This is a genomic window from Geobacillus sp. TFV-3, from assembly GCF_009901865.1.
GTDB classification, from domain to species: Bacteria; Bacillota; Bacilli; order Bacillales; family Anoxybacillaceae; genus Geobacillus; species Geobacillus thermoleovorans_A.
Genome location: NZ_MPSP01000001.1, coordinates 2486976 through 2544646 on the forward strand (window position 1 = coordinate 2486976; position 57671 = coordinate 2544646).

General features: G+C 51.2%; 53 protein-coding genes, 3 pseudogenes and 3 riboswitches (2 of these 59 cut by a window edge). Of the genes and pseudogenes, 19 read left to right on the forward strand and 37 right to left on the reverse strand.

Annotated features, from left to right (window positions below; translation table 11 throughout):
* Positions 1-326: the end of a S9 family peptidase gene (locus BJQ97_RS12510; protein ID WP_160156830.1), read on the forward strand. Its footprint begins 1696 nt before the window's first position; only the last 326 of its 2022 coding nucleotides appear in the window; its start codon lies beyond the left edge, outside the window; it ends in the stop codon at positions 324-326.
* A gap of 18 nt (positions 327-344) precedes the next feature.
* Positions 345-878: a short-chain dehydrogenase gene (locus BJQ97_RS12515; protein WP_160156831.1), complete on the forward strand. Its 534-nt coding sequence runs from the start codon at positions 345-347 to the stop codon at positions 876-878.
* A gap of 202 nt (positions 879-1080) precedes the next feature.
* Here BJQ97_RS12515 and BJQ97_RS12520 read toward each other — a convergent pair whose 3' ends face one another.
* On the reverse strand, positions 1081-1647 hold the full coding sequence (locus tag BJQ97_RS12520) for a phosphate propanoyltransferase (protein WP_160157614.1): 567 nt from the start codon (positions 1645-1647) through the stop codon (positions 1081-1083).
* Positions 1648-1725: 78 nt separating this feature from the next.
* Positions 1726-2175, reverse strand: coding sequence for a MarR family winged helix-turn-helix transcriptional regulator (locus BJQ97_RS12525; RefSeq protein ID WP_044731930.1), 450 nt, complete (start codon positions 2173-2175; stop codon positions 1726-1728).
* Positions 2176-2396: 221 nt separating this feature from the next.
* Between BJQ97_RS12525 and BJQ97_RS12530 the strand changes: the two genes are divergently transcribed.
* Positions 2397-3131: a ZIP family metal transporter gene (locus tag BJQ97_RS12530; protein WP_160156832.1), complete on the forward strand. Its 735-nt coding sequence runs from the start codon at positions 2397-2399 to the stop codon at positions 3129-3131.
* Positions 3132-3182: 51 nt separating this feature from the next.
* Here BJQ97_RS12530 and BJQ97_RS12535 read toward each other — a convergent pair whose 3' ends face one another.
* The 5 genes from BJQ97_RS12535 to BJQ97_RS12555 all read right to left on the reverse strand — a co-directional run bounded on the left by BJQ97_RS12535 (position 3183) and on the right by BJQ97_RS12555 (position 7740).
* Positions 3183-3725, reverse strand: coding sequence for a 1,2-dihydroxy-3-keto-5-methylthiopentene dioxygenase (locus BJQ97_RS12535; protein ID WP_011230457.1), 543 nt, complete (start codon positions 3723-3725; stop codon positions 3183-3185).
* A 33-nt stretch (positions 3726-3758) separates the two neighbouring features.
* A complete protein-coding gene (locus BJQ97_RS12540) occupies positions 3759-4391 on the reverse strand; it encodes a methylthioribulose 1-phosphate dehydratase (protein WP_160156833.1) in 633 nt (210 codons plus the stop codon).
* Positions 4388-5050: a 2-hydroxy-3-keto-5-methylthiopentenyl-1-phosphate phosphatase gene (gene mtnX / locus BJQ97_RS12545; protein WP_160156834.1), complete on the reverse strand. Its 663-nt coding sequence runs from the start codon at positions 5048-5050 to the stop codon at positions 4388-4390. Before mtnX ends, BJQ97_RS12540 begins: the two co-directional genes overlap by 4 nt.
* A complete protein-coding gene (gene mtnW, locus BJQ97_RS12550; protein WP_044731934.1) occupies positions 5047-6288 on the reverse strand; it encodes a 2,3-diketo-5-methylthiopentyl-1-phosphate enolase in 1242 nt (413 codons plus the stop codon). Before mtnW ends, mtnX begins: the two co-directional genes overlap by 4 nt.
* A 71-nt stretch (positions 6289-6359) precedes the next feature.
* Positions 6360-6468, reverse strand: a riboswitch (SAM riboswitch).
* An 84-nt stretch (positions 6469-6552) separates the two neighbouring features.
* Positions 6553-7740 carry a pyridoxal phosphate-dependent aminotransferase gene (locus BJQ97_RS12555; protein ID WP_160156835.1) on the reverse strand — a complete coding sequence of 396 codons (1188 nt, stop codon included), beginning with the start codon at positions 7738-7740 and terminating at the stop codon, positions 6553-6555.
* 96 nt (positions 7741-7836) lie between these two features.
* Here BJQ97_RS12555 and BJQ97_RS12560 point away from each other — a divergent pair, with 96 nt between their 5' ends.
* The 6 genes from BJQ97_RS12560 to BJQ97_RS12585 all read left to right on the forward strand — a co-directional run bounded on the left by BJQ97_RS12560 (position 7837) and on the right by BJQ97_RS12585 (position 15044).
* Complete coding sequence (locus BJQ97_RS12560; RefSeq protein WP_160156836.1) at positions 7837-8649, forward strand: carbon-nitrogen family hydrolase; 813 nt, start codon at positions 7837-7839, stop codon at positions 8647-8649.
* A gap of 94 nt (positions 8650-8743) precedes the next feature.
* Positions 8744-8912: riboswitch (SAM riboswitch) on the forward strand.
* 140 nt (positions 8913-9052) lie between these two features.
* Positions 9053-10243 carry an S-methyl-5-thioribose kinase gene (gene mtnK, locus BJQ97_RS12565; RefSeq protein ID WP_160156837.1) on the forward strand — a complete coding sequence of 397 codons (1191 nt, stop codon included), beginning with the start codon at positions 9053-9055 and terminating at the stop codon, positions 10241-10243.
* An 81-nt stretch (positions 10244-10324) separates the two neighbouring features.
* Positions 10325-11392: an S-methyl-5-thioribose-1-phosphate isomerase gene (mtnA, locus tag BJQ97_RS12570; RefSeq protein ID WP_160157615.1), complete on the forward strand. Its 1068-nt coding sequence runs from the start codon at positions 10325-10327 to the stop codon at positions 11390-11392.
* The gene (locus tag BJQ97_RS12575) at positions 11379-12542 is read left to right on the forward strand and encodes a sugar ABC transporter substrate-binding protein (RefSeq protein WP_160156838.1); all 1164 of its coding nucleotides are present in this window, start codon (positions 11379-11381) and stop codon (positions 12540-12542) included. Before mtnA ends, BJQ97_RS12575 begins: the two co-directional genes overlap by 14 nt.
* On the forward strand, positions 12539-14089 hold the full coding sequence (locus BJQ97_RS12580; protein ID WP_160156839.1) for a sugar ABC transporter ATP-binding protein: 1551 nt from the start codon (positions 12539-12541) through the stop codon (positions 14087-14089). The genes BJQ97_RS12575 and BJQ97_RS12580 overlap by 4 nt, the downstream gene beginning before the upstream one ends.
* Positions 14031-15044 (forward strand): ABC transporter permease, encoded by a 1014-nt coding sequence (locus BJQ97_RS12585; RefSeq protein ID WP_160156840.1) that lies wholly within the window; start codon positions 14031-14033, stop codon positions 15042-15044. The genes BJQ97_RS12580 and BJQ97_RS12585 overlap by 59 nt, the downstream gene beginning before the upstream one ends.
* A gap of 144 nt (positions 15045-15188) precedes the next feature.
* On the opposite strand, the gene BJQ97_RS12590 is transcribed toward BJQ97_RS12585, so the two are convergent.
* Positions 15189-15680, reverse strand: a complete 492-nt coding sequence (locus BJQ97_RS12590; protein WP_160156841.1) for a methylated-DNA--[protein]-cysteine S-methyltransferase — start codon at positions 15678-15680, stop codon at positions 15189-15191.
* The gene (locus BJQ97_RS12595; RefSeq protein ID WP_160156842.1) at positions 15670-17886 is read right to left on the reverse strand and encodes a PAS domain-containing sensor histidine kinase; all 2217 of its coding nucleotides are present in this window, start codon (positions 17884-17886) and stop codon (positions 15670-15672) included. The genes BJQ97_RS12590 and BJQ97_RS12595 overlap by 11 nt, the downstream gene beginning before the upstream one ends.
* A 199-nt stretch (positions 17887-18085) precedes the next feature.
* Between BJQ97_RS12595 and BJQ97_RS12600 the strand changes: the two genes are divergently transcribed.
* Positions 18086-19858, forward strand: a complete 1773-nt coding sequence (locus tag BJQ97_RS12600) for a B12-binding domain-containing radical SAM protein (RefSeq protein WP_160156843.1) — start codon at positions 18086-18088, stop codon at positions 19856-19858.
* Positions 19859-19936: 78 nt separating this feature from the next.
* Here the strand turns inward: BJQ97_RS12600 and BJQ97_RS17435 are convergent, their stop codons facing one another.
* The 8 genes and pseudogenes from BJQ97_RS17435 to BJQ97_RS12630 form a co-directional block, all read right to left on the reverse strand.
* Positions 19937-20089, reverse strand: a complete 153-nt coding sequence (locus tag BJQ97_RS17435) for a hypothetical protein (protein WP_201451694.1) — start codon at positions 20087-20089, stop codon at positions 19937-19939.
* Positions 20082-20249 carry a hypothetical protein gene (locus BJQ97_RS12605; RefSeq protein WP_011230441.1) on the reverse strand — a complete coding sequence of 56 codons (168 nt, stop codon included), beginning with the start codon at positions 20247-20249 and terminating at the stop codon, positions 20082-20084. The genes BJQ97_RS17435 and BJQ97_RS12605 overlap by 8 nt, the downstream gene beginning before the upstream one ends.
* A complete protein-coding gene (locus tag BJQ97_RS17440) occupies positions 20246-20398 on the reverse strand; it encodes a hypothetical protein (RefSeq protein WP_201451695.1) in 153 nt (50 codons plus the stop codon). The genes BJQ97_RS12605 and BJQ97_RS17440 overlap by 4 nt, the downstream gene beginning before the upstream one ends.
* Positions 20399-20859: 461 nt before the next feature.
* A complete protein-coding gene (locus BJQ97_RS12610; protein WP_160156844.1) occupies positions 20860-21687 on the reverse strand; it encodes a carbohydrate ABC transporter permease in 828 nt (275 codons plus the stop codon).
* Positions 21688-21702: 15 nt separating this feature from the next.
* Positions 21703-22602 (reverse strand): carbohydrate ABC transporter permease, encoded by a 900-nt coding sequence (locus BJQ97_RS12615; RefSeq protein ID WP_160156845.1) that lies wholly within the window; start codon positions 22600-22602, stop codon positions 21703-21705.
* Positions 22603-22733: 131 nt separating this feature from the next.
* Complete coding sequence (locus tag BJQ97_RS12620; protein ID WP_044731947.1) at positions 22734-24002, reverse strand: ABC transporter substrate-binding protein; 1269 nt, start codon at positions 24000-24002, stop codon at positions 22734-22736.
* A 61-nt stretch (positions 24003-24063) separates the two neighbouring features.
* Positions 24064-26159, reverse strand: a pseudogene (locus BJQ97_RS12625) (amylo-alpha-1,6-glucosidase).
* 197 nt (positions 26160-26356) lie between these two features.
* Positions 26357-27370: a LacI family DNA-binding transcriptional regulator gene (locus BJQ97_RS12630; protein ID WP_160156846.1), complete on the reverse strand. Its 1014-nt coding sequence runs from the start codon at positions 27368-27370 to the stop codon at positions 26357-26359.
* A gap of 179 nt (positions 27371-27549) precedes the next feature.
* On the opposite strand from BJQ97_RS12630, the gene BJQ97_RS12635 reads away from it, so the two are divergent.
* On the forward strand, positions 27550-27750 hold the full coding sequence (locus tag BJQ97_RS12635) for an alpha/beta-type small acid-soluble spore protein (RefSeq protein WP_160156847.1): 201 nt from the start codon (positions 27550-27552) through the stop codon (positions 27748-27750).
* Positions 27751-27762: 12 nt separating this feature from the next.
* On the opposite strand, the gene BJQ97_RS12640 is transcribed toward BJQ97_RS12635, so the two are convergent.
* From BJQ97_RS12640 to bcaP, 3 genes are all read right to left on the reverse strand, one after another.
* Positions 27763-28830: an anti-sigma factor domain-containing protein gene (locus BJQ97_RS12640; RefSeq protein WP_160156848.1), complete on the reverse strand. Its 1068-nt coding sequence runs from the start codon at positions 28828-28830 to the stop codon at positions 27763-27765.
* Positions 28827-29576 (reverse strand): RNA polymerase sigma factor SigI, encoded by a 750-nt coding sequence (gene sigI, locus BJQ97_RS12645; RefSeq protein ID WP_407066444.1) that lies wholly within the window; start codon positions 29574-29576, stop codon positions 28827-28829. Before sigI ends, BJQ97_RS12640 begins: the two co-directional genes overlap by 4 nt.
* Positions 29577-29863: 287 nt before the next feature.
* Complete coding sequence (bcaP, locus tag BJQ97_RS12650; RefSeq protein WP_160156850.1) at positions 29864-31279, reverse strand: branched-chain amino acid transporter BcaP; 1416 nt, start codon at positions 31277-31279, stop codon at positions 29864-29866.
* A 322-nt stretch (positions 31280-31601) separates the two neighbouring features.
* On the opposite strand from bcaP, the gene BJQ97_RS12655 reads away from it, so the two are divergent.
* Both BJQ97_RS12655 and BJQ97_RS12660 read left to right on the forward strand, forming a co-directional pair.
* Positions 31602-31943, forward strand: coding sequence for a DUF485 domain-containing protein (locus BJQ97_RS12655; protein WP_160156851.1), 342 nt, complete (start codon positions 31602-31604; stop codon positions 31941-31943).
* Positions 31943-33478, forward strand: coding sequence for a solute symporter family protein (locus tag BJQ97_RS12660; protein ID WP_160156852.1), 1536 nt, complete (start codon positions 31943-31945; stop codon positions 33476-33478). The genes BJQ97_RS12655 and BJQ97_RS12660 overlap by 1 nt, the downstream gene beginning before the upstream one ends.
* A gap of 143 nt (positions 33479-33621) precedes the next feature.
* On the opposite strand, the gene menC is transcribed toward BJQ97_RS12660, so the two are convergent.
* From menC to murB, 9 genes and pseudogenes are all read right to left on the reverse strand, one after another.
* Positions 33622-34749, reverse strand: coding sequence for an o-succinylbenzoate synthase (menC, locus tag BJQ97_RS12665; RefSeq protein ID WP_160157616.1), 1128 nt, complete (start codon positions 34747-34749; stop codon positions 33622-33624).
* Complete coding sequence (locus tag BJQ97_RS12670; protein WP_160156853.1) at positions 34746-35585, reverse strand: GNAT family N-acetyltransferase; 840 nt, start codon at positions 35583-35585, stop codon at positions 34746-34748. The genes menC and BJQ97_RS12670 overlap by 4 nt, the downstream gene beginning before the upstream one ends.
* Positions 35560-36729 carry a M20 peptidase aminoacylase family protein gene (locus BJQ97_RS12675; RefSeq protein WP_160156854.1) on the reverse strand — a complete coding sequence of 390 codons (1170 nt, stop codon included), beginning with the start codon at positions 36727-36729 and terminating at the stop codon, positions 35560-35562. Before BJQ97_RS12675 ends, BJQ97_RS12670 begins: the two co-directional genes overlap by 26 nt.
* Before the next feature lie 115 nt (positions 36730-36844).
* Complete coding sequence (locus BJQ97_RS12680; protein WP_160156855.1) at positions 36845-37270, reverse strand: threonine/serine exporter family protein; 426 nt, start codon at positions 37268-37270, stop codon at positions 36845-36847.
* A 12-nt stretch (positions 37271-37282) separates the two neighbouring features.
* A complete protein-coding gene (locus BJQ97_RS12685) occupies positions 37283-38026 on the reverse strand; it encodes a threonine/serine exporter family protein (protein ID WP_160156856.1) in 744 nt (247 codons plus the stop codon).
* A 172-nt stretch (positions 38027-38198) separates the two neighbouring features.
* Positions 38199-38828 (reverse strand): VC0807 family protein, encoded by a 630-nt coding sequence (locus BJQ97_RS12690; protein WP_160156857.1) that lies wholly within the window; start codon positions 38826-38828, stop codon positions 38199-38201.
* A gap of 44 nt (positions 38829-38872) precedes the next feature.
* Positions 38873-39286, reverse strand: coding sequence for a diacylglycerol/lipid kinase family protein (locus BJQ97_RS12695; RefSeq protein ID WP_236567262.1), 414 nt, complete (start codon positions 39284-39286; stop codon positions 38873-38875).
* Positions 39287-39399: 113 nt separating this feature from the next.
* Positions 39400-40511: pseudogene (gene tnpB, locus BJQ97_RS12700) on the reverse strand (IS200/IS605 family element RNA-guided endonuclease TnpB).
* 270 nt (positions 40512-40781) lie between these two features.
* Positions 40782-41696, reverse strand: coding sequence for a UDP-N-acetylmuramate dehydrogenase (gene murB / locus BJQ97_RS12705; RefSeq protein ID WP_160156858.1), 915 nt, complete (start codon positions 41694-41696; stop codon positions 40782-40784).
* Between the two features lie 222 nt (positions 41697-41918).
* Here murB and BJQ97_RS12710 point away from each other — a divergent pair, with 222 nt between their 5' ends.
* Both BJQ97_RS12710 and BJQ97_RS12715 read left to right on the forward strand, forming a co-directional pair.
* A complete protein-coding gene (locus BJQ97_RS12710; protein WP_160156859.1) occupies positions 41919-42512 on the forward strand; it encodes an IMEF encapsulin system ferritin-like cargo protein in 594 nt (197 codons plus the stop codon).
* 15 nt (positions 42513-42527) lie between these two features.
* A complete protein-coding gene (locus BJQ97_RS12715; protein ID WP_160156860.1) occupies positions 42528-43382 on the forward strand; it encodes a family 1 encapsulin nanocompartment shell protein in 855 nt (284 codons plus the stop codon).
* A 169-nt stretch (positions 43383-43551) separates the two neighbouring features.
* Here BJQ97_RS12715 and BJQ97_RS12720 read toward each other — a convergent pair whose 3' ends face one another.
* Complete coding sequence (locus tag BJQ97_RS12720; RefSeq protein WP_160156861.1) at positions 43552-44016, reverse strand: hypothetical protein; 465 nt, start codon at positions 44014-44016, stop codon at positions 43552-43554.
* A gap of 136 nt (positions 44017-44152) precedes the next feature.
* Between BJQ97_RS12720 and BJQ97_RS12725 the strand changes: the two genes are divergently transcribed.
* Positions 44153-44503, forward strand: a complete 351-nt coding sequence (locus tag BJQ97_RS12725) for a 2Fe-2S iron-sulfur cluster-binding protein (protein ID WP_160156862.1) — start codon at positions 44153-44155, stop codon at positions 44501-44503.
* A gap of 400 nt (positions 44504-44903) precedes the next feature.
* Here the strand turns inward: BJQ97_RS12725 and BJQ97_RS12730 are convergent, their stop codons facing one another.
* Positions 44904-45944 (reverse strand): ribonucleotide-diphosphate reductase subunit beta, encoded by a 1041-nt coding sequence (locus BJQ97_RS12730; RefSeq protein WP_160156863.1) that lies wholly within the window; start codon positions 45942-45944, stop codon positions 44904-44906.
* 106 nt (positions 45945-46050) lie between these two features.
* Positions 46051-48333, reverse strand: a complete 2283-nt coding sequence (locus BJQ97_RS12735; protein WP_160156864.1) for a ribonucleoside-diphosphate reductase subunit alpha — start codon at positions 48331-48333, stop codon at positions 46051-46053.
* A gap of 128 nt (positions 48334-48461) precedes the next feature.
* Positions 48462-48657: riboswitch (cobalamin riboswitch) on the reverse strand.
* Between the two features lie 185 nt (positions 48658-48842).
* On the opposite strand from BJQ97_RS12735, the pseudogene BJQ97_RS12740 reads away from it, so the two are divergent.
* Positions 48843-49076, forward strand: a pseudogene (locus BJQ97_RS12740) (ATP-binding cassette domain-containing protein); the annotation flags it as partial.
* 112 nt (positions 49077-49188) lie between these two features.
* Here the strand turns inward: BJQ97_RS12740 and asnB are convergent.
* Positions 49189-51096 carry an asparagine synthase (glutamine-hydrolyzing) gene (gene asnB / locus BJQ97_RS12745; protein ID WP_160156865.1) on the reverse strand — a complete coding sequence of 636 codons (1908 nt, stop codon included), beginning with the start codon at positions 51094-51096 and terminating at the stop codon, positions 49189-49191.
* A 491-nt stretch (positions 51097-51587) separates the two neighbouring features.
* On the opposite strand from asnB, the gene BJQ97_RS12750 reads away from it, so the two are divergent.
* Positions 51588-52478 carry a C39 family peptidase gene (locus BJQ97_RS12750; protein ID WP_160156866.1) on the forward strand — a complete coding sequence of 297 codons (891 nt, stop codon included), beginning with the start codon at positions 51588-51590 and terminating at the stop codon, positions 52476-52478.
* 130 nt (positions 52479-52608) lie between these two features.
* On the forward strand, positions 52609-54195 hold the full coding sequence (locus BJQ97_RS12755) for a multicopper oxidase family protein (RefSeq protein ID WP_160156867.1): 1587 nt from the start codon (positions 52609-52611) through the stop codon (positions 54193-54195).
* A 250-nt stretch (positions 54196-54445) separates the two neighbouring features.
* Here BJQ97_RS12755 and copZ read toward each other — a convergent pair whose 3' ends face one another.
* From copZ to BJQ97_RS18175, 4 genes are all read right to left on the reverse strand, one after another.
* Complete coding sequence (gene copZ, locus BJQ97_RS12760; RefSeq protein WP_044731971.1) at positions 54446-54649, reverse strand: copper chaperone CopZ; 204 nt, start codon at positions 54647-54649, stop codon at positions 54446-54448.
* 21 nt (positions 54650-54670) lie between these two features.
* Complete coding sequence (locus BJQ97_RS12765) at positions 54671-57067, reverse strand: heavy metal translocating P-type ATPase (protein ID WP_160156868.1); 2397 nt, start codon at positions 57065-57067, stop codon at positions 54671-54673.
* Between the two features lie 15 nt (positions 57068-57082).
* Positions 57083-57394 carry a metal-sensing transcriptional repressor gene (locus BJQ97_RS12770; protein ID WP_160156869.1) on the reverse strand — a complete coding sequence of 104 codons (312 nt, stop codon included), beginning with the start codon at positions 57392-57394 and terminating at the stop codon, positions 57083-57085.
* Positions 57395-57491: 97 nt separating this feature from the next.
* Positions 57492-57671, reverse strand: the 3' portion of a protein-coding gene (locus tag BJQ97_RS18175) for an SHOCT domain-containing protein (RefSeq protein WP_201451696.1). It continues 3 nt past the right edge of the window; 180 of the gene's 183 nt are visible here — the last part of the coding sequence; its start codon lies beyond the right edge, outside the window — the gene reads right to left on this strand; its stop codon occupies positions 57492-57494.

A 57671-nucleotide genomic window follows, 5' to 3' on the forward strand; every position in this document is an offset into this window, starting at 1 on the left:
TTGGCTACTTTTTCACAAGATGGGAGGTCGGCTGCGACATTTGGGAAGACGCCGAGCGGCTTTGGCATCATTCGCCGCTTAAATACGTCAAACAGATGCACACGCCGCTGTTGATTTTGCACAGCGAGCGCGATTACCGCTGCCCGATCGAGCAGGCGGAACAGCTGTTTATCGCCTTAAAGCGGCTCGGACGGGACACGAAACTCGTCCGCTTTCCGGACGCGAACCACGACTTGTCACGCACCGGCAGCCCGGCGCTCCGGCTTGAGCGTCTTCGCCATATCGTCGACTGGTTTGACCGCTATTTGAAAGGAGCATCGCATTAATCCGAAAGGAGAAACACCATGCACGCACTCATCATTGGTGGGACAGGCATGTTGACTGATGTGTCGCTTTGGCTTGTGCGGGAAGGATATCATGTGTCCGTCATCGCCCGCCGCCGCGCACGGATGAAGCAGCTCATCGACCGCGCTGGACAGATGGCGTCCATCACCCCGCTTTTGGTCGATTATCGCGATCAAAAAACACTATGTTCTTTGATTTGCCAAACGATCAGAGAAAATGGAACATTTGATCTGATCATCGCGTGGGTGCATACGGATGGAAAACAGGCGTTGCCCACCGTCATCGAAAAAAATAGCGGACATCCCGTCCCTTGGCGGCTGTTTCACGTGCTCGGCAGCCGCACGGATCCAACCGAAGCGAAACAGGAACTCTGTTTGCCTGCCGCTTGCCTGTACCGGCAAGTTCAGCTTGGCTTTGTCGTGGAAGAACATGGTTTGCGCTGGCTCACCCATCAAGAAATCAGCGGCGGCGTCATTGACGCCATTCGGCTTGATGCGCCGTTTCATCTTGTCGGCACACTAGAAGGCCGGTGAAAAATGGATGACGCGTGCAAATTGGCAGCTTTCATCTGGAAAGGAAAGTCGGTTTGGAAAGGTTTATCTAATTGAAAAATAATTAGGGCTGGCAGCCTTTTTGACTAAATCACCCGCCTTCTAGAGCCATCCAAGGCGTTAACGGGAGCGCCCTCTCAGGAGGAACGAGAGGGCGCATTGTCTCCCATTGCTGCGGATGGCTTCACGACGGAAGCAGCTCGACATAATCGCCGGTTTTCAGGCCGGCCGCGTTCGCTTCATCCGTGTCAATGTGCATATCTAAAGCAAAATCTTTGCTGACGCGGACGATGACTTCATCGAAAATGAGCGCCCGTTCCCCTTGTGTTCTCACCTTCACAACTTGCTTGTCGCGGACGCCAAACATTTCCGCATCTTTCGGCGTCATATGAATGTGCCGCTTGGCAATGATCACCCCTTTGTCGACGGTCACCGTCCCCTTCGGCCCGTGAATCGTAATGCCCGGCGTTCCGTCAATATCGCCGGATAAGCGGACCGGGGGCGCGACGCCGAGCTTGAAGCTGTCGGTTTTCGAAATTTCAAGTTGCGTCAGCGAACGCACCGGTCCGAGGACGCGGACGTTTTCAATTTTCCCTTTCGGTCCTTCCACCGTCACCGTTTCCTTGGCGGCGAACTGTCCCGGCTGCGACAACGGCTTGAGCACCGTCAGCTCGGCGCCTTCGCCAAACAGCGCCGCCATATGCTCTTTCGATAAATGAATGTGGCGATTGGACACCCCAACGGGAATCATCAATGGTGATCTCTCCTTTTTCTTGCAGTGTCATTTATATAGCGTATCCATTTTGGCAAAAAAAAGACTGACGCCAGGTCAGTCTCTACTTTTTGCGCCGTAACCTAATTTTTTCAGCAACACGATCGCCTGTTCCTTTTCTTCCGGCGTCAGCGCCGCCACCGTTTCATGGATGGTCTCGGCATGTTCAGGGAACACGCGCTGGATGAACTGCCGGCCGCTGTCGGTGATCGACGCATACGTCACGCGGCGATCCCGCTCACAAGCGCGGCGGATGATCAATCCTTTATTTTCCAGCTTATCGATGACGTACGTAATGCTCCCGCTGGCGAGCAAAATTTTTTCCCCGATTTGCTGGAGCGGCTGATCGCCTTTATGGTAAAGCAGTTCGAGCACCGCAAATTCGGTCGGATTAACGCCGAACGATTGAATCGACTTGTTTACTTGGTCGCTGACGGACCGATATGCCCGCGATAACACGATGAATAATTTTAATGACTGCTGCAACTCCTGTTCCTTTTGTTCCATAGCATCCAATCCTTTAAAGTTGACATTTTCTTACTTTCATTATACTGGAACAGCAAATTCCCGGGCAACCGTTTTTTTTGTTTGCGATGAAGCATTTTCCTGGTCCACGACTTTTCCTTCGGCTATGATAAAATTATTATAATGGCGGCGCTTAGGCGACTGTCACATTCCGCTGAATGATGCATATGAAGAAGGAGAAAGGAGATCAGGGAGGGAAGTGGATGAACCAAGTGTTGATTGGAAGCGTGCTTTCCGCCTTGTCCACCGGGCTTGGCGCCGTTCCGATTTTGTTTATGGCCAAATCGCTCACCCACCGATGGCGTGACGTGTTGCTGGCGTTTTCAGCCGGCATTATGATGGCGGCATCGATGGAAAGCCTCATTCCCGAAGCATTGCGGTCCGGCGGCTTTTGGGCGCTTGTGATCGGGCTGGCGGCGGGAGTTTTCGTATTGACGCTGCTTGAAATGACCGTCCCTCATATTGACCTGGAACATACGAAAAGCGGCTTGCAGTTTGACGAAAAAGCGATGCTCATTATTGCCGCCATCGCCTTGCACAATCTGCCTGAAGGACTGTCGGTCGGGGTGAGCTACGCTTCGGACAGCTCTTCGCAAATCGGCAATTTAATCGCCCTGGCGATTGGTTTGCAAAATGCACCAGAAGGGTTTTTGGTCGCTTTGTTTTTAATCAACCAGCAAATCGGACGCTTGAAGGCGTTTCTAATCGCCACGCTGACCGGTGCGGTGGAAATCGTCACATCGCTGCTTGGTTTTTACTTAACCTCCCTCTTTCGCGGGCTCGTTCCGTACGGGCTGGCGTTTGCCGCCGGAGCGATGCTGTTCATCATTTACAAAGAGCTCATTCCAGAAAGCCATGGCGATGGCAATGAACGGACATCGACATATGCATTCATCGTTGGGATTTTGTTTATGATTTTTTTAACACAATCGTTTTAGCGAAACGCCCCGACGCCTGTATACGGCAGCGGGGCGTTCTTGTTATGGTTGTTATTGGACAGCTTCCTCTTTTTCTTCATACGGATGAGCGACCCAGCCGGACGGATCGATGAACAGACGCACCGCAACAACCCTACGGTCGTCCATAAGCGTGAAGTAGTGCGGATTCCCTTCCGGCACGGAAATGACGTCGCCAGCTTCCAGCTCGACATCAAAATAGCCGGTCTCTTTGTCGCCTTTGATGATGAAAATGCCATGGCCGGCCGTAATGGCGCGCACTTCATCTTCCGTATGGATGTGCACTTGTTCAAATTTTTTCAGCAGCTCATCCAAGTTCGGCGTCGCATCCGACAGGGCGACGATATCCCACGTTTTGTAGCCGCGGCGCGCCGCCAAATCTTCAATTTCATCTTTGAACGTCGCCAAAATTTCATTCTTTTCTTCATCGGTGAGCACATATTTGTCGCGCAAATGCTCCGGCAGTTTCGTGATATCCCAATGTTCATACAACACACCTTGGCTGTTCAAAAACGCGCGCACATTGTCTTCTCCTTCAATCACTTGGCCCGTTTTTCTCACTTTGATGACTGCCATTGTTCACATCCCCTTTGGAAAAATGTATATGGATTAGCCAACCGGCAGGCCGGCCCGCTGCAAAAGCAGCCGTTTCACCTGCCAGCGGAACAAAAACTCCCATGCCTCCAAATGTTTTTTCGCTTCAAACGCATCGCGGCCCCAGACCGTGATGCCGTGGTTTTGGATCAACACGGCGCCGGCGTCGCCATGAACATGGTTCGCAAACTCCCGAGCGAGCGTCGGAATGTCGGCGTAATTGTCAATGATCGGGATGCGCACTGCGGCGTTTTCCTCCCAAATGCCAAACGCCTTGATGATTTCTTGGCCAGAAAAGACCGCTTCCCCGTTTGACGCATACAGTTCAGAAATCAAGTTGTTGTCGACAGTATGAACGTGCAAGACGCAGCCGGCATTCGTCCGTCCGTAAATTTCCGCGTGCAAGAGCGTCTCGGCCGATGGCTTCAAGCTTGTTTCCTCCACCGGTTTTCCGGCGGAGGAAACAAGCAGAAAATCTTCATCCGTTTGCTTCCGCTTATCCTTGCCGCTCGCTGTCACCAAAAACGTCAACGGGTCGTCCGTCACTTTGATCGACAAGTTGCCGCTTGTCGCGAAAAACCAGTCGCGGGCGGCAAGCTCGGCTTTCACTTCCGCGAGCTCATTCCACTTTTTCACGACGATGCTCATACGATCACCTCCATCCGCTGCAACGCATCAATCACGTCAAAAAACGTCGCAAACGGCGCATGCGGCAAGCCGAGCGCTCGGCATTTTTCGAGCAAAAAGTCGCGCGCCAGCACGTAATCCGCTTGCTTCGCCACCGCTAAATCCGTGATCGAATCGCCGATGACGACATGGTACCCGTTCGGGCGGGCAAGCTTGCGAAGGAGCGATGGCTTGCAGCAGCCGCAGCCGTTTTGGCACTGGCTGTCGCACGCATGCGGCCATGTAATGCGAATCGTCTCACCGCTGAAATCGGAGCCGTTGCAAAAAATGCGCTCCGGTTCAATGAGCCCTTCAAGCAGCGGATAGACGAAAAAGTCAATGCCGCCGCTGACGATATAAAGCGGGATTCCCCGCTCTTTCGCAAACGCGGCAAACTCTCGGAATCCCGCACGCAACCGGGCGGTGCGCCGAAGGAAATCCACAATTTCATCCTTCAATGCGGACGGAAGGAGGGAAAACATCTTCCCGACTCCTTCCTGAACGGAAATGCGCTCAGCGAGAATGTCGTCTTTTAACGCCTCCCACTCCGGCGGGGCGAACTGTTTCATAATGGCGATGATGTTGTCGTTTTCCGTAATTGTGCCGTCAAAATCGCAAAAGAGAACGAGCTGTTTCGTCATGCTTCCACCTCAACGACGCCCCAGCGGTCAATCGCTTTTTGCAGCGCTTCGTTTTCTGCTGCCGCCGCGCGGAGCGGACGGCCGGCCAGCACCGCGTCGATCGCCGTGCGAAACGCCCGGCCGCCCCCGATCGCCCCGTCCGGATGGCCGTGAATGCCGCCGCCGGCGTTGACGATGCTGTCAAGGCCGAAATCGCGGACAAGGAGCGGCACCAATCCTGGATGAATGCCAGCCGACGGCACCGGAAACGCCCGGGCAAACGGTTCTTGTTCATCCGTCAACGCCTTGGCGATGCCGAGCGCCTGCTCGCGCTCCAAGGCGACGCTGCCGTACGGCGACGGGAACAGGACGAAATCGGCGCCGGCGAGCCGCAAAAGCTTTCCAAGCCAAAGCGAAGGCGCCACCCCATAAAATTCGGACGGCGTAACAGCGCCGCTGAACGCCGGGTGAGCCATAATCGGCAACGCAATCTCTTCATCCTCGCGCAACGCTTGCAGCACGTCAAGCCCGTAAGCGAAGACGTTAAACAACAGCACATCAGCGCCAAGCTCAGCGGCTCGTTTCGCTTTGTCCTTCAACGCAAACGTTTTGCCGGTCAAGTTGACGGCATAGAGCGTCCGCTTGCCCGTTTGTTCATACACTTCCTGAAGCGCCGCCTTGCCCTCGGTGATCCGCTTTTCAAACGGAAGAAGCTCGCTGTCAAACAAAATTTCATCGTCTTTGACCAGGTCAACGCCGCCGAGCGCCTGTTTTTTCAATTCCGACGTCAAGTACGCCAAATCACGGCCGATGATGCCTTTAAAAATGCTCATCAACAGCGGGCGATTATGCACCCCGACTTTGTCCCGAATGCCGTCGATGCCAAAGCGCGGCCCGGGAAACTGCCGCTTCCATTCATCCGGAAGCTCTAAATCAAGCAGCCGCACTTCCCCATCGAGCGACAATTTTCCGAACGTCGTGACCAACAATGCCGGCAAATCGGCGCTGAAGTTGACCGTCGGGTAGGCGATTTTCACGATTGCCCGCTTCAGCCGCTTGCCGAAATAGACGTTCACCCGCTCGCTTTCACCCAGTTCTTCGACCGCGACGACTTCCCCTTTATATTTGCGGAGCTGCTCTTGCTCTAATGCCGGCAAGTCGGTCCACGTGCCGACCGTCAAGCCGAGGGCGATCCCTTCCGCCTTTTTCCGAATGTCTTTTTCATCATGAAGCAAATACGTTGCAATCACTGCACTCATCGTTCATCCCTCTCAACACCGAAATAAAAACGCCTCTTCATAAGAAGAGGCGTCACTCGTTCATGGCGCTCTTCTTATCTCTCAGCGTTTCCGCTGCAAGAATTAGCACCGTGCTTGGCGCGCGCCAAGCCGGTTGCCGGGCTTCATTGGGCTCGTCCCTCCGCCTGCTCTTGATAAGAAAGCCTGCTTGTTTATGCACTTGTCAAACGATTGGCAAATTTACTTTGAATTATGACATCACCGATTGGCGTTGTCAATCATTTTTCAAAAATTTTTTTCAAACAATCCAAGGCGGCCGATCCGCTCGGCCGCTTCGCGAAGCCGCTCTTCATCGGTCAACAGGCCGACGCGCACATACCCTTCGCCGCGCTCACCGAACCCGATTCCTGGGGCGACGGCGACGTGCGCCCGCTCAAGCAGCATGTCAGCAAACTCGGCGGATGATATGCCTTTTGGCACCGGAAGCCAGGCGAAAAACGACCCGGACGGCGCCGGCGCTTCCCAGCCGATCTCGCAGAGCGCGGCGATGAACGCATTGCGGCGCGCTTCATACAAGGCGACCAGCTCCGTTACGCAATCTTGTGGACCAAGGAGCGCCGCGGCGGCCGCCTCCTGGACGGCGCCGAACAAGCTGACATACAAATGATCCTGAAGCAGCTCAAGCGCCCGAATGATCCGCTCGTTGCCGACGGCAAACGCGACGCGCCAGCCGGCCATATTGTATGTTTTCGAAAAGGTGTAAATCTCAACGCCGACGTCTTTCGCCCCATCGGCTTCCAAGAAGCTGACCGGTTTTCGGCCGTCAAACCCGATCGCCCCATAAGCGAAATCGTGCACGACGGCAATGCCGTACTTGGCGGCAAACGCCACCGTCTCCGCGAAAAATTCCTTTGTCGCCGTCGCGCCGGTCGGGTTGTTCGGGTAATTTAAAAACATCAACTTCGCCCGGTCGGCCGCTGCCGCCGGAATGGCTTCATAGTCCGGCAAAAAACCGTTTTCCGCCGCAAGCGGCATCATTTCCATCCGCGCGCGGGCAAGGGCGATCCCCGACCAGTAGTCGGGGTAGCCGGGATCCGGGACGAGCACGACATCTCCCGGATTGACGAGGCAAAGCGGCAATTCGACAAGCCCGGCTTTGCCGCCGAACAAGATGGCCACTTCGCGGGCCGAATCGATCTTCACTCCATATTCACGTGCGTAAAACGCGGAGATGGCTTCTTTCAAAAACGAATAGCCTTGAAACGGCGAATATTTATGGTATTTCGGATTGGCCGACGCCCGCTGCATCGCTTCAACAATGTGCACCGGCGTCGGCTGATCCGGGTTGCCTTGTCCTAAATTGATCACGTCGCATCCGGCCTTGATTTTCTCCCCAACTTTCGCGACAAGCGAGGCGAAAAATTGCTTTGGCAGCTGCTCAAGCAGCTCGGAAAAAGGAAATTCCATTGTCATCGCCCACACCTTCTTAAAAATTCTTGAAATTCTAGTGCAACATCATATATCGTTAAAAGCAAAATGTAAAGCAAAATTTTTTCGAGGTGAAAACTCATGACGATCCGCATCGCCTGCCTCCAGCTTGACATCGCATTTGGCGACCCGAACGAAAACGAACGGCGCGCAGAAAGCGCCATTGAATCGGCCGTCAAGGATGGCGCGAATATCATCGTGCTGCCGGAATTATGGACGACCGGCTACGATTTGACGCGCCTAGATGAGATTGCCGACGAAGGCGCCGAACGGGCGAAAGCGTTCGCCTCCCGCTTAGCGCAAACGCACGGTGTTCATTTCATCGCCGGTTCCGTCGCCAAAAAAACGGCCGCCGGTGTGACAAATACGATGATTGTCGCCGACCGCAGCGGCCAAATCGTCGGCGAATATAGCAAACTCCATCTGTTTCAATTAATGGATGAACATTTGTATTTGCAACCGGGAAGCAGCTTAGGCTTGTTTTCACTCGACGGGCTTTCATGCGCCGGGGTCATTTGCTACGACATCCGCTTTCCGGAGTGGATTCGCGCCCATGCGTTGGCTGGGGCGGAAGTGCTGTTTGTCGTCGCCGAATGGCCGCTTCCCCGCCTGCACCATTGGCAGACGCTCCTGATGGCGCGGGCGATCGAAAACCAATGCTACGTCGTCGCCTGCAACCGGGCGGGCCGCGACCCGAACAACGTCTTTGCCGGCCATTCGCTCGTCATCGACCCATGGGGCGAAGTGATCGCCGAGGCGGACGAGAAGCCAGGCATTCTCTCGGCCGACATTGCCCCCGAACTCGTTGCGGACGTCCGTGCGCGCATCCCCGTGTTTGCCGACCGCCGGCCGCATGACTACGAGGCGGCAAAAAAATTTTTCAAAATGTATTGACAATCGATTGACCGACCATGTATCATTCGAATCAAGCAACCAAACAATTGATAACATCGTGAAAATTGCAAAAACTGAATACGAGGAATCGGTACTCTTATCAAGAGTTGGCTGAGGGAATTGGCCCAATGAAGCCCAGCAACCGACCGTAATGCTATCGTGAGATAGGGCGCACGCCAAGGGCGGCGCCGGAAGCGTCATGCTTCCGCAGGGCACGGTGCTAAGTCCAACAGAAAGACCGATGTCTTTCTGAAAGATAAGAGGCGCGAAGAACGTAATGAATCTTCAAGCCTCTTTCCGTATGCGAAAGAGGCTTTTTCATTTGCCGGAAACACTGAGTTTTTAGCGCGCGTCAGAACCGGCATTTGAAAACGAGCGAAATGAAAAAAGGGGGAACAAGGAAATGACCACTGTTCAAACATCGGTTTACGAACCGCTGACCGAACCGAAGGCGGTGGCGCTCGCCGTCCGTCTTGGACTATTCCGCGACGGGGCGCCGCTTGCATGCCGCGAGATCGGCGACGGGAACTTGAACCTTGTTTTTCATATCGTCGATCAAGAAACGAAACAAGGCGTCATCATCAAACAAGCGCTGCCGTACGCCAAAGTGGTTGGCGAAAGCTGGCCGCTCACGTTAAAGCGCGCCGTCATCGAAAGCAACGCGCTGCGCACGTTTGCGAGCTACGTGCCGCAATACGTGCCAAAAGTCTACTATTCTGACGAATCGCTCGCCATTACGGTGATGGAAGACTTATCCCGTTTGCAAATCGCTCGCAAAGGGCTGATCGAAGGGAAAACGTATCCGCTTTTGTCCCAGCATATCGGCGAGTTTGTCGCCAAAACGGCGTTTTATACGTCTGACTTCGGCATGAACCAGCAAGAGAAAAAGAAATTGGCGCAAAGCTTCGTCAATCCGGAACTGTGCAAAATTACCGAAGACCTCGTCTTCACCGACCCGTTTTTTGACCATGACACGAACAACTTTGAAGACAGATTGCGCCCAGACGTTGAATCGCTTTGGCGCGATGACCGCCTCCACCTGGAAGCAGCAAAGCTGAAGCGCAAGTTTTTAACCGAAGCCGATGTGCTTTTGCATGGCGATTTGCATACCGGCAGCATTTTCGCCAGCGACGACGAAACGAAAGTGATCGACCCGGAATTTGCCTTTTACGGCCCGATCGGGTTTGACCTCGGCCAATTCTTTGCCAACTTGCTGTTAAATGCGTTGTCCCGCCCTGAATCCGAGCGCCAGCCGCTCTTTGCCCATATCGACCGAACATGGGACGTCTTTGCGTCCATCTTCTCGCAGCTTTGGCGCACGGAAAGCTTGGAAACGTACGCCGCGACGCCCGGTTTGCTTGAAGACGTGCTCCGACATGCGTTCGTTGACGCCGTCGGTTTTGCCGGCTGCGAAGTCATCCGCCGAACGATCGGCCTCGCCCATGTGGCCGACCTTGACGGGATCGAGCAAAAAGAGGCGCGCCTTGCCGCCAAGCGGCATGCGCTTCGCCTCGGCCGCCGCCTGATCATTGAGCGCCGCGAGCTCACCGGAACAGAAGACTTCCGCCGCCTGTTTGCCGAAACGGAACGATAATGCCATACAATCGTCCGGGTCTCGACGCAAGTTGCACAGCGCTGACCCGGACAAACCAAAAAAAGAGAAAGGAAGATGGCGATGAGCACCTTTGCCATCCCACGCTCCGTCGAATGGCGCGGGACGCATGTGACGATTTTAAATCAGCAAAAACTTCCAACGGTCACGGAATATATCGACTTGCACACTCTGGAAGACGTCTATGACGCGATCGCCACGCTGAAAGTGCGCGGGGCGCCGGCGATCGGCATCACTGCCGCCTATGGTCTGGCGCTCGCCGCTTCGAGCTATGACACCGAGTCGGTCGATGAATTCCGTCGCCGCTTAAAACAAGATCGCGACTACCTGGCCGGCGCCCGCCCAACCGCCGTCAATTTGTTTTGGGCGCTTGACCGGCTCGTCGCTGCTGTCGAAAACGCCGCCTCCATCAACGAGGCGAAAACGACACTCATCCATGAAGCGATCCACATTCAAGTCGAAGATGAGGATGTGTGCCGCCGCATCGGTGAACACGCTTTGTCGCTCTTTCAACCAGGCGACCGGGTGATGACGATTTGCAACGCCGGCTCGATCGCCACGGCCCGCTACGGGACGGCGCTCGCTCCGTTTTATTTGGCGAAAGAAAAAGGGATCGAGCTGTCCGTCTACGCCCTTGAGACGCGGCCGGTGCTGCAAGGGGCGCGCCTGACTGCTTGGGAACTAATGCAAGCGGGTGTTGATGTGACGCTTATTACCGACAACATGGCAGCGCAAACGATCAAAGAAAAACAGATCAGCGCCGTGATCGTCGGCGCCGACCGGATCGCGCAAAACGGCGATACGGCGAACAAAATCGGCACATTCGGCCTCGCCTTGCTCGCCAAGTCGTTTGACATTCCGTTTTACGTCGCTGCGCCGCTGTCGACGATCGATTTGGCGACGAAAACAGGTGCGGACATTCCGATCGAAGAGCGCCATCCGGACGAAGTGACCTACATCGCCGGCGTGCGCATCGCCCCGGAAGGCGTCAACGTATACAATCCGGCGTTTGACGTAACACCAAACGAACTCATTACCGCCATCATTACCGAAAAAGGCATCATTGGCGGCAATTACCACACAACGTTGCCATCATTATTCACAAAGGAGGAGCAACATGAAACGATTTAAGGCCTTATCTTCCCTTTTTCTTCTTTTCTTTGCCGCATTCTCCGTCTTAGCCGGCTGCACGAACGAGCAAGACGCTATGAACTCCAATCCGGCCAATGAAACGAAGCAAACAAGCAACAAAGGCGACACCTCATCATCAAACAGCCAAACCGCAACAAGCGGCGAGCAGGCGGCCATTCCGGAAAAACTGAAAAAACCGGTGAAAATCGCCGCCATTATGCAACTGTCCATCGGCACGTTCTCATCGCAATACATCGCCGGCGTCAAAGAACAAGTGCAAAAATTCGGCGGTGAAGTGCAAATTTACAACGCGGACAACGATTTAACCAAAATGGCATCGTATGTTGAGACGGCCATTACCCAAAATGTGGACGCCATTTTGCTTGATCACGGCCGCGCTGATGCGCTCGAAGGCCCGGTGAAAAAAGCCGTCGCCAAAGGCATTCCAGTTGTGGCGTTTGACAACGATTTGAACATTCCCGGCGTCACCGTCATCGACCAAGACGACTACAGCCTCGCCTGGAAAACATTAAAAACGCTCGCAGAAGACTTAAACGGAGAAGGCAACATCGTCACGATTTGGGTCGGCGGCTTTACCCCGATGGAGCGGCGCCATGTCATTTACGAGGCGTTCAAAAAACGTTACCCGAACATTAAAGAAATCGCCAAGTTCGGCACGGCGAGCGCCAACACAGCTTTGGACACGCAAACGCAAATGGAAGCGATTTTGAAAAAATATCCGAATAAAGGCGATATCGACGCTGTCTTCGCGACATGGGACGAATTCGCCAAAGGAGCGACGCGTGCCATCGAGCAAGCCGGGCGCACGGAAATTAAAGTGTACGGCATCGATTTGAGCGATGAAGACTTGCAAATGATCCAAAAACCAAACAGCCCATGGGTGGCAACAACGGCGACCGACCCAGCCGAAGTCGGCCGTGTCCAAGTGCGGTTCGCGTATCAAAAAATCGCCGGAGAAAAAACGCCGAATATTTACTCGCTTGAGCCGCACTTAGTGAAACGGTCCGATCTTCCGGACAAACAAGTGTCGATGAATGAGCTTTCGCAATACATTCCGGGCTGGGGGCAATCCAATGTCGCCATCTCGCCGTGGATGAAAACGTTGGAAGCCCAGGTGAACAAAAAATGAACAGGTTGTCAATGCAGGGCATTGAAAAATCGTTTGGCGCCGTGCGCGTGCTTGACGGTGTGGACTTCGACATTCGTCCTGGCGAAGTCCACGCCCTTTTAGGCATGAACGGCGCCGGCAAAAGCACGCTCATGAACATTTTAGCCGGAGCCATTCCGACCGATGCTGGTACGATCACGATCGACGGTACAATATACACGTTTTCATCGCCGCGCGAAGCAAAACAAGCCGGCATCGGCCTCGTCGTTCAAGAAGTCGACACAGCGCTGTTTCCCGGTTTGCCGATTTACGAAAACGTAGCAGCGGACGAGTTCGTCCATGTGAAGCAACGGCCGATTCGCTCGCTGCGTCAAGAAAAAGAGCGGGCCGCCGCCCTGCTTCGCCGCGTCGGCCTGTCGTTGCCGCCGACGAAATTGGTTCGCGACTGCTCGCTCCATGAAAAGCAGCTGATTGTGCTCGCCAAAGTGCTGTCATCCAACGCGCGCTATATCATCCTAGACGAACCGACGGCCGCCTTAAGCGAGGCGGAAACAAGGCGTCTGTTTGCCATCATCGATGAACTGAAGCAGCAAGGCGTCGGCTTTATTTACATCTCTCATAAACTGAAAGAAGTTCAAGAGATCGCTGACCGGCTGACGATTTTGCGCGACGGCCGCGTCGTCTATCACGGAGATGCCCGCCGTTTGCCTCTTGAAGACATCGTCTTGCATATGACCGGAACAAGACGGGCTGTCACGATGAAACAAAGGCGCACATACGGAAGCGACATCGCGTTTGCCGCCCGCGGAATTTTGATCGACAAAACCGGGACAACGGTCAACCTATACGCCCACCGCGGCGAAATCGTCGGCATCGCGGGTTTGGTCGGCGCCGGCAAGACGGAGCTCGCTGAGAGCTTGATCGCCCATCGAAACACATCTGGCGAGTGGGAAATTGATGGCAGACGTTACGTGTTCTCATCGCCTTATGAAGCCATCGCCGCCGGCGTTTGCCTCATCCCGGAAGAACGGCGCAAACAAGGGCTGTTTTTGCCCGAGTCGGTAAAAACGAACGTAACCGTCCGTCTTCTTTCCCGTCTGTCGCGCTGGCAATGGATCAGCGGAACGAAAGAAACGGCTGAATCCGATAGGCTTATTCGCTCACTCGGCATTCATCCGCCGTCAAGCGCCACGGCCGTCCGCCACTTAAGCGGCGGCAACCAGCAAAAAGTCGTCATCGGCAAATGGCTGAACACAAACGCACGCGTCTTTTTGTTTGACGAACCGACGAAAGGGATCGATGTCCACGCGAAGCAAGAGGTGTTTTCCATCATTCGCTCCCTTGCCGATGAAGGAAAAACGGTGCTGTACTTTTCCAGCGAATTTCAAGAGCTGCTTGACATTTGCGACACCATCTACGTGATGGTCGACGGCCGGCTGCTCGCCCGCCTGCCGGCCGCTGAACTGACGTATGAACAGCTTGTTTACTATTGCAGCGGAGGTGAGATCCATGAGCCAGCCAGCCGTTTCCACAACGCCGTCGAAAAAAACGGCGCCGTCCATTCTTGAATGGTTGTATAAACACGGCACCTTGCTGGCCATTCTTGCCGTTATCGCCTACTTCGGCGTCACGCAAGACCGATTTTTTACGTATGAAAACTTCAGTGACATTTTGCGTTCCATTTCGATCGTCACCTTGGTGGCCATTGGCATTACGTTTTCGCTCATCGTCGACGGCTTCGATTTGTCCGTCGGTTCGACGGTGAGCCTCGCGACGATCGCGAGCGCCGCGGCGCTCGTCCTGTACCGCCAAGAAATTTTCGTCACCTTGCTCGTGCCGCTGTTGCTCGGCATTGCTGTCGGGCTTTTGAACTCGTTGTTGATCGTCAAATTCAAACTGCCGGATTTGCTCGCGACGTTGGCGACGATGTACGCCATTAACGGCGTGCAGCTCACCTATACAAAAGGGTTTTCGATCTACAACGACATGCCGTTGCCTGATGGAGGCACGGCGCCGGGCAAATTCATTCCTTCCTTTTTATTTATCGGCCAGGGAGAGCTGTTCGGCGTGCCGTTTTCGGTCTTGCTTATGCTGTTTGTCGTCATTGCCGCTCATCTGTTTTTAACGTACACCAAACCCGGCCGCCTCTTTTATTTAACGGGGGAAAACCGTGAGGCGGCAAGGCTCTCCGGCATTCCGGTCAACCGCTACCGGACGTATGCGTATGTCGTCAGCGGCTTTTTCGCCGCCTTAGGCGGCATCGTCCTTGCCTCGCGCATCGGAACCGGGCAAGTGTCAGCCGGCGCCTCGCTTTTAATGGACAGCGTCGCCGCCGCCTACATCGGATTTTCCGTCTTTGGCGCCGGCAAGCCGAACGTCATCGGCACATTGTTCGGCTCGATTTTAATGGGCGTGTTGCTGAACGGCTTGACGATGATGAACGTTCCGTATTACGCCCAAGACATTATAAAAGGCGCCATTTTAGTCGGCGCCCTCGCCTTGTCGCATTGGCAAAAAAAATAACGCCCGATCTCTGCCCCCGTGGATGGCAATCCTCGGGGGCAGACGCGTTTTTCTAGGCAAGCCATCGACCTCTTTTTCCGCCTTCTTCATGGCAGCATCCGCATACAAAACCCTTTGCCTGTTCCGCGAACGCAAGAGCGTCATCTACTTATAGCGCCGCTCAAGCTCGAGTAGCTTCTCCTTTACATCGGTGCGACTTCCGGCATAGCCAATAAGAGCGCCGTTTTTGCCGACAACACGGTGGCACGGAACGAGAATCGACAGTTCATTCGCCCGGTTTGCCTGGCCGACGGCGCGCACCGCTTTCGGGCGGCCGATTTGCGCGGCGATGTCAGCGTATGTCGCCGTCTCGCCGTATGGGATGCGGCAAAGCGCCGCCCACACCTCTTCTTGGAAGGCTGTTCCCTTCCACTTCAGCGGCAAGTCAAATACTTGGCGTCGACCGTGGAAATACTCATCCAGCTGCCTAAGCGCGCATTCAAGAAGCGGCGACCAGCTTTTGACAGCCCGATGGTCGCCGGCGAACGCGCGCCATTCCTCTAGAAACAGCTCGACTTTCACAATCGCGTCGCCGTCGGAGGCGATGTAAATGTCGCCGAGCAGCTCTGAGCGGTATACTGCATATTCAATCGTCATCGTCGTCCTCTCTTTCCGTTCGTTCGATCGGCAACGTGATATGGAACGTCGTGCCGACGCCGACTTCGCTTTCCACTTCAATTTTCCCTTGATGTTCTTCTATGATTTTATAGCTGACCATCAAGCCGAGGCCGGTGCCGCGTTCTTTCGTCGTATAAAACGGCTCCCCAAGCTTTTTGATTTTATCTTTTGGAATGCCGCATCCTTGGTCGGTGATGGAGATGCGCACATAGCACCCGGCGCGGGTGATGCGCACCGTAATGTCCCCGCCTTTTGGCATCACTTCGATGGCGTTTTTCAAAATATTGATGAACACTTGCTTCAGCTGATTCGGCTCGCAATACACCGGCGGCAGCCCGTCTTCGAAATCCGCGATGATTTGCACGTTGTGCATCATCGCTTGGGCGCTGATCAAATCGATCGTATCTTGCATAATTTTGCAAATGTCGTTTTGCCTGTATTGCACTGCCTGGGGCTTCGCCAAGACGAGAAACTCGGTGATGATCGACTCAATTCGTTTCAATTCCGACATAATGACATTAAAATACATCGAATAGTCGCCGTCAATGCTTCCTTGCAACAGCTGGATGAAGCCTTTGAGCGCCGTCATCGGGTTGCGGATTTCGTGGGCGATGCCGGCGGCCAGTTCGCCGACGACGTTGAGCGTATCCGACTTGCGCAGCTGCAGCTCCATCTCTCTGCGCTCGGTCACATCGCGAAGCATCATCATCCCGACGCCCGGAATCACTTCCTTTTTCAGCGAAAACTCAATAATTCTCCCTTTTCCCTCGTCGAAAAATTCGACCTCGCCGCTCGCTTCGCCGGTGCGTTGGCATTGTTGAAGCAGCTTATTGAGCTGGCGGTGCGCCCGTTCCGGAACGAGCTCGACCACCTTCCGGCCAAGCAGCTCCTCCTTTTCGGCGGAAAAAATGCCGCAGACAATCGGATTGGCGTCGATGATCCGATGTTGCGCATCCCAAAGCAAAATGCCATCCATCGCATGATCGAAAATGCTCCGGAACTTTTGCTCGCTTTCGCGCAGCTCACGCTCAATTTTCCGCCGCTCGCTCACATTGCGGAAAATCGTCAAGTGGTACCCGTCGATCGCTCCTTTTTTCATTGTGAACTCGAGCTGCTTATCTTCACCGTTCGGCATATGAAACGTCAGCTCGTCACGGATTTCCCCTTTGCGGCGGAACTCGCTGAAAATGCGTTTCACCTTTTCGTCCCCATAGTCGACAAAATCAAACAAATTGCGGCGCACAAGCAAATTCAAGGGCAGCTCAAACGTCCGGCTCGCCGCCGGATTGGCGTTCAATATGCAGCCAAAATCGTCCCAAATGAGGATCGCTTCATGCGCTTGTTCGAAAATAGCCCGGAACCGTTCTTCGCTTTTTTGCAACTTGATTTCCATATTTTTTCGTTCCGTCACATCGCGCATAATGGCCATGTAAAACCCGCTGTAGACGTTGGAAGTCGCCGTCAGCTCAAACATTTTCACCGTTCCGTCCGGGCGGACAAGCGACAACTCGCCTTTGGCCGTTCCCTTTTCTTTCACTTCCGCGAGCAACCGAGCGAACTCATTGGCGCATTCGCGGGCAACGAACTGCTGAAACGACAAATTGAGCAGTTTTCCTTTTTCCAAGTTCAAGCTCATCGAAAACGCCGGATTGACATCGATAAACCGCCCGAATTCATCGAAAATGACGATGCCGTCAACGGCGCGGTTGAATACGTCGCGAAACAAAAACTCATGAATGATGCGTTCGCGCTCAAGCGCCTTATGGGCTGAGATGTCGCGCATCATGACAAGGTCAAATTCGTCGAACACATCCTTTTTCATCGAAAATTCCACATGCTTCACTTTGCCGTCCGGCAGTTTGATGAGCAGTTCATCGCTGAACGAACCGAACTTTTGCAACATCGAGCGTTGAAACAGCAAAATATCGGGCGGCACGAGTTCGAGAAATGAAGAAAACGAATGGCCGATCAACGAAAACTTATCCATCTCAAACAGCTTGCACGCCGCTTCGTTCACATCGACAAATTCGCCGTTTTTATTTAAAATGACGATCGCATCGAGCGACCGCTCGAAAATGATCGAGTAGCTGTTCAATCGCTCTTTTAGCCGGCGATTTTCCTCTTCAAGCAGCCGCACATCCGGCGACGCATTTTGTTCTTCTTGAGGAGAAAGGCTTTGGGCCATATCCATCTCTCCTTGTCTATTCAAACCATTCAACGAAATATATATTCGATGTGGAAAAATTTACTCCTCCTTTGATTTACGAAGATTTTTTAAAATTCTTTTCCACAATGTTCGACAAGTTTTTTATCTTTTTCGTTTGGCGAAACTGCATTATAATGATAGATTAGTTAGTTACGCTGATCAAAGGGGTTTTGCTGCGATGAACATCGTCTGTACAACATTAAACGCCAAATACATTCATATGAATTTGGCCATCCGCTATTTAAAAGCATACGCGCAGCCAGAGTTTGACGTCAAGCTTGTTGAGTATACGATCAAAGACCCAGTGCTGAACATTGTGACCGATTTGTACCAACGCCGTCCGGATGTCGTCGGTTTCAGCTGCTACATTTGGAACATTGAAGAAACGATCAAAGTCGTCAAGCTGTTGAAAAAAGCAGCGCCGAATATTGTCATCGTCGCCGGCGGACCGGAAGTGTCGTACGATGTGCGTGAATGGATGGAGCGGGTGCCGGAATTGGATTTTATCGTCATCGGGGAAGGGGAAGAAACGTTTAAACAGTTGCTCTTTGCCTTAGAAAGGCGCCAAGAAGTGGCAGATGTCGCAGGGCTGGCGTTTCGCGATGGAGACCGCATCGTCATGAACCCACAACGGAACAAGCTCCGCCTTGCTGACATGCCGTCGCCGTTTCGCTTTCCGGAAGACATTCCACATCTTCCAAACCGGATCGTCTATGTCGAAACGAGCCGCGGCTGCCCGTTCAGTTGCCAGTTTTGCCTCTCCTCGATCGAAGTCGGCGTCCGCTATTTTGACCGTGAAAAAATCAAGGACGATTTGCGCTATTTAATGAAGCACGGAGCGCGGACGATCAAATTCGTCGACCGAACGTTCAACATCAGCCGCAGCTATGCGATGGACATGTTTCGCTTTTTAATTGACGAACATGTACCGGGAACGGTATTTCAGTTTGAAATTACCGCCGACATTATGCGCCCGGAGGTCATCGAGTTTTTAAACAAGGAGGCCCCGCCCGGGCTGTTCCGCTTTGAAATTGGCGTCCAGTCGACAAACGACGAAGTGAACCGTCTCATTATGCGCAAGCAAAACTTCGCAAAACTTTCGCGAACGGTGACGATGATTAAAGAAGGCGGGAAAATCGCCCAGCATTTGGATTTGATCGCCGGTCTGCCTGAAGAAGACTACAATTCGTTTCGAAAAACGTTTAACGACGTGTTCGCCCTTCGCCCGGAAGAACTGCAGCTTGGCTTTTTGAAGCTGCTGCGCGGCACTGGGCTGCGCCTGCGCGCCGAGGAGTACGGCTATGTGTATATGGACCATGCGCCATACGAAGTGCTCGCCAACAACGTTTTGTCGTTTGATGACGTCATCCGCATCAAGCAAGTGGAAGATGTGCTCGAAAAGTATTGGAACGCCCATCGAATGGACGAAACGATCGAGTACTTGGTGACCGATGTGTTCCCATCGCCGTTTGATTTTTTCCAGCAGTTTGGCGCGTATTGGGATGAGCGCGGCTGGGCGCGCATCGGCCATCAGCTTGAGGATTTATTCCGCCGCTTGCATGAGTTTTTACGTACGTGTGCGCCGGATGCCCTGCCTGTGGCCGAATCGCTCATGAAATACGACTACTTGGGTGGACAAAAGCATAAGCCGCGCAAGCCGTGGTGGGAAGAAAAAACGGAGAAAACGACGCGCACGACCGTCTACCGCGCGCTGCTTGAGCGCCCCGAGGCGCTTGGGAAGGACTTTGCCGCCCTCGGGCTTGGGGAAAAGGAATTGTTTAAACATACGGTCGTTGAAATCGTGCCGATCGATGTCGGCCGCTATATCGCCGCGAAGCAGCTCGCGTTTGCGCCAACGGCCATCGTCGCCTATTTCGACCCGTCTGGCACAGGAGCTATGGTCTTTTCTGCACCGCTTTCCACCCTGTTCACGTCATCTGCATCAGCTTGAACGCCCAAGCGAAAAGAGCGCTGTTTCCAGCGCTCTTTTTTGTCCGCCCACCGATCCAATCCCATCAAAACGGCAGCCTCACCGCGGCGGCTCTTTTTGTTTTGTCCCCTTCTCCTTTGCTTGCTTTTGCTCCTCGATCAGCCAAAGCGGCTCGTGAGCAGCGAAATCGCCCCATTCAAACGCCATTTCTTCATTCATTCGAGCGGACCGCTCCTTATGCTCTTTACCCATCGCCGCCTCCTTGGCGTCCTTTTTTCGAATTGCGGTTTGCGCCGCGGATCATGTCTTCTTCACCAGCGTATTGGGCCGCAAATTCGGTATCCGGCAAACTTTCCGTCGGCGTTTTGTTGTTATTTTTCGCTGCATCAAATTTTACTTTCCGCTTCATCATCGTTTCGCCTCCTCATCAACCGTTTTTCGCTCATAAGCGACAAGCACAATTTCTTCTCCTGTTTCTTCACGCAGCCGCTGTTCGAGTTGCTGGAGCTGGCGAAGCGTCCCATCATGAAGACGGGCGACTGGAAATGCGACGTTAGCCACACCCATCCTCCTTTCGCATTTTTTCTTATCATGCCTCGTTCAGGTGCGTTTTATCATAGTTCCGAAAGAAGACTCCCACTTCAAGCAAAGCGATTACCAAGCGTCATCACAAGCAGAATCGAGGCGAGCGCAGCAACCGCCCATCCCCGACCAGTTTTTTGGCAGCCGCATCGTCCATTCCATCGCTTTAGGTTCCTTTCCTAATGGGGTCTATATTTCCACCTATATAAATTGAAATTTTGTTTTACATCCAGCCGATCACTCGCAAAGTTATAGCATAGTCGAATTGTATGGGGGTCAAAACAGAAACGAAAAATCAGAAATTCTTTATTGCAACTTAATGTACGTTTTTTTATGGGATATGCCGAATGAAAAAGGGCTGCCGCCAAAGGATGACAACCTTCCTTTCGGCAAACAGCCCCTTTTCGCAATGGTCGGTAAACCATTATGCAAAATATCTGTTATTTTCCACCTGTGAATGAAATCCCTTTAATAAAATAGCGATTGAAAAAGGCGTAAATAACCAATACAGGCATGGTAAACACCATTGATGCAGCCATAATGTAGTTCCAGTAGCTGATATATTGCCCTTTGAAACTGTTAAGTCCAAGCGGCAGTGTAAACAATTGAGGGTCGGACAAAATAATGAGCGGACGCATAAAGTCGTTCCATGATCCCATAAACACAAAAATAGCTTGAGCCGCCAACGCCGGACGAGCGAGCGGAAGAACAATCCTGAAAAAGATCCCGAGCCGTCCGAGTCCATCAAGTTCCGCCGCCTCTTCCAACTCTTTCGGGAAGTTGATAAAAAACTGTCGCATCATGAAAATAAACGTGGCGTTCACCATCGTCGGCACGATCATTCCTTGGTACGAGTTCAGCCAGCCGAGCTGCTTCAAAATCAAATAGTTCGGAATCATCGTCACTTGCGCTGGAATCATTAACACAGCCAAAATGATCAAAAATAATGATTTTCTTCCGGGGAATTGCAACCGAGCCAATGCATAGCCAGCCATGGAATTGAATAACAAGTTGAGCATAGTCACGGAAACGGCAATCACTATGCTGTTGAACAACCAACGCGGGAACAGCTCCTGTTCAATAAAAATCTGCTTATAATTATCAAGTGTAAATTGTTTCGGAATCAAAGATATTGTTCCGCTGACAATCTCTTCAAGTGTTTTAAACGAAGAAGACAATGCCCATAAAAATGGAATAATTGTGATTGTCGCGTATCCGACAAGAATAACATACAGCAGAGCTTTCCCAATGCCTGTTCTTCTTTTCATCCCATCCTCAGCTCCTTAATAAAGGGATTCCTCTTTTGACAACTTCCGCTGTAACAATGTCGCAATTAAAATAATGATGGCCAATGCAACTGCCAGTGCAGCCGCATACCCCATCGTTCCCAACGTTTTGAACGCATACTGGTAAATAAGGAGAACAACCGTCAACGTGGAGTTATTTGGACCTCCGGATCCAGCTGAGAAGATATACGATTGATCAAACAATTGGAACGTCCCAATTAATCCCATGATGACGACAAATGACGTAACTGGGCGCAAATACGGAACAGTGATGTACCAAAACTTTTGCCAAGCGTTCGCGCCGTCCAGCTCCGCTGCTTCATACAACGAATCAGGAATATCTTGCAACGCCGCCAAATAAATGACCATAAAGTATGGGGCTGTCGCCCAAATATTCATGATCATAATGGCATTCAGCGCAACGTCCGGATCACCGATCCAGTTGTACGTCGGCAGCCCAACCGATTCAAGAACGCGATTAATTAAACCGTTCTGGTTATACATCCACATGAAAATGAGCGTCAGTACTGCTGAGGAAGTCAAGGTCGGCAAAAAGTAAACGATCCGGAAGAACTTTTCCCCTTTCAACCCAGCATTTAAGGCAGCAGCCAATACAAGGGCTAACATCGTCTGGCATGGAACGACAATGGCTACGTATTTCAGCGTATTCCATAGAGCGATTTTTGCCCGCGTATCATCAATCATGCGAACAAAGTTGTCCAACCCCACAAACTTGAACGACATTGTCCCTAATAGTTGCACCTTATGGAACGCCAAAAAAATAGCAAACACAATGGGGCCGATGATGAATAAAAGGAGTACAAATAACGTCGGAGATAAGAACAAGTAAGCTGTCCCCGTTTCTCGTTTCATTTTTTTCGTGAAAGCTTGTTTCATTGTTTTCATCCCCTTGCCGAGAATCAAATCGCTGTTCCTCTCTTTCTAACGCGGCCATAAAGCCGCTGTTAGAAAGAAAGGAACAGCTCCCCGGCGGGAGCTTTTTGCCCCTGCCGGAGGCCTATTTTCATCTACTTGCTTTCGATTTCACGGTTTGCTGTTTTTTCTGCCTCTTTTAACGCATCAGCAAGTGGTCGTTCCCCTAGAAAAGCGCTGACAAATTGGTTATTAAAGTTGTTGACAATAATCGGCAAGTTCGTTCCGTTTTGCCATACAGTTGCATACGATGCTCCGGCGACTAATGGCGCCCGCAACGGATCTTTGTCAAATCCCAATTCAGCAGCGACCGATTTCCGCGTTGGCAAAGCATACCCTTTGCTCGTCCATGTTTTCATGCCTTCTTTGCCAGTCAAATACGAGATGAGCTCCCAAGCCGCTTCTTTCTTTTTCGAGTCCTTGTTCATGACATAAGCCACTGTGTACGCCATCGTCGCCTTTTTGCCATTGATCATTGGAACTTCCGCTGTACCGAATTCTAAATTCGGGAACGTGTCTTGTAAAAATGGAATCGCCCAGTTCCCTTCAATCACCATAGCAGCTTTGCCCTGACCGAACATCTCGCCGCCCCATGTGGCTCCAACTTCATTAGGTTGGGCTGCCGACTTATCTTTTAAGTGCATATCAACGATCGGCTGGAGCGCCTCGACGACTTTCGGATCAGCGAAACTCGCTTTATTATCTGTCACAACTTTGCCGCCTTTGGATTCAGCAATGTAGTATAAGCGCGCCAGTTCGGGTGCAACGCCAAATCCGTATACTTGTTTCCCTTTTGTCAGCTTCTTCGCCGCTTCCCGCAGTTCATCCCAAGTTTTTGGGACTTCAACGCCTGCTTCTTCGAACATCTTTTTATTGTAAAACAGTGCCAGCGTCGAATAGTCTTTCGGGAACCCGTAAATTTTCCCGTCTTTCCCTTTAAACGCATCAAGCATCGGCTTTTCAAAATCGTTAATGTCAAAATCGTCCGTTACATATTTGTCAAGCGGCTCAAGCGCCCCTGTTTCAATCAGAGCTGGGGCTTCAAATGCATCAAGGTAAAACACATCCGGCCCTTGCCCACCCGCTAAACGGGTTTTGATGACATCCATATACTGGTCGGCAATGACTTCATACTTGACCTTAATATTAGGGTGTTTTTTCTCAAAATCGTCAAGCGTTTGCCGCAGCAACTTTTGCTCGCTCGGATTGCCGCCCCAGCCAGCTAACGTGACTTCTACTTTCTCGCCTTGCTTACTCCCTCCGTTTGCCTTCTCGCTTTTCTCACCACCGCCGCAACCGGCCAAAAGGCTGCCAAACAGCATCGTTGTAATGCCTAGCGCTGCCATCCACTTTGTTTTGCCCATGTAAACAACCTCCCCTAAAAATTGGTTTATATACACAGGGAAAGGAATGCTTCCCCTGCTTTTAACGAAGGACAATATCCCAACCCGTCGTATTCTCATCGATTTGGACATGGAAGTTATCCTGCTCACGGGTAATCGTCAATGACAACCGCCCGCCGCCGATTAGGATGTTTTCCACACGCAACATATTCATCGAATCAAGCAATGTCGGCGACAAATAAATATTCTTTTCCAACGCATTAGGAAACAATCCTAATAACGCCTGAACAAACACAAGCGGCGTGCCGGCCGCCCACGCCTGCGGGGAACAAGCGACAGGATAGCGAACCGGTTTTCCCTCTGACCGGCTGTAGCCGCAAAACAACTCCGGCAAGCGATCATACTCAAAATGCATCGATGCTTCCATGAGTCCTTCAATGACCGTCTTTGCCTCGCGCCTCCGTCCCAGTTTGCTTAAGCCAAGCAAAATGAGGCTGTTGTCATGCGGCCAAATGCTTCCATTATGATAGCTCATCGGGTTATATCCCGCTTCTCCTTCGCCCATCGTCCGGATGCCGTAACCCGAAAACATTTTTTCCGAAAGAAGGGTGTCAATGACGGCATCCGCCCGCCTTCCTTCAAGCATTCCTGAAAACAGCACATGACCTGGGTTCGATGTAATTGTTCTGACAGGGGCTTTGTTTTCATCTAACGCAAGAGCATAAAATTTCCGATCTTCCATCCAAAACTGTTCTTCAAAGCGCTTTTTCAAAGCTTCCGCCTGCGTTCGAAGCGCTTCTGCTTTTTCCATTTCCTGAAGCTGTTCGAAAATGTCCGCAAGCCCCATTTTGGCGTGATAAACGTAGCCTTGGACTTCAACAAGGGCGATCGGCGCGCGGGCATACTCGCCGTTTTCGTGCACAATCGAATCGCCTGAATCTTTCCATCCCTGATTGGCAATCCCCTTGCTCGACTCCTGGAAATACTCGACAAATAAATCCCCGTCGCGGTCGCCATACCGGTCAATCCAATTGAGCGCCGCATCAATGTTTAGTCGAAGCTGCCGGACGAGATCGAAGTCGCCGGTCCATTTGACATACTCCACCAACAGAACTAAAAAGAGCGGCGTCGCATCGATCGTTCCGTAATAAGGGGTAAACGGAATTTGATTCGTATTGGCCAACTCACCGAATCGAATTTCATGCATGATTTTTCCAGGCTGTTCATCGCGCCACGGGTCGACTTTCGTTCCCTGATAGCGGGCCATTGTCAACAACGTGCCTTTGGCTATTTCATGGTTGAACGGGAGTAGCTGCAAGGCCGCAATCAAACTGTCCCGGCCGAAGGGAACGCCAAACCACGGAAGTCCGGCCACCGGAAATGGCCCACAGCCAAGATCCGTAAGCAACACCCGCAAATCCCCGATGCCCCGGCGGACTAAACGCTCAAACTGTTGTTCGTCCGTGATGACGTTCGCTGTTTCCCTTTCCCAGCGTTGATATGATTCTTGCAATAATTGAAGCGCCTGTTCAGGCGGAATGACCTCCACTCTGCCTGTTTTGCCGATGATCGGTTCGACCATCAACGTAACCGTCTGCTCTTCCCCGGGTCGAGTGCAAAATCAAAAACAATTTCTCCATGCTCCTTAACGGTTTTCTCCTCTCGATCCCAGCTGACCTTCGTTGCCCGTTCCACTCCGTCGGCTCCCTCGTAATGGAACGTGAGCGAACGTTTTCCAATGGTCTGGCCTGTCCGCTTTCCCACCTCTCCTGTCTGAAAGCCGCGAACGATAAACATATCGGCAAAATCAGCATCCATATGCACGCTGATTTCCAATTGCACCGGCTTAGGATGATAATTTTTCAGCTTAATGGTTTCATAGAGCACACCCGCATAAATAAATCGTTTGCGCTCAATTTCGACGGATTCGCGCCACAAAATCAGCTCTCCGTCCCGTTCAATATGAGGATTTGTCAATAAAATGGTAGCGACATAATTTTGAGCCGCATCAGACGCCAGCAGCACGGGTTCTTCCCCATTGATGCGCAAACTCCATTTGCTCAAAAAACGGGTGTCTTTTGTATACAGCCCTAATCCGTACGGATGATGTTCGGGGATATTCCCATCTTGATCCGTCAATAAAAACACATCGTTTTCTTTAATCACTCGATAATCCATGTTGCTTCCCCCTGATTCTAGGTTGTCATCATCGGCTGAACAGCGCGATGCCTTTCCCGTGTCAATTATGCTTTGCAAGCGAATTCCAAAACGTTTTCATTCATGATTCAAAAAAAACGGTCTTCATGACACCATAACAATCCGAAACGTTTTGGAATATAGCTAAAACTGGATCGGGCGGTGAAAAAAGGCCTCCATCAATCTTTTTTCACCGTCGACCCCCGTATTTTCAGTTCTGTTTCCAGAATCTTGACATGGGACTGAGCGTTGCCTTCCAGCATATCAATCAACAGTTTGGCGGCCTCATATCCCATGGCAAATTTGTCTTGGGCGATGGTGGAGAGCGCAGGCGATGAATAGGACGCTAAAATAATGTCATCGTAGCCAATCACGGCCACATCGTCCGGAACCCGCTTTCCAAGCTGTTTTACTGCCTTGATGACACCTAGCGCCATTAAATCGCTTGCACAAAAGAAAGCCGTAATTTCTGGATATTGCTGAAGCAGCCTCAAGGCCTCCCGCGCCGCGATTTCTTCGCGGAACGCTCCATTGGCAATCCAATATTCGCGTACGGGCAAACCTGCTTCAATCAACGCCTCCTTGAATCCTTTCACCCGCTGTTCGCTCACAAATGCGTATTCATATCCATTGATCATCGCGATCCGTTTATGCCCGAGCTCAATTAAATGACGCACCGCTTTTTTCGCACCCAGCACATTGTCCGTTGTCACATAGCCAACGGTTTTGGACTCGATGGGAATATCAATCAGGACACATGGAATTTCGCTTTCAACGACCTCATGCAAATACGGGTCATCCGTACGAATCCCCTGCAAAATCACCCCATCGACGCGCCGCTCCCGACAAAGCTGTGTATACGTTTTTTCTCTTTGCTTGGTCGATGTCGTGCTGAACAGCACCATATCATAATCGACTTCACTGACATACTCATTGACACCGGCCAGCACCTCAAAGGTAAAATTATCTTTGGCGCTTTCCCTTGTTAATCCAGAAACGAGCAGCCCGATCGTCTTCGATTTATTCATGACAAGCCCGCGCGCCAGTGTATTGGGACTGTAGTTCAACTGCTTCGCGATATCCATGATTTTTTGCCTCGTTTTTTCATTCACATCGGAATAGCCGTTCAGCGCGCGTGAAACCGTCGTAATGGAAACTCCCGCTGCCTTGGCAATATCTTTAATGGTTGTCACTTCCATTCCTCCAAAACGTTTTCGGTCATCTGCTCGTTTTCATTATAAACAATAACCGAAAACGTTTGCAATCTTTTTTTAATGAAAAATTCCCCCTGTAATTCCCAACCATATCTCTTTGTTAGATCGTCCATACTAATCATACCGCATCCAAAAAATCATCAAGGAGGAATTTCAATATGGCTCGTTCAAGCAACAAACTGCTTGTTCCAGGCATCGAACAAGCGTTGGAACAAATCAAATACGAAATCGCCCAAGAGTTTGGCGTACAGCTCGAGGCAAACACCGTTTCGCGCGCCAACGGTTCCGTCGGCGGAGAAATGACGAAACGGCTCATTGCTCAAGCACAAAGCGAGCTGGCAGGCCGAAAAACGGAATAAAGCCGAGCGGAATCACTCGGCTTTTTTCGTTTTCGCATCCATCGCTTTCAAACGGCGGCGGACGTCGGCTTGGCGGCGATGCCCCTCCTTGCTGCTGCCGTCCCCATTCCCCTTTTTCTTTTCATAATGAGCGCCTAGCCGCAACGGGCGGACATTCCTATGGTTTTTCCATTTCGCATAACTTTCTTTTTCAGAAGAAAGGCTTCCTTTGGTCGGATGAGAATGTTTCTGCTTGCGCAGCGGCTGTTTTTCGTTTTTTGATGGCTTCGGGTTTGACTCGTTATCGTTCTGTTTCTTTGACGGCTGTTGTGTCGGTTGTTCTTTGGCCGCTGGCGTTTTGTTTTCTTTTTCTCCACCTTTATCCTTATCTTTCCAACTTTCTCCTTTCCGGCCGTTTTCATCTGCCGAGCGGATGGATGCTGGCGCAGCCGGTTTCACCTTTTTCTCGATTTGCAATAGTTTTCCGGTTGTCATCCCCCGTTTGACAGCTTGGTTGCGCACTGCCATCGTACTATTGGCCGTGGTAATGACAATCCGGTCATCCGCCACTGACCGCTGGATTTCCGCGAGCGCTGCAGACAGCTTCCGCGCCGAAGAGGCGTCGCGCTCCCTCTCCACCGTCGTAATCAGCACTTCCCCGCCTTTCTTTAAATACCCCTTTTGTTCGCTTAACGCAATGATTTGTTTCGCTACCGAAGAAAACGGTTGACGTTTCCAGGAAGGAAGCGCCGCCAACACCTTCTTTCCTTCCTCATTGTAAGCCTTCAGCGTCAACACACGCAGCTCCGCGTCGACGCCCGCTTCCATACTTGGGTTGATGTCGATCGACATGTATGCGTACACCGCATTGGAAGGCCATTGAATCCAAGTCGCCAGAAGCACCGCGGCCGCCGTCAGAATGCTTATGAGCGCATATCGAAACGAACGGCGGCGAAACGGAAAAGGACGGCCAACCGCATTCGCTTTGACCTCTTCTCCAATCTCGCATTCTTTTTCTTTTTTCAATCGAAGAAATTCCCCTTCCGGCGTCAATACAGTGACGAATTCTTCATCCAGCTCCAGCACAATTCCCTTTTTCACGATGAAAGCACCCCTTTTATATAGTCCTTTAAGTAAAGGTAATCGCCTGCCAAAATGACCGCGACCGCAATAATGTATTTTCTATTTCTCTCAATCGTCTTGCGGCTGACCGACGCCATCGTTTCCAGCTGTTTGATTGGCAGCTGCTTTTTTCGAAACAACAGGGCGAGCCATTCATCATTCGCAACAAGCAGTTCAGCCACACGAATAGCGTTGAGGCGGGCGTCTTTATGTTTTGGCGATTGCTCGACTAAATCGTGAAAATGAATGCCGAATTGTTTCAACACTTGCTGGTAATGGAGAATTTCTTCCCGACGCTGTTCCTGTTCAATTTGCCTATAAAACTCCTCAACCGATAATTTCGCATCTACATACGTTTGCGCCGCCTGCTCGCCGTCTTCTCCATCTTCGACATGCCATATGAACTCTCGCGTTCTCACCTCTTTTCGAATGTAATCGATGAGGCGCCGCTTAATGAGCAGCTCCGCAAACGACAGAAAGGAGCCTCCTTTGTGCAACGCATATTTTTCAATCGCTTCGTTAAAAGCGATCAACCCGATGCTCGCCTCATCATCTTCCTCGTGGATAAACCTCTTGCATACACTTGAGACTGTTTTGACGATAAACGGCTTATATTGCCGGATGAGCTCATTGCGCAACGCTTCATTTCCCCGCTGAATTTCCACAACTGTCCGTTCAAGCGTTCTCTCTCTTCTTTTCAATAACGTCCCAAACACCCTTTTCACCCCGCTTATACAAGCCGGACTGACGCTCGCTCTTTATACTATTCGCACATCGCAAACTAAATATGGCCGTCGTTCAAAAGGAATTTTCTTTAATGTGCAAGTGAACACTGGCCCCCAAAAGCGCCCAACGCCGTCGCGCCGAGCACACGCCTTCCATCGGCAAAAAATCGGGTGTTTTTCCTATCTAAATGAAAAAGGATGAAACGAGGTGGTTGCCGAAAAGTTTGACGAAATGAAAAAAGGGCTGTTCCCCCATTGGGACAGCCCCTTTTTCATTGTTTGGACGCTCATCCAGCCTTTTCTTCCGTCCGTGCCATTTCATTCAGCTCACTATGCTTGCGGCCGTAGATAAAGTAAATAACTAAACCGATCAACAACCACGAGACAAAACCGATCCATGTCGTCGCCGGAAGCTGAAGAACGAGGTAGCCGCAGAATAAGACAGCCAAAATCGGAACGACCGGGACAAACGGAACGCGGAATGCCCGCTTTAAGTCCGGTTGTGTTTTACGCAACACCAACACACCGATCGAGACAGTGATAAAGGCAAAGAGCGTGCCGATGTTCGTCAGTTCCGCCAATTTGTTGAGCGGGATGATGCCGGCAAATACCGCTACAGCTGCTCCAGTCAGCCACGTATTGACATACGGCACTTGACGCGTCGGGCTGATGCGAGCAAACACTTTCGGCAGCAAACCGTCGCGGCTGATGGCGTAGAAGAGACGCGTCTGTCCATACATCATCACAAGGAGCACGGTCGTAATGCCGGCGATCGCTCCGAGCGAAATAAAGCCCGCCACCCAGTCTTGGTGGATATAGTTTAATGCAAACGCCACTGGGTTTTTCACGTTGAGCTGCTCGTACGGAACGATGCCTGTCAATACGAGCGAAACCGCAATATACAACAATGTGCACACAAGCAACGAAACGATGATGCCAATCGGCATATCGCGCTGCGGATTGCGCACTTCTTCCGCCGCCGTCGACACCGCATCAAAGCCGATGTAGGCGAAAAACACCGTCGCCGCGCCGGTCGCTACGCCAGAGAAGCCAAACGGCATAAACGGCGTCCAGTTCTCCGGTTTGACGTACCAAACGCCGACCGCCAAAAAGAGCAGCACGACCGCCACTTTAATAGCAACGATCACCGCGTTAAAACGCGCCGATTTTTTCGCACCTAAATTCAACAAAAACGTAATGAACAGAACGATGATAATCGCTGGCAAATCGATGAACGTTCCTTTTGCCGGATCATACGCGCTCGTGAGCGCCTTTGGCAGCTCGATGCCAAAACCGGCAAGCAACCCTTGGAAATAGCCGGACCAACCGACGGCGACCGCCGACGAAGCAACCCCGTATTCCAAAATCAAATCCCATCCCAAAATCCAAGCGATGAGCTCACCAAACGTGGCATAGCTGTAAGTGTAAGCGCTCCCCGACACTGGAACGGTTGAGGCAAACTCTGCGTAACAAAGCGCCGCGAACACACACGCCAATCCGGATAAGATGAACGAAAGAACAAGAGCTGGACCGGCATGTTCCGCCGCCGCCACCCCTGTCAGGACGAAAATGCCTGTCCCGATAATGGCGCCGATGCCGAGCATCGTCAAATCAAATGCGCCTAACTCTTTTCGCAGCGAGGCTCCTTTCACCCCCGATTCTTTCATGAGCAACTGAATCGGTTTTTTACGAAACAAATTCATAGATGTCTCCCCTTGTCGTTTTTTGTAGAAAAATGTTGAATTTTATCGACGAATACAGTTGCTATTCTACATGATCCTTGTTTTTTTGTAAAGTGTGAAAATAAGAAAAACAGAAAAAAATTTTTCCCATTTTATGCGACAAAGCAAAAAAATATTTTTTAAAAATAATAAAAATATTAATTTACAAATTTTTCAGATAAATGTATAATAACTATGTGACAAATTTGTGACAGGAAAGGAGGAAGATTGCTCCTGTTGCATTACAGGCTCTGTCGCCCTATTTTCATGAAAACGCTTTAAAAACGAATAAGGAGGATTCACGATGGCAGTGAAAAAGGAATCATGGGCCGATCAGAGGGGCATCAACTATGAAGCCATCGCCCAATCCGCTTCGTTTCGCGAACTCATTCAGGCGAAGAAGCGGTTTATCATCCCGGCCACCATCTTTTTCTTCGTCTTTTACTTCGCCCTTCCGGTGTTGACGTCGTATTCGAAAGCGCTCAACACGCCGGCGATTGGGCCGGTCAGCTGGGCTTGGCTGTTTGCCTTTGCGCAATTTGTCATGACATGGGCCTTATGCATCCTTTATTCGAAACGCGCAGCACAATTTGACGACATCGTCAAACAAGTGAAGCAAGAAGCAAAGGAAGGAGGAAACGCGTAATGCACGGGCTCGCCTTTTTCCTCTTTCTCATCATCGTTGCCTTGACGCTCATCATTACGTACTACGCCTCCAAGCGTACGAAAACAACGAGCGAATTTTACACCGCTGACAGCAGCCTGACCGGCTGGCAAAACGGGCTCGCCATCGCCGGCGACTATATGTCCGCCGCCTCTTTTCTCGGCATTGCCGGCATGATCGCGCTGACGGGATTTGACGGTTTTTTCTACAGCATCGGCTTCCTTGTCGCTTATCTTGTCGTCTTGTACATCGTTGCCGAACCGCTTCGCAACCTCGGAAAATACACGATGGCCGATATGATCGCCGCCCGTTTTGATGATAAGAAAGTGCGCGGCGTCGCAGCGTTAAATACGATCGCCATCTCGATCTTCTATATGATCGCCCAGCTTGTCGGCGCCGGCGGCCTCATCAAGCTTCTATTGGGCTTAGACTACGTTTATTCCGTCTTGATCGTCGGCATTTTGATGACGGTGTACGTCGTCTTCGGCGGCATGACGGCCACCAGCTGGGTGCAAATCGTCAAAGCGGTTTTGTTGATGGTCGGTACGTTTATCATTTCCTTAATGGTCTTTGCTAAATTCGATTTCAGCATCGCCAAAATGTTCCATGAAGTCAAAACCGCGACACCGCTTGGCGAAGCGTTTTTAAACCCGGGCAACAAGTTTAAAGACCCGCTTGACACGATTTCATTAAACTTGGCGCTCGTGTTGGGGACGGCCGGACTGCCGCACATTTTAATCCGCTTCTTTACGGTCAAAGACGCGCCGACTGCGCGCAAATCGGTCGTGTATGCAACATGGATCATTGGGCTTTTCTACGTCATGACGATCTTTTTAGGATTTGGCGCCGCCGCGTTCGTCGGCTACGACAAAATCGTCGCCGCCAACCCGGCCGGCAATATGGCTGCCCCGCTGTTGGCGGAAGCGCTTGGCGGAGATTTCTTGTTCGCTTTCGTCTCTGCCGTAGCGTTCGCGACCATTTTGGCCGTTGTCGCTGGACTGGTGTTGTCAGCCGCCTCGGCGTTTGCCCATGACTTTTACAGCCATATTTTGCGGCGCGGCCAAGCGACGGAGAAAGAACAAATGCTTGCCGCCCGCTGGGCGTCTGTCGGCGTTTCCGTACTATCGATTTTGTTAGCGCTGTTCGCGCAAAAAATGAACGTTGCCTTCCTCGTGTCGCTCGCATTTGCCGTCGCGGCGAGCGCCAACTTGCCAACGATCGTCTTTACGATTTTCTGGCGCCGCTTTAACACGACCGGAGCGATTACAGGAATGCTCGTCGGGCTCATCAGCGCTTTAGTGCTCGTCTTCTTCAGCCCGAACGTCTGGTCGCCGCAGCCGGGTGCTGCCATTTTCGTCGGCGAACCGCTCTTTAAGCTCGCCAACCCGGGCATTATCTCGATTCCGCTCGGCTTCATCGGCGCCATTGTCGGCACGCTCGTCTCGTCGAAAAAAGCGGATGAGAAAAAATATACCGAAATTGTCGTCAAAGCGAATACTGGGATCGGGCGGGTGTAACACAACCGGGAAGCCGGCGTGAAAGCCGGCTTCTTTTTTGTTGCCGCCACTCTGCTGTACCGGTGAGGAACTAAAAGCGATCTCCACAGTCGCCCGCCCGGCCGGCAAAATAAAAAAGACGCCCTGTGCACAACTAACATGTTTTATGCCGTCGGCGGGCGGTGGAACACTTTAACAAACTGCGTATACCGCTCGACTTGGCGGCGGTCGACTTCATAGCCGATGCCCGGAGCATCCGGCACGCGGATGAGGCCGCGATGCACTTCAACTTCTGGGACGATGATATCCCGCTCCCAATAACGGGACGAAGCGGCGGTGTCGCCGGGAAGCGCGAAGTTTTCCAACGTCGTGATCGCGATATTGTGGGCGCGTCCGACCCCTGCTTCCAACATCCCGCCGCACCAGACCGGAACGCTGCGCTCAGCGCAAAGATCGTGGATGCGCTTTGCCTCGCAAAGCCCGCCGACGCGCCCGATTTTGATGTTAATGATGCGGCAGCTGCCAAGGTCAAGCGCCTTGCGCGCATCGTCATATGAGCGAATGCTTTCATCAAGGCAAATCGGCGTCTCAAGGAGCGGCTGCAACCGGGCGTGATCGACAAGATCGTCAGCCGCAAGCGGCTGCTCGATCATCATTAGGCCAAATTCATCAAGCGCTTTCAGACGCTCTCGATCCGCGAGCGTATATGCTGAGTTCGCATCCGCCATGAGCGGCACGTCGGGAAACGCGCGCCGCACCTCGCGAATGATATCGACATCCCATCCCGGTTTGATCTTCACTTTGATCCGCCGGTACCCTTTGTCCACATACCGTTCAATCACCTGAAGCAGATCGTCGACCGTCGGCTGGATGCCGATGCTGACGCCAACTTCAATGTCCTTTTTCGCGCCCCCGAGCGCTTGATAAAGCGGAACCCCGAGCCGCTTCGCATACAAATCCCACACCGCCCCTTCAAGCGCCGCCTTGGCCATGTTGTTTTGCCGAATAGCAGAAAAGCGTTTGGACAGTTCGTTCGGATGATGGATCGGCTCAGCCAACGCAAGCGGCACAAGAAAATCCTCCAGCATATGCCAGTTCGTTTTCACCGTTTCCTCGCTGTACCACGGGGCGGAAAACGCGACCGATTCGCCCCAGCCGGAAACGCCGTCGCGGTCGACCGCCTCGACTAAAATAAACTCTTTCGTTTGAAACGTGCCGAAGCTCGTTGTAAAGGGCGATTTCAACTCCATTTGCAAATGGCGCAATATGACGCATTCGATGTTGATCGTCATTCCTTTTCCCCTTTCTGCGGCAGCCATTCGTTTCTCCTCACCCATATGTAGTGCATCGCCGGCTCCCCGGAACGGCGCACGGCGCCAGCGGCAATCCAGCCTTCCGCAAGCAGCCGCTGAAACAGAGCGCGCGTCGCCAGCCGCCACTCAAGCGCCAGCGCGAGATCCCGCTCTTTCAGCTGCGGAAAGTCAAGCGGAACAGCAGCCAACAACAACGGCGCCGCTGTTTCACCGATGTCTCTAGGCACCGGCCGCAACAGGCCGTCAGCCCTTTGATCTGCCTCGAGCACCGTCAGACTTCTGTCCTTGAGAAGATCAGTTTTAGCTAAGTTCCGCTCCCCGGTCGGACGCTCATCAAGCCGCCATTCGACAATGAAGCGGTCGGACGGCAATTGAGCGTTCAATGCATCATTCATTTCGCCGTAGCAGTTTTCCACATACTCGACGCCAACGGCCCCAAGCTTCGCCAAGTTCAAATAGCCGTTGCGGCTTTGCAGCGGGTCATACGTCCAGCGGATGATTCGGTAACCGCGCCGCCGCGCTTCTTCCGCCTGTTTCATTTTCAAGCGATAGCCGAGGCCGCGATCACGAAACGATTCGGCAATCCCCATCATATGGGAACAAAGATACACTTCCCCGTTTCGAAACCCAGGAAAGCTGTAGACAAAGCCGACAAGATTCCCGTCCGCATACGCCCCGATGATCATGCCTCCGTTTTTGGCCACCGTCAGCGTCTGGTGAAGCGGAACCGGCGCCGTCCCCCAAATCTCCTCCTCAAGCCTGGCCATCTCTGTCAACTGTTCGATCGTCTCAAGGATTTGCAGCGACAGAGGCACACTCGCTCTCTCCCTGCGGCGCAAATGTCGCAAACGTGTTCATCACAACCCGCGCCAAAATTTCCACTCCGGAAAGCAAATCGTCGCGCCGGAACGTCATGTTCGGGTGATGGAGCCCGGGACGCAAGTCGCAGCCCAGTCCGAGCATCGTTGTTTTCAGCTCCGGTTTTTTAAAGGAATAAAAATGGAAATCCTCTCCTCCCGACGTCACGACTGGCGGAACGCATTTTTCCGCCCCCAAAGCAGCGATGATCGCCTCTTCCATCAGCCGCTCAGCATCCGGGTCAGGGTGGGCGGCGACGATGCGCGTCCGCTCAACAAGCTCAATATCTGCTCCGTAAATCGCAGCGACCCCGTTGATCACATGGCGCAGCCCCTCAACAAGCCGCTCCATCGCCTCGTTCGTTTGCGCTCGCAAATCAAGGGCAAACTCCGCGTAGTCCGGGATCGTGTTCGCATCTTTTTCACCGGCGTGAAACTTCGTCATTTTAATCGACGCCGGCACTTGCGGATCGATATGAATTTTCCCGAGTTCTTGCACGATGGCGCTGCCGACTTCAATGACGTTAACGCCTAAATGCGGCCGCGCGGCATGCGCCGCCACACCGCGAATCCGTCCTTCGATGCATTGCGCCGCCCCATGGATGATCGCCGGCGCCGCATATCCGCCTTTTATTTCTTGAATCGGCCGCAAATGAACGCCGTATAAAAACGACACGCCGTCAACCGCCCCTTTTTCGATCAGCTTCAGCGCCCCTGTTCCTTTCTCCTCGGCCGGCTGGAACAAAAACCTCACCGTCCCCGGCGGCTTGTAACCGATGCGGCGAAGCAGCTTCGCCACCCCAAGGACGATCGTCATGTGGGCGTCATGCCCGCACGCATGGTTCGGCTGCCAAACGCCGTTCACCTCTTGCCAAAGGGCGTCCATATCGCTGCGCACCCCGACTGTAAACGGCCCGGCGCCGATTTCCGCCACCACACCCGGGCAATCGGCAAACGTCCGCACCCGATATCCTTCGCGCTCCAACTCTCGGCAAAGAAATTCGGTCGTTTGCCACTCTTCCCAACTAATTTCCGGATGACGATGAAGATGGTCAAAAATGCTCCATAATTCTGCTTTCATCTGCTGAACAATTTCTTTCATCCCGCTCTCCCCCGCTGGTTGAAGTCGATAGAAAAAACATGGTTATATTCATTATAATATTCAAACAAATAAATACAACGATAGGCAAACGATTGGAAAAAACAGATACGTACAATTAAGGGCGGCGCTTGGCCAGCTGGTTGATGACCTCAGAAAAAATGAGTCCCATCGCAATCGCCCCAGAAATCATGAACGCTTTTGCCGCTAGTGAAATCGCCGCATTGTAATCGTTCATGACAACATGGCGCATCGCCTCAAACGCTGTTCCGCCCGGCACAAGGGGAATAATGCCAGAGACGATAAAAATCGTCGCCGGCGTTCGATAGCGGCGGGCGAACCCGTTGCTTAAAAAAGCGACGAAAAACGCCGCTACAAACGTGGCGGCGACACCGTCTATCCCCGACCGGGCGGCGGCCATATACATCGCCCAGCCGCTCATGCCGACAAATCCGCTATGCGGCAGCAATCGTTTCGGAATATTGAAAATGACGCCAAACAGCGATGACGCCACAAAGCTAAGCAACAATTGCACCATCATCATCCATGCTCCCTGTCATCGAATCGATAAAATAAACGCAATGCCGGTGCCGATCGCAAACGCGGTTAAAAACGCCTCTGCACCGCGCGACAAACCGGCGATCAAATGGCCGGCCATTAAATCGCGCACCGCATTGGTAATCGCCAGCCCCGGCACGAGCGGCATCACCGATCCAATCATCATGTTTCCTACATCTCCGACCAATCCGGCCCTTTCCATCAACAGCACGATCCCACCAGCGACAAAAGCGGCAAAAAATTCAGCGAAGAACCGGATTTTCACGAGCCGATGCATCATTTCAAAACACCAAAACGCCATTCCACCGGAAAGAAGGGAAGGGAGAAAATGATTCATGCCGCCTAACAACGAGGCAAAACAAGCGCTCGCCACCGCTGCGGCAGCAGTTTGCTGCCAAAGCGGATAACTGAGCGGCTGCTGCTGAACGCGTTCCAATTCTTTGCGCGCTCCGTCGAGCGACAGTTCGCCGTTGCTGATGCGGCGGGAAATGTGGTTGACAAGCGCCACCTTGGATAAATCGATCGAACGCTCGGAAATGCGAATAAACCGTGTTACATTCGTTCCCTCAACGGAAAACATGATGCCCGTTGGTGTCACATAGCTATGAGAGCAGGAAACACCAAGCGCAGCGGCGATGCGCCCCATCGTATCTTCCACCCGGTACGTCTCCCCACCGCTTTCAAGCATCAATTTTCCCGCCAACAAACAAACTTCCACAATCTCATCGATCCGCTCCTTCATCACCGGTTCACTCCTTTCTATTGCCGCTGGCATGGCGAAACGGAAGAACGAACCCTTGCCACGATGGCAAAAACAAACTCCTACCAAACCAGTTGGCAGGAGTCTTGCTCGAACACCGTTTTCAGTAATCTTACCCCCATTATACCAAACAAGCCGCCCGTTGCCAAACGCCTCAACCGCTCGCTTGATCGGGGCCGCTTTGCTTATAGAGAATATTTGTGATGCGAGCAAACCCCAAAATACAAAGGAGCGTGATCGCCCAACCAATCACTTCGCGAATCACAATCGCACGGTCAAACGCCTCGACGCCATAGCGAACAATCAAGTGCGCCTTGACCGCCGCCAACAATCCATCGCGCAGGGCAAAGCCAACGGTGATCCACTGAAAAAGCGGAAAAACATCGCGTTCAAAAAACCGCTTTTTCATTACCGAGCGCGGCGCTCCCTGCATTTCCACAAAATCAAGCGAAAAATAAAGCATCAACGGCCGCTTTACCGCAACAGTCGCTAGAAAACAGACAGCCAAAACGATCGAGTACCATACATCGTTCCATAACATTTGCAACGCGGAGCCAGCCAACACGTTCAATAGCGTACTAACCGCCAGATTGACAATCAAAAACGTGCCAAACAACTGCACTTTGCGAACGGACCAAAAACGATAAACCGTATAAACCGCCCCCGGAATGGTACAGATGAGCATCGCCCCGTACTCTCCGACCGGGCCGCGCAGCGCATGCCATAGAACAATCGGAAATACAACATATAGCACGACATCAAGCACGACGATCCGCTTTTCCATTCCCTCTTCCTCCTGGCCTCTTTCCCTTTTCACATACGCCCCAATCATTCGCCGGATTCCGCTCCAATGACTCGCATCCCCTTAGCCTCAATCCAAGCCGACACTTCCCCTTCTCCTGCATCCTCGCCATCCGCGTGGATCGGAACAGGGGCAGCCGGGCGGATGCGCACGTTCCGCCCAGTGAACAAGCAAACTTCTTTCATTCGTACATGCCCGCCCCAAAATACAGTTAAAAACAGCGCAAGAATTTTCCAACGAGGCATCGGCCCGACGACCGTCACATGAAGCAAGCCGTCATCGGCCCGAGCGGACGGCGCGATGCGCATTCCCCCACCGTAGTATGGGTGATTCGAAACCGTTGCCATCCAAGCCTTCAAAAACGAATAATTCTGTCCATCGACACAAATATCAAAGTCAACCGGTTGATAGAGAAACAAATCTCTTACTAAATAAAACACTTGAACGCTCTCCCACCTACGCTTGCGCTTCGAGGTGGGAGATTCTTGGGAACCCTCGCCCTACGACAGGCTGTTCACCAAGCCATCCCCGTGCGTCCCACGGTTGGGCTGCCTTACAAAGACAGCAAACGAAGCCCTTCCTGCAAAATATTTCGGGCGGCGTTCTCGTCCCGATCATGTTCGGCTCCGCAGTTCGGGCACACCCATTCGCGGATGCCGAGCGATTTCACCTCAACATGCCGGCGCCCGCAGCACGAGCACAATTGGCTCGATGGAAACGTGCGGCCGACACGAACCAACGTCCGCCCGTACCATTTCGCTTTATACTCGAGCATCCGAAGCAAGCGCCCCCACGCGGAATCCGAAATGCGTTTGGCCAACTTGCGATTCTTCTGCATGTTCTGCACACGCAAGTCCTCCACGCACACCACTTGGTTTTCGCGGATGAGGCGGGTGGACAGTTTGTGCAGGAAATCGTTCCGACAGTTGGCGATTTTCTCATGAAGCTTGGCGACTTTCAACCGGGCTTTGCGTCAGTTCGAACCGCCCGGCTTCCGGCGAGCCATCACCCGCTGCCAGTACGCCAGCTTTTCTTCATATCGGCGCCAATACTGAGGGTGTTCGATCTTCTCGCCCGTGGAAAGCACCACCATATGTTTCAACCCCAAATCGACGCCCACTTGCTTGTCCGTTGGAGGCAATGGAGGAATCTCCGTTTCCACGAGAATGGAGACAAAATACTTCCCTGTTCGGTTTCGGCGAATGGTGGCGGAGAGAATGCGGCCTTCCACCTCACGGCTTTTGGAAAACGCCACCCATCCGAGCTTCGGGAGTTTCAACCGATGGCCGTCCACTTCGATCGATGGGCGCCCTTTCTTTGGGTAGTTGCACTGGGCGGTGTACGACTGGTTCGGGTGTTTTTTGCTTTTGAAGCGGGGAGCGTTCGCCGTTCCATCGAAGAATCGGTCCAACGCCTCGGCCAACTGCTGCAATGCATTTTGCAAGGCGGTCGAATCGGGCGCTTTCAGCCACGGGAGCGTTTGCTTCAACGCAGTCAACCGCTTGGAGCACTCGTTATCGCTAAGCCCCCCCCTGTTGTTTCATACGCCTGATTCCATTCGGACAAAAAGTGATTGTACACAAACCGGCAGCACCCGATCGTTTGGTGAATGAGCTCCGCTTGTGTTCGGGTGGGATACAACCGAAAGCAGTAGGCTTTGTGCATGACCTTCCCTCCCCCCCTTACAGAACATTTGTTCTACCCTCTATTTTACATCTTTTGTTCGTTGAAGGCAAGAGAGAGTGATGGCGAATGCCGATTCATCCCCCACTTCCGCTCACACGTAGAAGTGGGGTTCTTCTCGGTTTGGAATGATAAAAGTTCATCGTCTTCCTCCATTCATTCCTCTCTCCTTACCAATTGGCTGTTTTTTTCATTTTTCCTTTCATGAAAATAAGAAAAATCCGAACCCGCCGACCGGATTCGGATCCTCCGTCATTCCTCGCCAATAATTTTGACTTCCAATTCGAGATCGACCCCGAATTTTTCCTTCACTGTTTTGCGCACCATTTCGATCGTCGCGATGTAATCGGCAGCTGTCGCATTATTTTTGTTAATAATGAATCCTGCATGCTTCGTCGACACTTCCGCGCCGCCAAACCCTTTCCCTTGCAGGCCGCTGTCTTGAATGAGCTTGCCGGCAAAATAGCCCGGCGGACGCTTGAACACGCTGCCAACCGATGGATATTCAAGCGGCTGTTTCGATTCGCGCTGAAATGTTAAATCATCCATCTTCGCCTTGATTTGCGCATAATCGCCCGGCTGGAGCGCAAAGACGACTTCGAGCACAATATCATGCGTCCGGCTGATAATGCTTGTTCGATAGCCAAGCTCCAGCTCCTCGTTCTTTAACGTTTTCAACTCGCCGGCGAGCGTCGCCACTTTGACATGATCAAGCACATCTTTCACTTCACCGCCGTATGCCCCGGCGTTCATCATGATCGCCCCGCCGACCGACCCTGGGATGCCGCAGGCAAACTCCAAACCGGTAAGGCTTTGTTCCAGCGCAAACCGCGACACCGCTTTAATGTCCGCCCCGCTTTGTGCGATCACGTTGTTTCCTTCGCGCCAAATGCGGTTCAAATGCTTCAGCTGCATGACAATGCCGCGCAGCCCGCCATCGCGGATGATGACGTTCGAACCGTTTCCAAGAAGCGTAAACGGCAGGTGGTGCTCTTCTTTCAGCCGCAACACTTCAATGACCTGCTCGTACGTTTCCGGCCAGACGAGAAAATCGGCCTTGCCGCCGATCCGCACCAATGTATGGTTTTTCATCGGCTCATCACGAAGGACGTTTCTTTCTCCACAAATTTCCACAAGCCTTTGATAAATCTGTTCCGCACGTTCCATCGTTCTGTCACCTTCTTTATTCTTCCATGCCGCTTGGCGGCATTCATCCATACCGTTTCCATTATCGCTGGAATCGCGCCGCATATCAAGTGGGCAATGTTCCTGATTCTGTTTTATTCTGGACTAGGAGAAAAGGTGACGTTCGAAGGAAGGCGAGATGTTTATGTCTCTTTCAATATGGAAAAGATGATAACAATCAATCATAGTGTAGGAGGGAGTCTATTGCACGACACGTTAGCAGAAGTCAGCGCCATCCTCAACCGGTCGAAAGAAGCGCTCGGCCAGTTTCAATCGATTTTAGAACCGACGATTGAACAGGCCGCTGACGACCATGCACGGCTGTATTGGCATCATATTTACGAAGAAGAGGAACACCGGTTTGACCGTTTGACCGCCTTGCTTCCAAAGTTGGAGGAGGCGTTGGCGGACGAAGCATTCTTATCGCGGGAAAACGGCGACTTTTTGCGCCTGTTGCAAGACATCAGCCTTGAAAAATTCGGCTTGCACAACTTTTTGGAGCATCTCGATTTGTCCCTCTTCCACTATAAAGGGACGGAACATGAACCAGCCATTACGGCACTGCGCGACATGACCGCTGCGGACTACCAACAGATGAAAGCCGCCCTCGAAACGCTCAATCGCGCGCTGGACGCACCGCTTTCCTTCGCGGCCGCGGTGCCGACAGACGAAAAAGAGAACCAAAAAGATCACCTAAAACTACCTCAGTATGCCGCCATGCCCACCGTGTCGTCATCCGTCAGCCCATCGTCCGAAGCGCGGCGGCAACTGACGGTTGGCAGCTTAAAAAACATATAAGAAAGGAGAGGAAACATGGATAAAACGAAGCTGTACTCAGAAGCCCCTCTCACAAGCAGCCAATGGCGCGAGCTTGACGAATTGGTCATTGAAACGGCGCGCCGCCAGCTCGTCGGCCGCCGATTTATCGATTTGTACGGTCCGCTCGGCGAAGGCGTCCAGTCGGTCGCCAACGATATTTATATGAACCCGGAACAGGGGGACATGAGCTTCCACGGCAAAAAGCTGAGCCTTTCTGAGCCGACGCGGCGCGTACATGTAACGATTCCACTTTTATATAAGGATTTTATTTTATACTGGCGCGATATCGAACAGGCGAAACAGCTCGGCAGCCCGATCGACTTTTCCGCCGCCGCCAACGCCGCTCAGCAATGCGCGCTGCTCGAGGACGATTTGATTTTCAATGGTTCAACTGAATTTGATGTGCCAGGCATTATGAACGTCAAAGGAAAAATCGCCCACATTCGCAGCGATTGGATGAAATCGGGCAACGCCTTCACTGACGTCGTCGAAGCGCGCAACAAGCTGCTTCAGCTCGGCCATACCGGCCCATACGCGCTCGTCTTGTCGCCGGAATTGTATGCGTTGATCCACCGCGTCCATGAAGGAACGCACGTGCTTGAAATTGAGCATATTCGCGAGCTGATGACCGCTGGCATTTACCAAACTCCGGTCATTAAAGGCAAACGCGGCGTCGTCATTGACACCGGCCGACAAAACATCGACCTCGCTGTCGCGGCCGACATGCAAACTGCGTTTTTAGACACAGAAAATATGAACTACCTATTCCGCGTCTATGAGTCCGTCGTACCGCGCATCAAACGTCCAAGCGCCATCTGCACGCTCGAGGATCCGAACGAGTCAGTATGAGCGGCGCCTGATCTGGAGAAGCGGCACGCGGGCTTCCCTTGCCATCAAACAGCAAAAACGGCATAAGGCCAGCGATCCGCGCCATGAAAACGAGGCACAGCAAGTTCCCTTTAACGAAAACGCACCCGGACGATAGGGGAAATCGCCGGGCGGTTTGTTGATTTTCCCATTAAGCGGTGCGGGCCGTTTGTCCTTGAACGTTGGAGACGAGCAGCGACAATTCGGGGCTAAGCGCCTCAACGCCGATGTCATCGATAATCATTTTCGCTTCCTGCCAAAAATGAACGGTATAGCTGCCTTCATAAATCTCAAAGAGGCGTTTTAAATAGCGCCGCTTATTGTGGATGGCTTCCCGTTTATAAGCGGCGTTGTTCAGCTCACGAATTTTTTTATGTTCAGGCGCAGAGATGACGCTGATGTCATGAACGTTGACGATGAGCCGTTCCCCTTGTTCGGTCACAAAACCGACCGAATAGTATTGGGCGCCTAGTTGATCAATATGAACGATGCAGACGTTTCGATATTCTTCGCCGGAACGGAGGCGGAGAAGCGCCGCTTCCACCGCGCCGCCGACTTTTCGCTCGTTGGCCAAAATCGCTTTCATATCGCGCAGTCCGTTCATCGGAATGCCCATGGTGTCTCCCCCTTGACCTTTACTGAGATGACGTTTTCGCACTTCTTTTTACATATATGATACCAATGATTCACCCTTATGTAAATGATATTCATTTTCAAATCAAGGATGTAATTTAAAGGGGATGTAGTTAAAAATGGTAAAATCGTTCACAGTCGGCTCATTGAAGCCCGCCTCCCGGTCAACGGAGCGCCTCGCTTCCGCCACAGCTAAGCCTGATGGATCGCCCGTTGTGCGGCCGTCTGCCATTCAAATCAAACAAAACGGAAAAACATTCACTGTACAGCGCAATCCCGGCGTTTCGCTTCTTGACGCCGCTCTAGGACAAGGTGTTCTGCTCGATCACAAATGCAAAAAAGGAACGTGTGGCCGTTGCATGATCACCGTTCTGGCCGGCGCTCACCTTCTTGCTCCGAAAACGCGGCGCGAGCGCGAAAAAACGGATCAACCAGCGAAACGGCTTGCCTGCCAAGCACAAATCCAATAAGCCGATCGCTATTTTAGCACGATCGGCTTATTTTTCCCATGCAACCGCTCCCACCTACTTTCTCTCATTGCCTGACGCTTTACGCCATGGTATGATGATGAGAAATCCCAAAAAACGGAGGGGATGCCGATGAGATACATCACCTTAACCGACGTCTTTGCCCATCCGATTGCGCAAAAATATTTACTTTCATCAGGTAAGCTGCTCGCGCGCCAGCGGCACAGAACGATACACACCATCGAATGCCCTCTTATATTCTCATCATCCACTCACACTTTAAGACTGCTTGGCATCATCTGCCCCGCCAAAACGCCCGCTGTCGTTCTTCCAAAAAAGACGAACAAACGGCCTTATCCGGCAAAAAGCCACGCTGATCGTTGTCAAACGGAACTTCTCTCATTTATAACTCATCAAATCCGTTGTCCACTTGCACTTTTGTATATTGGCGCGGCTTCTGTTCAAAGAAGTCTGATTTGCCGAGGTCGACTTCTTCGTACGCTTTAATCCAGCGGAGCGGGTTCGTCCGATAGCCGTCAAACGGACGGTCAAATCCAAGCTGATGGGCGCGGACGTTGGCGTAAAACTTAATGTACGCTTCCAAATCAGCCAAATCGATGCCATCGATGTCATGCCCGATAATTTCCCGAGCCCATTCGATTTCCAGCTCAGCCGCTTTCATAAACGTTTCGCGGACAAAATCCGCCAGCTCCGGCGTCCGATATTCCGGGTATTCGTTCAACACTTCCTTGAAAATTTTCGCAAACAAGTCGACATGAATGTGCTCATCGCGGTTGATGTAATTGATCATCGTGCTCGTCGCCACCATTTTTTGCTGGCGCGCGAGGTTGTAGAAAAAGGCGAACCCCGAGTAGAAAAACAGCCCTTCTAAAATGACGTCAAAGACGATCGACCGCAGCAAGTTTTCCACGTTCGGCTCTTCCGCAAACGCCTTGTAGCCGTTCGTCACAAAATCGTTCCGCTTGCGCAGCGTCGGTTCGTTCCGCCAAAAGTCGAATACTTCATCTTGCTTCGCTTTCGGCACAAGGCTCGAGAGCACGTACGAATACGAATGGTTGTGAATGACTTCCTGCTGGGCGAGCATGATCATGAGCGCATTGATGCTCGGATCCGTAATGTAATCGGCGACGCGCCCAGCGTAGTCGGTTTGGATGCTGTCAAGCAGCGCCAACAGTCCGATGATTTTCAAAAACGCATCCTGCTCGCGGGCGGTCAGCTGCGGAAACTGCTTCACATCTTGCGACATATTGATTTCAAACGGCGTCCAAAAGTTGACGAGCATTCGCTTATATTTCGCATACGCCCATGGGTAGGCGATATCGTCCCAGTTCAACACATTCGAGCAGCGGCCATTGATGATGCCCGTCGAACGGTTCGGCGCCTCTGGATCCATAATCGGCCGTCTGACTAAGCTGATCGTCATTGTGTCGATTCCTTCCTTTCTCTTTCAAGTATCGTGATGCGCGACCAACCGCAGACGCCCCTCCCACACAAGGAAGGGAAAGCCTGACCAAAGGCGTTTCCCGTGGTCAGCTCGCGCAAGAATCGCACTCTTCGATCGTCCCGGATGTCGAACGCACGTAATACGTCGTTTTCAACCCCGACTTCCATGCCGTCAAATGCAAATCGAGCAACTCTTTTGCCTTAATCGTGTTCATGACGTAGAAGTTAAATGAGATGGCTTGGTCGACATGGCGCTGGCGGGCAGCGTTTTGCTTGATGCTCCAATGCTGGTCGATATGGTACGCCGATTTGTAATACCATGTCGTCTGTTCGTTTAAATCTGGCACCGTAACGGGAATCTTATAATCTTTCTTTTCCTCGGCGTATACTTTTAAGAAAATGGGATCAATGCTCGCCGTGCTGCCTGCGATGATCGACGTCGATGCGTTCGGGGCGATGGCCATGATATAGCCGTTCCGCATCCCGTAGCGGGCCACATCTTGCTTCAGCTGATCCCAATCAAGTTCGCCGTGGCTTTGGTAGCCGCGCCGTTCAAAATAAGCGCCCGTCTGCCAGTCCGACCCTGGAAACGCCGGGTAACTCCCTTTTTCTTTTGCGAGCTCCATGCTCGCCTGAATCGCCAAATAAGCGATCGTTTCATACAGCTCGTCGGCATAGCGGACCGCTTCGTCTGACTCCCAGCGAATGCCTTTTAACGCCAAAAGATGATGCCAGCCAAAGGTGCCAAGCCCGACAGCGCGATATTTTTGGTTCGTCAGGCCGGCTTGCAGAACTGGGATATTATTGAGATCAATGACATTATCAAGCATCCGCATTTGAATCGAGATGAGACGCGCCAAAACACCATCGGTCACCGCGCGCGCCAAATTGATCGACGATAAATTGCAGACGACAAAATCGCCTGGTATTTTTTCAATGATAATCGTCCCGTCTTTCACATATTGCCGTTTCATCACCGTTGGGCTTTGGTTTTGCGCGATCTCGGTGCAAAGATTGCTGCAGTAGATCATCCCGAGATGGCGGTTCGGGTTTTGCCGGTTCACTTCATCGCGGTAAAACATAAACGGCGTCCCCGACTCAAGCTGGCTGCGCATGATGCTTTTCATCACTTCAATCGCCGGCACTTTCTCTTTCGACAGGCTCGGTTCGTTGACACATTGCCAATATTTCTCGCGAAAACTCCCGCTCCCTTTTTCCTCATCATAAAAGTCTTCCAAGCTAAAGCCCATCACCTTCCGCACTTCATGCGGATCAAACAAATACCAGTCGCCTCGCTGTTCGACCTGCTCCATGAACAAGTCCGGAATGCACACGCCGGTGAACAAATCATGCGTCCGCAGCCGTTCATCGCCGTTGTTGAGCCGCGCGTCCAAAAACGCGAAAATGTCTTTATGCCATACATCCAAATAAACGGAAATGGCCCCTTTGCGCTGCCCTAACTGGTCAACGCTCACCGCTGTGTTGTTCAGCTGCTTCATCCACGGGATGACGCCGGAAGAGACCCCTTTAAACCCTTTGATGTCGCTGCCGCGCGAACGGATTTTGCCTAAATAGACGCCGATGCCGCCGCCTGATTTGGACAAATTGGCGATGTCGGTGTTGCTGTCATAAATTCCTTGCAAGCTGTCATCGACCGTATCGACAAAGCAGCTTGAGAGCTGGCCGTACGATTTCCCGGCGTTGGCGAGCGTCGGCGTCGCCACCGTCATGTATAAGTTGCTTAACGCCCAATACGCTTCCTTCACGAGCGCAAGCCGCCGTGTGGCCGGTTCATTCGCCATTAACGTCATGGCAATGACCAAAAACCGCTCCTGCGGCAGTTCATACAGCCGCCGCTCATAATCGCGCGCCAAATACCGGTCGGCGAGTGTGCGCAGCCCGATGTACGTAAACAGCTTGTCCTGATCGGGATCAAGAAACGCGCCGATGGCGTCGATTTCTTCTTTCGTATAACGTTCCAACAGAAGCGGACTGTACACCCCTTGTTCCGTCAGGGCGGCAAGCAGCGAATAGAAATCGCCGTACCGCTCGCGCTCGTCGTACCCGCGATGCCGCGCCGCTTCACGGTACAATTGCCGCAAATACAGCCGAGCGCACACAAACGTCCAGTCCGGCTCCTCTTCGCTTATATACGATAACCCCTCCAAGACAGCCGTCTGATACAACTGTTCAACCGTAACCGTTTCTTTTCGCGAGACGAGCTGCCAAACACGCTCGACATATTCATCAAGCGACAGGCGGCCGAATCCAGCCGCGGTCCGATGGATCAGCGATGCAAACTCTTCACGTGAAAAAGAAATCGGTTTCCCTTGGTCATCGATGATGATCATTTTCGTCAGCACGGTCATTTGCTTCCCCTCTCCTCCAATAAAAAATCCGCTCGGGCAAGCGAGCGGATGAAACGACAGACGGAAAAAGGCAGACGAACTCCTTTTCTTTTTCCCTATCGTTTCATCTTCTCACACCCCGAAGAACATGAAACGTTCCAAGCAAGGCAGGTCTCCTGACTCGTGCATCGTCCTACTTTGGGGCCTTCCCAGCGGCGCGCCGAATGGCTTTTGCCGCCAGTGGCCATCCCATTTCGTCCGCACATACAGTTGCGGGGGCAGTTCCGGATTCGCACCGGATTCCCTATTAAGTCCAAATGGACACCGTTGCTTGGTCAAACCATATGTAGTTGTATAAAAAGGACCACAAACCAATATATAGTATTTAGCATCCTGATGGAACAAGCATATACCAAAACCGGGAAAATTGCAAGAGCGGGGAAAGTAAATTTTTCTTTTCCGCCCAAAGTCCGTTCATAAAAGCGTGCTACGATTCACATGTACGAATCATCACAAGGAGGGAGCACAAAATGGGAGCAAAACATCAAATCGCACCCGACCATCAAGAGTGGGCGGTGGAAGCGCACGGATTGGTGAAAACATTTGGCGGCCATCGGGCCGTCGACGGTCTCAACTTACGCGTGCGCGCGGGCACGATTTACGGGGTGCTTGGCCCTAACGGAGCTGGCAAGACCACAACGATCCGAATGTTGGCAACGTTACTGCGCCCGGACGCCGGTTCGGCCAAAATCTTTGGCTACGACAATCCAATAAGAACGGATCCGCCCTTTTTACTCCACCGTCGAACCACTTTCTCTTCACGGTGATCAAAAAAGACATCCCGGCCGAACCCCGGGATGCCCTCTCGTTTCCTTGTTACGCCTCCAAAACGGACGCTGGACGCTTTTCGTTTTGTACGGATTGAGCAAAATCGTATTTCTTTTCTACATACACTTGATGCCAAACCATAAACGCCAACACCGTCCACAGCTTGCGGCTATGGTCCGCCTTGTGGCGGGCATGTTCATCCAGCAACCGATAGAGCACGTCCTTATGGAACAGATGATCCGTCTCGCTTTCGTTGATGAGCTGTCTCGCCCAGTCATACATTTCGTTTTTCAGCCAGTGGCGAATCGGCACCGGGAACCCTAATTTTTTTCGGTTTAACACATGATCCGGCACAATGCCCTCGGCCGCTTTACGCAAAATATATTTCGTCGTGCCGTTGGCTGTTTTCATGTCAGGGGCGATTTTGGCCGCGACGTCAAACACCTTTTTGTCTAAAAAGGGAACGCGCAGCTCAAGCGAATGGGCCATCGTCATTTTATCCGCTTTGACTAAAATATCACCCCTTAGCCATGTATGAAGGTCAATATACTGCATCCGGTTGACGGGCGGGTAATGAAGCGTTTCGCGGTAAAAAGGAGCCGTCACCTCCGTATATTCGCGCCCCTCTTGGTACGTTTTGAGCAACGCAGCTTTTTCCTTTTCGCTATAGATTTTGGCATTGCCGACATACCGTTCTTCGAGCGGTGTGGTGCCGCGCTCCAAAAAGCTTTTTCCTTTCATCCCGTCCGGAAGCAGCTTCGCGATCATCCGCAACACGGCTTTTACGATGCTGGGCATTCGCGCAAACAGCCGCAACGACTCTGGTTCGCGGTAGATGTTGTAGCCGCCGAACAGCTCGTCCGCCCCCTCGCCGGAAAGCACAACTGTGACATGCTTTCTCGCCTCACGGGCGACAAAATACAACGGCACAGCCGCAGGATCAGCCAGCGGATCATCCATATACCACATGATTTTCGGCAATTCATCGATATACTCCTGCGGCGAAATGACATAGCTAATATTGTCCACCCCAAGCTTCTCCGCCGTTTCTTGGGCTACATCAATTTCGCTGAACCCTTCCCGCTCAAACCCGACAGAAAACGTCTTTAGGTCCGGATGGAATTGTTTCGCGATGGCGACGATGAACGATGAATCAATGCCTCCCGACAAAAACGCACCAACCGGCACATCGCTGCGCATATGGACGCTGACCGAATCAAACAGCGCATCGCGGATTTGCTTGACAAGCTCCTCTTCCGATTGACGAATGGGCTCGAAGGATGCCTTCCAATAACGATGAATCGTGAGCGGTTTTCCGACTTTTTTCTTGAGATAATGCCCCGGCTCTAACTTGTAAATGCCATCTGACATCGTCATCGGCTCAGGAACATATTGGAACGTTAAATAATGCTGCAGGGAATCGCAGTCCAACGCTTCCTGTCCCAGAGCCAGCAAGATGCTTTTCTTTTCCGAAGCGAAAAATGTGCGCCCTCCTTGCTCCGCATAAAAAAACGGCTTAATGCCGAACGGATCCCGCGCCGCAAACACCGTTTTCTCCTGCTTGTCCCAAATGACAAACGCAAACATCCCGCGCAGTTTTTCGACCGCTTTTTCTTTTTCCGCGCTGTAAAGGGCAACAATCGCCTCGGTATCCGAATGCGTCGCAAACGAATATCCTTTCGCCGCCAGCTCTTCCCGCAATTCAATATAGTTGTAAATTTCCCCGTTAAAAATGATCCAATATCGATCGTTTTCATAAGACAGCGGCTGATGCCCCGCCTCCAGATCGATGATGCTCAGCCGCCGAAAGCCAAAACTCACGTATTCATCAAAAAAATACCCCTCATCGTCGGGGCCGCGATGGGTAATCAGGCGGTTCATCTCCATCAACATTGTTTTCCATGTTTGCTCAATCGCTCTCGGGCGATCATGAATACAACCAATAAAACCGCACATAGTAATGATTGCCCCCCCACTTTGCTAAGAAGAATCGATGTATATACAGAACAAAAACAACACCAAAAGCTATTTTGTTCAATTTTAAGAAAATGACATTTTTTCTTTAACAGGATCTTCACCACACAGTGTACTTGACAAAGAAAGACGATCATGATAAAGAAAACCAAAACAGCATTTTTTATACCACACATCTCTTTGAGCAACATTGCTATCATGTTTGTCTTTAAAAGTCAAGTACATCTTTTGGTGATGAACCCTTTAACATAAGAAAGAGAAAGATTGATACAAAGACACTTTCATTCTAACGTACACAAAATCAAGTTTCAAAAACAATCTGTTTCCATTTTTTCAGGAAAACTGCTTTCAAGATTTTCAGTTTCCCCATATATTAACGATAAAATATGGAGAAAGTATGAATTTCATAGTTTCTGCATACTTACTTGATTAATATAAAAACAGCCACTTTTCACAAAGGGGTTGAGAACGGCTTGTTCGCGTTTATCCTTTTTTTGACTTTTCTCATCGTTTCCCTTTGTTTTGTTCTCTTGAGAAGACCTCTAAACGGGAGGATGGATCAACTGTCGCTCGGATTGTATATTTCCTGTTTCTTTCTATTGGCCGCCTCATTATCCTATTATGCAAGCTCGGCCCAGACAGGCGATGCCATCAAAGCCTTCGTACAGAAAAGAAACAGCAGAGAAACCGATCCGCCCCCCAACAATCAAGCGAAGGAGGCGAATCGATCAGCTGCTCCTTCAAAGAAACAAACGCCAAGGACATCCGTCCTTATTGACGCTCCCCTTTTGTCTCAGCTTCCGGAACTGCCAAGAGGATGCGAGGTGACCAGCTTGGCCATGCTCTTGAATCATGCGGGCATTCGCGTCGATAAGATGACGTTGGCGAAACAAATCAAGAAAAACCCTACTCCATATCAAGTGCGGAATGGTCAAGTGTTTTACGGACACCCAAATGAAGGGTTTGTCGGCGATATGTATACGTTATCGAAGCCTGGATACGGCGTGTACCATAAGCCGATCAAGCAGTTGGCTGAATGGTACTTGCCAAACCAAATCGTCGACTTAACAGGGCAATCGTTTGAGATCATCTATACATACTTGGCCAAAGGCACACCGGTTTGGGTGATTACGAACACCACCTTTCGTCCTCTTCCTCCCTCTGCCTTTCGGGAATGGCAAACCCCGCAAGGCCCGATCAAAATCACGTACCGGGAACATGCGGTGCTCATTACGGGATATGATGAGCAGTACATTTATTTCAATGATCCATTGACCGCTGTCAAAAACCAAAAAGCGCCGAAGCAAGACTTTATCGACGCTTGGGTTCAAATGGGACGGCAAGCGATTACCTACCACCGTTAGACATCGGTGAATCCGAATCGCTTGCTTTTTTTTTACATTTTAGTTGAACGATTTTCTCCATACATTTTGCACATCTATTTTCTATCATATAATTGCATCTCCCACTACAAGCTTAAGGAGGGAAAACGACATGAAGAAATGGCTGCTTGGCGCCATTTTCGCAGGAGTAGCAGCGATTGGCGCAGCTTGCTCAAATCCATCTTCCATGCAGGGACATGACATGTCCAACATGAATATGAAAAAAGAAAATACTTCCGCAGAAACGAGCAAGCAGCAATTGCCTTTAGCAACCCATACAGAAGTATTATCTGGGAAAGAAATTCACCTTACTGCGAAGGAAGCGTTATTGCCCATCAATGATCAAGTCAAGCTCCCGGTATACACGTATAATGGATCCGTGCCTGGTGCACAAATCCGCGTGAAGCAAGGGGAAAAAGTGAAAGTTGTGTTAAAAAATGAATTGCCAGAACCGGTTACCATTCACTGGCACGGCTATCCTGTTCCAAATAATCAAGATGGAGTACCGGGTGTCACAATGGACGCCATTCAACCGGGTGAAACGTTTACGTATGAATTTACCGCAACCGTGCCGGGGACGTATTGGTATCATTCCCATCAAAAAAGCGCCGAGCAAGTGGACAAAGGATTGTACGGCACGTTGATCGTCGAACCAAAAAATGAGGAAAAAGTGGATCGGGACTATACTCTTGTGTTAGACGAATGGATGAGCGACCCGAACGAAGAAAGCCATATGGACATGAATATGAGCGGCATGAACCATAGCGATATGGGACATGGAAATCGTTCCGATGGCCAACAAATGGATATGAGCAACATGGGACATAACATGAATATGTACGATCTTTTCACGATTAACGGAAAAAGCGGAGCGGCGATTGAACCGTTAAAAGTGAAAAAAGGCGAAAAAGTGCGACTTCGTCTTGTCAATGCAGGGTACATGTCCCACAAGCTTCATTTGCATGGACATGAGTTTAAAATTGTCGCAACGGACGGCCAACCGTTAAAGAACCCGCAACCAATCAAAGATGAACTGTTGAATATCGCTCCGGGTGAGCGCTACGACATTGAGTTTATCGCCAATAACCCGGGTGAATGGTTACTAGAATGTCACGGCAATATGAAAGGGACCGATGGCATGAAAGTGAAAATTGAATACGAAGGACAAGCAAACAATACGGACAAAGCAAATGCAAAAGAAAACCTCCCTGTCGTGGATATGACCACATATGGAAAATATGAAAAAGGTCCATTTACGTTAGACCAAAAATATGATGTAGAGTACACAATGGATTTAGGAACGGCCATGGGCAAAAATGGCATGATTTTCACGATTAATGGGAAAACGTATCCTGACACAGCGCCGATCAATGTGAAGACAGGAGATTTAGTAAAAGTAAAAATAGTGAACAATTCACCGATGGATGTCCATCCGATGCATTTACACGGACATTTCTTCCAAGTATTAAGCAAAAACGGCAAGTCAGTCACAGGCTCTCCATTGATGAAGGATTCCTTAAATGTAAACCCTGGTGAAGAATATGTCGTCGCATTTAAAGCGGATAATCCGGGAAATTGGATGTTCCATTGCCATGACTTGCACCATGCCTCAGCGGGAATGGTAACAGAAGTCAAATATGCCGATTACAAATCGGACTATACTCCAGATCCGAATAACACAACGAATAAAGGGGAATAAGAAAGCTGAGGGGGCTGACCCAAAACACAAATGCGTTTTGGGGTCAGCCCCTCTTTTTTATTACCATATCTAGGTATAAAACAATCACCAAAAAAACAATATGTTGTATTTTGTTTAAGAAAATTTCTCGTTATTCTTCATGAAGAGAAAAAACTTGCTCCAGCCGAGAACCCGTTTAGGCGATGACCATGTCCCGCTGCGTTCTGGATAAAAAAGTGCCCCGTTATCATTTCGGGACACCTTCCGTCTGTTACTTCACATCATACCCTTGCTCTTCAATCGCTTCTTTCAGTTTTTCTACGCTGACCTTTGTTTCATCATAATCCACATCAACCGTACCTTCTTGCAAATGCACCTCTACACGGTTGACGCCATCCAACGCTTGAAGTGCATTCGTCACCGCCGCTTTGCAATGTCCGCATGTCATGCCTTGTACTTGCAACGTAATCGTCATCATCCATTCCTCCTTAAATGTTCATATTTTCACGCGTTTCAAACGAAGCGCGTTTGTCACAACCGATACAGAGCTAAATGCCATCGCTGCCCCAGCGATCCATGGTTCCAATAACCCGAGAGCGGCTACAGGAATGCCAACTGTATTATAGAACAAAGCCCAGAACAGATTTTGCCGAATGTTTTTCATCGTTTGGCGGCTCAACTCAATGGCTTTCGGGATATGGCGCAAATCGCCGCCGACCAAGGTAACATCGGCCGTTTCGATCGCGACATCTGCTCCTGTGCCAATCGCCATCCCAATATCCGCTTTTGCCAAAGCCGGCGCATCGTTAATCCCATCGCCGACCATCGCCACTCGTTTCCCTTGTTTTTGCAATTCCTCGACGATGTTCGCTTTGTCTTCCGGGAGCACCTCGGCGTACACATGCTCAATGCCTACTTCATTGGCGATCGCTTCCGCCGTCCGCTGATTGTCCCCTGTTGCCATATATACATCGATGCCCATTTGTTTTAATGTTTGAATCGCTTCTTTAGAGCTTTCTTTCACCGTATCCGCGACCGCAATGATGCCGGCAAGCTCTCCATCGATGGCCACAAGCATAGCAGTTTTTCCTTGTTTTTCAAGTTCTACCATTTTGTCTTCATGCATGGAAATCTCTACAGAACGTTCCTTCATCAGTTTTCGCGTTCCAACAAGGACGGTTTTTCCGTCAATAACAGCTTCAATTCCGTGGCCGGTAATGGCGGAAAAGCGTTCCAACGTTTTGGGCGAAATCGACTGTTTCTTCCCGTATTCAACAATCGCATGAGCCAACGGATGCTCCGAAGCGCTCTCGGCGGAAACCGCATAATCGAGCATGTCCTCTCGGAAGGCCAGCACATCGGTGACTTCCGGTTTTCCTTTTGTCACCGTTCCTGTTTTATCGAGTAAGACCGCGTTGATTTTATGGGTTCCTTCTAAGTACTCACCTCCTTTAAAAAGAATACCATGTTCTGCTCCTTTTCCTGTTCCGACCATGATCGACGTTGGGGTGGCCAAACCGAGCGCACACGGACACGCAATGACAAGAACGGCGATGGCCACCTCAAGCGCTTTTGGTAAGTCGCCTGGCGCAACAAAGAAGTACCAGATCATAAATGCAACAACCGCAATTCCTACAACAATCGGTACGAAAATACCCGCCAGGACATCCGCCATCCGCTGAATCGGGGCTTTCGAACCTTGCGCCTCTTCGACGATTTTAATGATATTGGCAAGTGCTGTATCTTTTCCTACTTTTTCTGCGCGAATGGTGAGCACCCCATTTGTATTCATGGTTGCCCCGATCACATAGTCGCCTTCCTTCTTATCAACTGGAATTGATTCACCGGTAATCATCGATTCGTCTACAGAAGATGCTCCGGCAATGACCGTACCGTCCACCGGGATTTTTTCACCTGGCTTGACAAGGATCGTATCGCCGATCACCACTTCCTCGAGCGGAACTTTCATTTCTTCCCCATTCCGAATGACGGTCGCTTCCTTCGCCTGCAGGCTGACTAGCTTCGAGATCGCTTCGGTTGTTCGCCCTTTTGCAAGAGCTTCAAAGTATTTTCCGACAAGCACAAGCGTAATCAAGACGGCGCTTGTTTCAAAATATAATCTTGGCATATATTCAGGATTCCCAAGCGTTCGAAAAGCTTCATACAAGCTGTAAACGTACGCGGCTGATGTTCCAAGCGCCACGAGGACGTCCATGTTGGCGCTCTTGTTTCGCAACGCCCGGTACGCCCCTACATAGAAAGGACCGCCGATGTAGAACTGAACGGGTGTAGCTAAAAGAAGCTGAAACCATGGATTCATCAACAGATGCGGCATCGGCAAGCCGATATCAAACGGCATATGGGCAAGCATCGTATAAAGCAGCGGCAACGATAAGATGATAGAAATAGCGAGTTGCCGTTGTTTTTGTTTAAGCCGCTCTTCTTTCCGGCCAGCATCGTCTTGTTCCTCGTTTCGAATTTGCCCTTTGTACCCAAGCTTTTTGATTTTCTCTAAAATGTCTTCGACAGATGCAACGCCCTCCTTGTATTCGACCACCGCGCTGTTTGTCGCCAAGTTTACTGTAGCGCTTGTCACACCTTCCATCCGATTCAACCCTTTTTCAATCCGCGTCGCACAGGCCGCACATGTCATGCCTTCAATATCAAGCGTCACCTTTTCTGTCGCAACGCCATACCCCAAATTCTCAATTTTCGCTTCGATATCGGCGACCGTGTGCTTCGATGGATCATATTGAATCGTTGCTTTTTCCATTGCCAAATTGACATTGGCTTCTACTCCATCCATCTTATTTAATACTTTCTCAATCCGATTGGCGCACGCGGCGCATGTCATGCCGGTCACCTTCATTGTCACAGTTCTTTGTTCACTCATCCATCTTTCCCTCCCTTACTTTGAGAATTGCTTAATGACATCCATTAATTCGCGAATCGATTCGTCCCCGCTCCCTTCGCGGATCGCTTTCGACACACAATGGCTGACATGACGTTCTAACAAGTTCAATCCTACTTTATTTAACGCTGCCGTGATCGCTGAAATTTGCACTAAAATATCAATACAATAACGATTGTCCTCCACCATTTTTTGCACGCCGCGCACTTGTCCTTCAATGCGTTTTAAGCGATTCACAATTTTTTCAATTTCTTCTTCCGTGCGCGGAATCATTTTTTTATCCATATGTTGATCTTCACAATGGTTCATCAAGTATCACCTCTTCAATTACATTATACCGGTAATGGGTATATAAAGCAATGAAAGAGATGGTTGACGCCATCATGATCAACCATTTTTTCATCATTTATTCACATTTTTTCAATAGTTGTTCAAACTCTTCCAAAGAAATCTCTCCTTTGGCTAATCGTACTTTCAATATTTCCAGCGGAGAGAGTTCTTCTTTCCGATCATGGATAAAACGATATAAGAGACTGTAGATGAGTAAATTCGCTAACATAAATTTACATCCAAACAAAAAAAGAGA

Coding starts and splice junctions, on each gene's coding strand:
- BJQ97_RS12515 (WP_160156831.1), top strand. CDS start 345: ATGCACGCACTCATCATTGGTGGGACAGGCATGTTGACTGATGTGTCG.
- BJQ97_RS12520 (WP_160157614.1), bottom strand. CDS start 1,647: ATGATTCCCGTTGGGGTGTCCAATCGCCACATTCATTTATCGAAAGAG.
- BJQ97_RS12525 (WP_044731930.1), bottom strand. CDS start 2,175: ATGGAACAAAAGGAACAGGAGTTGCAGCAGTCATTAAAATTATTCATC.
- BJQ97_RS12530 (WP_160156832.1), top strand. CDS start 2,397: ATGAACCAAGTGTTGATTGGAAGCGTGCTTTCCGCCTTGTCCACCGGG.
- BJQ97_RS12535 (WP_011230457.1), bottom strand. CDS start 3,725: ATGGCAGTCATCAAAGTGAGAAAAACGGGCCAAGTGATTGAAGGAGAA.
- BJQ97_RS12540 (WP_160156833.1), bottom strand. CDS start 4,391: ATGAGCATCGTCGTGAAAAAGTGGAATGAGCTCGCGGAAGTGAAAGCC.
- mtnX (WP_160156834.1), bottom strand. CDS start 5,050: ATGACGAAACAGCTCGTTCTCTTTTGCGATTTTGACGGCACAATTACG.
- mtnW (WP_044731934.1), bottom strand. CDS start 6,288: ATGAGTGCAGTGATTGCAACGTATTTGCTTCATGATGAAAAAGACATT.
- BJQ97_RS12555 (WP_160156835.1), bottom strand. CDS start 7,740: ATGACAATGGAATTTCCTTTTTCCGAGCTGCTTGAGCAGCTGCCAAAG.
- BJQ97_RS12560 (WP_160156836.1), top strand. CDS start 7,837: ATGACGATCCGCATCGCCTGCCTCCAGCTTGACATCGCATTTGGCGAC.
- mtnK (WP_160156837.1), top strand. CDS start 9,053: ATGACCACTGTTCAAACATCGGTTTACGAACCGCTGACCGAACCGAAG.
- mtnA (WP_160157615.1), top strand. CDS start 10,325: ATGAGCACCTTTGCCATCCCACGCTCCGTCGAATGGCGCGGGACGCAT.
- BJQ97_RS12575 (WP_160156838.1), top strand. CDS start 11,379: ATGAAACGATTTAAGGCCTTATCTTCCCTTTTTCTTCTTTTCTTTGCC.
- BJQ97_RS12580 (WP_160156839.1), top strand. CDS start 12,539: ATGAACAGGTTGTCAATGCAGGGCATTGAAAAATCGTTTGGCGCCGTG.
- BJQ97_RS12585 (WP_160156840.1), top strand. CDS start 14,031: ATGAGCCAGCCAGCCGTTTCCACAACGCCGTCGAAAAAAACGGCGCCG.
- BJQ97_RS12590 (WP_160156841.1), bottom strand. CDS start 15,680: ATGACGATTGAATATGCAGTATACCGCTCAGAGCTGCTCGGCGACATT.
- BJQ97_RS12595 (WP_160156842.1), bottom strand. CDS start 17,886: ATGGCCCAAAGCCTTTCTCCTCAAGAAGAACAAAATGCGTCGCCGGAT.
- BJQ97_RS12600 (WP_160156843.1), top strand. CDS start 18,086: ATGAACATCGTCTGTACAACATTAAACGCCAAATACATTCATATGAAT.
- BJQ97_RS17435 (WP_201451694.1), bottom strand. CDS start 20,089: ATGGGTAAAGAGCATAAGGAGCGGTCCGCTCGAATGAATGAAGAAATG.
- BJQ97_RS12605 (WP_011230441.1), bottom strand. CDS start 20,249: ATGATGAAGCGGAAAGTAAAATTTGATGCAGCGAAAAATAACAACAAA.
- BJQ97_RS12610 (WP_160156844.1), bottom strand. CDS start 21,687: ATGAAAAGAAGAACAGGCATTGGGAAAGCTCTGCTGTATGTTATTCTT.
- BJQ97_RS12615 (WP_160156845.1), bottom strand. CDS start 22,602: ATGAAACAAGCTTTCACGAAAAAAATGAAACGAGAAACGGGGACAGCT.
- BJQ97_RS12620 (WP_044731947.1), bottom strand. CDS start 24,002: ATGGGCAAAACAAAGTGGATGGCAGCGCTAGGCATTACAACGATGCTG.
- BJQ97_RS12635 (WP_160156847.1), top strand. CDS start 27,550: ATGGCTCGTTCAAGCAACAAACTGCTTGTTCCAGGCATCGAACAAGCG.
- bcaP (WP_160156850.1), bottom strand. CDS start 31,279: ATGAATTTGTTTCGTAAAAAACCGATTCAGTTGCTCATGAAAGAATCG.
- BJQ97_RS12655 (WP_160156851.1), top strand. CDS start 31,602: ATGGCAGTGAAAAAGGAATCATGGGCCGATCAGAGGGGCATCAACTAT.
- BJQ97_RS12660 (WP_160156852.1), top strand. CDS start 31,943: ATGCACGGGCTCGCCTTTTTCCTCTTTCTCATCATCGTTGCCTTGACG.
- menC (WP_160157616.1), bottom strand. CDS start 34,749: ATGACGATCAACATCGAATGCGTCATATTGCGCCATTTGCAAATGGAG.
- BJQ97_RS12675 (WP_160156854.1), bottom strand. CDS start 36,729: ATGAAAGAAATTGTTCAGCAGATGAAAGCAGAATTATGGAGCATTTTT.
- BJQ97_RS12680 (WP_160156855.1), bottom strand. CDS start 37,270: ATGATGATGGTGCAATTGTTGCTTAGCTTTGTGGCGTCATCGCTGTTT.
- BJQ97_RS12685 (WP_160156856.1), bottom strand. CDS start 38,026: ATGAAGGAGCGGATCGATGAGATTGTGGAAGTTTGTTTGTTGGCGGGA.
- BJQ97_RS12690 (WP_160156857.1), bottom strand. CDS start 38,828: ATGGAAAAGCGGATCGTCGTGCTTGATGTCGTGCTATATGTTGTATTT.
- murB (WP_160156858.1), bottom strand. CDS start 41,696: ATGGAACGTGCGGAACAGATTTATCAAAGGCTTGTGGAAATTTGTGGA.
- BJQ97_RS12715 (WP_160156860.1), top strand. CDS start 42,528: ATGGATAAAACGAAGCTGTACTCAGAAGCCCCTCTCACAAGCAGCCAA.
- BJQ97_RS12720 (WP_160156861.1), bottom strand. CDS start 44,016: ATGGGCATTCCGATGAACGGACTGCGCGATATGAAAGCGATTTTGGCC.
- BJQ97_RS12725 (WP_160156862.1), top strand. CDS start 44,153: ATGGTAAAATCGTTCACAGTCGGCTCATTGAAGCCCGCCTCCCGGTCA.
- BJQ97_RS12730 (WP_160156863.1), bottom strand. CDS start 45,944: ATGACGATCAGCTTAGTCAGACGGCCGATTATGGATCCAGAGGCGCCG.
- BJQ97_RS12735 (WP_160156864.1), bottom strand. CDS start 48,333: ATGACCGTGCTGACGAAAATGATCATCATCGATGACCAAGGGAAACCG.
- asnB (WP_160156865.1), bottom strand. CDS start 51,096: ATGTGCGGTTTTATTGGTTGTATTCATGATCGCCCGAGAGCGATTGAG.
- BJQ97_RS12755 (WP_160156867.1), top strand. CDS start 52,609: ATGAAGAAATGGCTGCTTGGCGCCATTTTCGCAGGAGTAGCAGCGATT.
- copZ (WP_044731971.1), bottom strand. CDS start 54,649: ATGACGATTACGTTGCAAGTACAAGGCATGACATGCGGACATTGCAAA.
- BJQ97_RS12765 (WP_160156868.1), bottom strand. CDS start 57,067: ATGAGTGAACAAAGAACTGTGACAATGAAGGTGACCGGCATGACATGC.
- BJQ97_RS12770 (WP_160156869.1), bottom strand. CDS start 57,394: ATGAACCATTGTGAAGATCAACATATGGATAAAAAAATGATTCCGCGC.